At 43.1% G+C, this 56,869-nt stretch carries 60 protein-coding genes (2 of these 60 only partly in view); 31 read left to right on the forward strand and 29 right to left on the reverse strand.

Going from position 1 to position 56,869, the window contains the following annotated elements; translation table 11 throughout:
• From recN to crtI, 3 genes are all read left to right on the forward strand, one after another.
• On the forward strand, positions 1-1,120 hold the 3' portion of the coding sequence (gene recN, locus FFF34_016320) for a DNA repair protein RecN (protein ID TSD64114.1). It extends 539 nt beyond the left edge of the window; the window shows 1,120 of its 1,659 coding nt (coding positions 540-1,659); its start codon lies off the left edge, out of view; its stop codon occupies positions 1,118-1,120.
• A 103-nt stretch (positions 1,121-1,223) separates the two neighbouring features.
• Entirely contained in the window at positions 1,224-2,036 is an 813-nt protein-coding gene (locus FFF34_016325) for an SDR family oxidoreductase (protein ID TSD64115.1), read from the forward strand.
• A 75-nt stretch (positions 2,037-2,111) separates the two neighbouring features.
• Positions 2,112-3,584, forward strand: a complete 1,473-nt coding sequence (gene crtI / locus FFF34_016330; protein TSD64116.1) for a phytoene desaturase — start codon at positions 2,112-2,114, stop codon at positions 3,582-3,584.
• Between the two features lie 11 nt (positions 3,585-3,595).
• On the opposite strand, the gene FFF34_016335 is transcribed toward crtI, so the two are convergent.
• From FFF34_016335 to FFF34_016345, 3 genes are all read right to left on the reverse strand, one after another.
• A complete protein-coding gene (locus tag FFF34_016335) occupies positions 3,596-4,966 on the reverse strand; it encodes a dipeptidase (GenBank protein TSD64117.1) in 1,371 nt (456 codons plus the stop codon).
• Positions 4,967-5,214: 248 nt separating this feature from the next.
• A complete protein-coding gene (locus FFF34_016340) occupies positions 5,215-5,550 on the reverse strand; it encodes a YbjQ family protein (GenBank protein TSD64118.1) in 336 nt (111 codons plus the stop codon).
• A 35-nt stretch (positions 5,551-5,585) separates the two neighbouring features.
• Entirely contained in the window at positions 5,586-6,506 is a 921-nt protein-coding gene (locus FFF34_016345) for an alpha/beta hydrolase (protein ID TSD64119.1), read from the reverse strand.
• A gap of 82 nt (positions 6,507-6,588) precedes the next feature.
• On the opposite strand from FFF34_016345, the gene FFF34_016350 reads away from it, so the two are divergent.
• From FFF34_016350 to maf, 5 genes are all read left to right on the forward strand, one after another.
• The gene (locus FFF34_016350; GenBank protein ID TSD64120.1) at positions 6,589-7,371 is read left to right on the forward strand and encodes a DUF2520 domain-containing protein; all 783 of its coding nucleotides are present in this window, start codon (positions 6,589-6,591) and stop codon (positions 7,369-7,371) included.
• 19 nt (positions 7,372-7,390) lie between these two features.
• On the forward strand, positions 7,391-7,723 hold the full coding sequence (locus tag FFF34_016355; protein ID TSD64121.1) for a 2Fe-2S iron-sulfur cluster binding domain-containing protein: 333 nt from the start codon (positions 7,391-7,393) through the stop codon (positions 7,721-7,723).
• 91 nt (positions 7,724-7,814) lie between these two features.
• Positions 7,815-8,057 carry a Fe-S cluster assembly protein IscX gene (gene iscX / locus FFF34_016360; GenBank protein TSD64122.1) on the forward strand — a complete coding sequence of 81 codons (243 nt, stop codon included), beginning with the start codon at positions 7,815-7,817 and terminating at the stop codon, positions 8,055-8,057.
• 72 nt (positions 8,058-8,129) lie between these two features.
• Positions 8,130-8,651, forward strand: coding sequence for a 3-deoxy-D-manno-octulosonate 8-phosphate phosphatase (locus tag FFF34_016365; protein ID TSD64123.1), 522 nt, complete (start codon positions 8,130-8,132; stop codon positions 8,649-8,651).
• A 48-nt stretch (positions 8,652-8,699) separates the two neighbouring features.
• The gene (maf, locus tag FFF34_016370) at positions 8,700-9,260 is read left to right on the forward strand and encodes a septum formation protein Maf (protein ID TSD64192.1); all 561 of its coding nucleotides are present in this window, start codon (positions 8,700-8,702) and stop codon (positions 9,258-9,260) included.
• Positions 9,261-9,290: 30 nt separating this feature from the next.
• Here the strand turns inward: maf and FFF34_016375 are convergent, their stop codons facing one another.
• The 10 genes from FFF34_016375 to FFF34_016420 form a co-directional block, all read right to left on the reverse strand.
• A complete protein-coding gene (locus FFF34_016375; protein ID TSD64124.1) occupies positions 9,291-10,310 on the reverse strand; it encodes a ferrochelatase in 1,020 nt (339 codons plus the stop codon).
• 88 nt (positions 10,311-10,398) lie between these two features.
• The gene (locus FFF34_016380) at positions 10,399-11,013 is read right to left on the reverse strand and encodes a fatty acid desaturase (protein TSD64193.1); all 615 of its coding nucleotides are present in this window, start codon (positions 11,011-11,013) and stop codon (positions 10,399-10,401) included.
• A 119-nt stretch (positions 11,014-11,132) separates the two neighbouring features.
• Positions 11,133-11,636, reverse strand: coding sequence for a WG repeat-containing protein (locus tag FFF34_016385; protein ID TSD64125.1), 504 nt, complete (start codon positions 11,634-11,636; stop codon positions 11,133-11,135).
• Between the two features lie 3 nt (positions 11,637-11,639).
• A complete protein-coding gene (locus FFF34_016390; GenBank protein ID TSD64126.1) occupies positions 11,640-12,491 on the reverse strand; it encodes a 4-hydroxy-3-methylbut-2-enyl diphosphate reductase in 852 nt (283 codons plus the stop codon).
• Positions 12,492-12,551: 60 nt separating this feature from the next.
• Entirely contained in the window at positions 12,552-13,211 is a 660-nt protein-coding gene (locus tag FFF34_016395; GenBank protein ID TSD64127.1) for a carotenoid biosynthesis protein, read from the reverse strand.
• Entirely contained in the window at positions 13,184-14,278 is a 1,095-nt protein-coding gene (locus FFF34_016400) for a glycosyltransferase (protein ID TSD64128.1), read from the reverse strand. The genes FFF34_016395 and FFF34_016400 overlap by 28 nt, the downstream gene beginning before the upstream one ends.
• A complete protein-coding gene (locus FFF34_016405; GenBank protein ID TSD64129.1) occupies positions 14,275-14,898 on the reverse strand; it encodes a glycerol acyltransferase in 624 nt (207 codons plus the stop codon). Before FFF34_016405 ends, FFF34_016400 begins: the two co-directional genes overlap by 4 nt.
• Before the next feature lie 2 nt (positions 14,899-14,900).
• Positions 14,901-15,524 carry a glycerol acyltransferase gene (locus tag FFF34_016410; GenBank protein ID TSD64130.1) on the reverse strand — a complete coding sequence of 208 codons (624 nt, stop codon included), beginning with the start codon at positions 15,522-15,524 and terminating at the stop codon, positions 14,901-14,903.
• Entirely contained in the window at positions 15,521-16,339 is an 819-nt protein-coding gene (locus FFF34_016415; GenBank protein TSD64131.1) for an alpha/beta hydrolase, read from the reverse strand. Before FFF34_016415 ends, FFF34_016410 begins: the two co-directional genes overlap by 4 nt.
• 247 nt (positions 16,340-16,586) lie before the next feature.
• Complete coding sequence (locus FFF34_016420; GenBank protein ID TSD64132.1) at positions 16,587-17,813, reverse strand: 3-deoxy-D-manno-octulosonic acid transferase; 1,227 nt, start codon at positions 17,811-17,813, stop codon at positions 16,587-16,589.
• Between the two features lie 66 nt (positions 17,814-17,879).
• On the opposite strand from FFF34_016420, the gene FFF34_016425 reads away from it, so the two are divergent.
• From FFF34_016425 to FFF34_016445, 5 genes are read left to right on the forward strand one after another with little or no spacing between them, the layout of a single operon-like run.
• Positions 17,880-19,190, forward strand: a complete 1,311-nt coding sequence (locus tag FFF34_016425; GenBank protein ID TSD64133.1) for a UDP-glucose/GDP-mannose dehydrogenase family protein — start codon at positions 17,880-17,882, stop codon at positions 19,188-19,190.
• Positions 19,190-20,179: an SDR family oxidoreductase gene (locus tag FFF34_016430; GenBank protein ID TSD64134.1), complete on the forward strand. Its 990-nt coding sequence runs from the start codon at positions 19,190-19,192 to the stop codon at positions 20,177-20,179. Before FFF34_016425 ends, FFF34_016430 begins: the two co-directional genes overlap by 1 nt.
• A 51-nt stretch (positions 20,180-20,230) precedes the next feature.
• Positions 20,231-21,250, forward strand: coding sequence for a UDP-glucose 4-epimerase GalE (galE, locus tag FFF34_016435; protein TSD64135.1), 1,020 nt, complete (start codon positions 20,231-20,233; stop codon positions 21,248-21,250).
• Positions 21,251-21,263: 13 nt separating this feature from the next.
• Positions 21,264-22,316, forward strand: coding sequence for a dTDP-glucose 4,6-dehydratase (rfbB, locus tag FFF34_016440; protein TSD64136.1), 1,053 nt, complete (start codon positions 21,264-21,266; stop codon positions 22,314-22,316).
• 2 nt (positions 22,317-22,318) lie between these two features.
• Positions 22,319-23,062: a capsular biosynthesis protein gene (locus tag FFF34_016445; GenBank protein ID TSD64137.1), complete on the forward strand. Its 744-nt coding sequence runs from the start codon at positions 22,319-22,321 to the stop codon at positions 23,060-23,062.
• A 327-nt stretch (positions 23,063-23,389) separates the two neighbouring features.
• Here the strand turns inward: FFF34_016445 and FFF34_016450 are convergent, their stop codons facing one another.
• Entirely contained in the window at positions 23,390-24,628 is a 1,239-nt protein-coding gene (locus FFF34_016450) for an FtsX-like permease family protein (GenBank protein TSD64138.1), read from the reverse strand.
• A 137-nt stretch (positions 24,629-24,765) separates the two neighbouring features.
• On the opposite strand from FFF34_016450, the gene FFF34_016455 reads away from it, so the two are divergent.
• Positions 24,766-25,659, forward strand: a complete 894-nt coding sequence (locus tag FFF34_016455) for a TlpA family protein disulfide reductase (GenBank protein ID TSD64139.1) — start codon at positions 24,766-24,768, stop codon at positions 25,657-25,659.
• A gap of 33 nt (positions 25,660-25,692) precedes the next feature.
• On the opposite strand, the gene FFF34_016460 is transcribed toward FFF34_016455, so the two are convergent.
• Positions 25,693-26,046: an iron-sulfur cluster assembly accessory protein gene (locus FFF34_016460; protein TSD64140.1), complete on the reverse strand. Its 354-nt coding sequence runs from the start codon at positions 26,044-26,046 to the stop codon at positions 25,693-25,695.
• 90 nt (positions 26,047-26,136) lie between these two features.
• Between FFF34_016460 and FFF34_016465 the strand changes: the two genes are divergently transcribed.
• The 3 genes from FFF34_016465 to dnaA all read left to right on the forward strand — a co-directional run bounded on the left by FFF34_016465 (position 26,137) and on the right by dnaA (position 29,964).
• Positions 26,137-26,667, forward strand: a complete 531-nt coding sequence (locus FFF34_016465) for a hypothetical protein (protein TSD64141.1) — start codon at positions 26,137-26,139, stop codon at positions 26,665-26,667.
• A 5-nt stretch (positions 26,668-26,672) separates the two neighbouring features.
• Positions 26,673-28,220, forward strand: coding sequence for a methylmalonyl-CoA mutase (locus FFF34_016470; GenBank protein TSD64142.1), 1,548 nt, complete (start codon positions 26,673-26,675; stop codon positions 28,218-28,220).
• A gap of 319 nt (positions 28,221-28,539) precedes the next feature.
• Entirely contained in the window at positions 28,540-29,964 is a 1,425-nt protein-coding gene (gene dnaA, locus FFF34_016475) for a chromosomal replication initiator protein DnaA (protein ID TSD64143.1), read from the forward strand.
• 113 nt (positions 29,965-30,077) lie between these two features.
• Here dnaA and FFF34_016480 read toward each other — a convergent pair whose 3' ends face one another.
• The gene (locus FFF34_016480) at positions 30,078-30,608 is read right to left on the reverse strand and encodes a transposase (GenBank protein TSD64144.1); all 531 of its coding nucleotides are present in this window, start codon (positions 30,606-30,608) and stop codon (positions 30,078-30,080) included.
• Positions 30,609-30,855: 247 nt separating this feature from the next.
• On the opposite strand from FFF34_016480, the gene FFF34_016485 reads away from it, so the two are divergent.
• The 3 genes from FFF34_016485 to FFF34_016495 all read left to right on the forward strand — a co-directional run bounded on the left by FFF34_016485 (position 30,856) and on the right by FFF34_016495 (position 34,603).
• Positions 30,856-31,308, forward strand: a complete 453-nt coding sequence (locus tag FFF34_016485; protein ID TSD64145.1) for a nuclear transport factor 2 family protein — start codon at positions 30,856-30,858, stop codon at positions 31,306-31,308.
• Between the two features lie 81 nt (positions 31,309-31,389).
• Entirely contained in the window at positions 31,390-32,238 is an 849-nt protein-coding gene (locus FFF34_016490) for a DUF4349 domain-containing protein (GenBank protein ID TSD64146.1), read from the forward strand.
• A gap of 319 nt (positions 32,239-32,557) precedes the next feature.
• Complete coding sequence (locus FFF34_016495; GenBank protein ID TSD64147.1) at positions 32,558-34,603, forward strand: M13 family metallopeptidase; 2,046 nt, start codon at positions 32,558-32,560, stop codon at positions 34,601-34,603.
• A 69-nt stretch (positions 34,604-34,672) separates the two neighbouring features.
• On the opposite strand, the gene ettA is transcribed toward FFF34_016495, so the two are convergent.
• Positions 34,673-36,355: an energy-dependent translational throttle protein EttA gene (gene ettA, locus FFF34_016500; protein ID TSD64148.1), complete on the reverse strand. Its 1,683-nt coding sequence runs from the start codon at positions 36,353-36,355 to the stop codon at positions 34,673-34,675.
• Positions 36,356-36,836: 481 nt separating this feature from the next.
• Between ettA and FFF34_016505 the strand changes: the two genes are divergently transcribed.
• Both FFF34_016505 and FFF34_016510 read left to right on the forward strand, forming a co-directional pair.
• Positions 36,837-39,383 carry an ATP-dependent Clp protease ATP-binding subunit gene (locus FFF34_016505; protein TSD64149.1) on the forward strand — a complete coding sequence of 849 codons (2,547 nt, stop codon included), beginning with the start codon at positions 36,837-36,839 and terminating at the stop codon, positions 39,381-39,383.
• Between the two features lie 117 nt (positions 39,384-39,500).
• On the forward strand, positions 39,501-39,902 hold the full coding sequence (locus FFF34_016510; GenBank protein TSD64150.1) for a hypothetical protein: 402 nt from the start codon (positions 39,501-39,503) through the stop codon (positions 39,900-39,902).
• A gap of 89 nt (positions 39,903-39,991) precedes the next feature.
• Here FFF34_016510 and FFF34_016515 read toward each other — a convergent pair whose 3' ends face one another.
• Entirely contained in the window at positions 39,992-40,540 is a 549-nt protein-coding gene (locus FFF34_016515) for a type 1 glutamine amidotransferase (protein TSD64151.1), read from the reverse strand.
• A 150-nt stretch (positions 40,541-40,690) separates the two neighbouring features.
• The gene (locus tag FFF34_016520) at positions 40,691-41,698 is read right to left on the reverse strand and encodes an aspartate-semialdehyde dehydrogenase (GenBank protein TSD64152.1); all 1,008 of its coding nucleotides are present in this window, start codon (positions 41,696-41,698) and stop codon (positions 40,691-40,693) included.
• A 164-nt stretch (positions 41,699-41,862) separates the two neighbouring features.
• Between FFF34_016520 and FFF34_016525 the strand changes: the two genes are divergently transcribed.
• The 7 genes from FFF34_016525 (at position 41,863) to FFF34_016555 (ending at position 46,281) form a co-directional block, all read left to right on the forward strand.
• Complete coding sequence (locus FFF34_016525; protein TSD64153.1) at positions 41,863-42,813, forward strand: NAD-dependent epimerase/dehydratase family protein; 951 nt, start codon at positions 41,863-41,865, stop codon at positions 42,811-42,813.
• Between the two features lie 91 nt (positions 42,814-42,904).
• On the forward strand, positions 42,905-43,630 hold the full coding sequence (locus FFF34_016530; GenBank protein TSD64154.1) for a YebC/PmpR family DNA-binding transcriptional regulator: 726 nt from the start codon (positions 42,905-42,907) through the stop codon (positions 43,628-43,630).
• An 88-nt stretch (positions 43,631-43,718) separates the two neighbouring features.
• Entirely contained in the window at positions 43,719-43,934 is a 216-nt protein-coding gene (locus FFF34_016535; GenBank protein ID TSD64155.1) for a DUF2442 domain-containing protein, read from the forward strand.
• Positions 43,935-44,021: 87 nt separating this feature from the next.
• Positions 44,022-44,750, forward strand: a complete 729-nt coding sequence (locus FFF34_016540) for a hypothetical protein (protein TSD64156.1) — start codon at positions 44,022-44,024, stop codon at positions 44,748-44,750.
• A gap of 32 nt (positions 44,751-44,782) precedes the next feature.
• The gene (locus FFF34_016545) at positions 44,783-45,184 is read left to right on the forward strand and encodes a hypothetical protein (GenBank protein TSD64157.1); all 402 of its coding nucleotides are present in this window, start codon (positions 44,783-44,785) and stop codon (positions 45,182-45,184) included.
• Between the two features lie 54 nt (positions 45,185-45,238).
• Entirely contained in the window at positions 45,239-45,748 is a 510-nt protein-coding gene (locus FFF34_016550; GenBank protein ID TSD64158.1) for a phosphoribosyltransferase, read from the forward strand.
• Positions 45,749-46,044: 296 nt separating this feature from the next.
• Positions 46,045-46,281: a hypothetical protein gene (locus FFF34_016555; GenBank protein ID TSD64159.1), complete on the forward strand. Its 237-nt coding sequence runs from the start codon at positions 46,045-46,047 to the stop codon at positions 46,279-46,281.
• 294 nt (positions 46,282-46,575) lie between these two features.
• On the opposite strand, the gene FFF34_016560 is transcribed toward FFF34_016555, so the two are convergent.
• From FFF34_016560 to FFF34_016570, 3 genes are read right to left on the reverse strand one after another with little or no spacing between them, the layout of a single operon-like run.
• The gene (locus FFF34_016560; protein ID TSD64160.1) at positions 46,576-47,079 is read right to left on the reverse strand and encodes a shikimate kinase; all 504 of its coding nucleotides are present in this window, start codon (positions 47,077-47,079) and stop codon (positions 46,576-46,578) included.
• Positions 47,076-48,227 carry a DoxX family protein gene (locus FFF34_016565; protein ID TSD64161.1) on the reverse strand — a complete coding sequence of 384 codons (1,152 nt, stop codon included), beginning with the start codon at positions 48,225-48,227 and terminating at the stop codon, positions 47,076-47,078. The genes FFF34_016560 and FFF34_016565 overlap by 4 nt, the downstream gene beginning before the upstream one ends.
• The gene (locus FFF34_016570; GenBank protein ID TSD64162.1) at positions 48,224-48,706 is read right to left on the reverse strand and encodes a DUF1599 domain-containing protein; all 483 of its coding nucleotides are present in this window, start codon (positions 48,704-48,706) and stop codon (positions 48,224-48,226) included. Before FFF34_016570 ends, FFF34_016565 begins: the two co-directional genes overlap by 4 nt.
• 324 nt (positions 48,707-49,030) lie before the next feature.
• Between FFF34_016570 and folP the strand changes: the two genes are divergently transcribed.
• On the forward strand, positions 49,031-49,816 hold the full coding sequence (gene folP / locus FFF34_016575; protein ID TSD64194.1) for a dihydropteroate synthase: 786 nt from the start codon (positions 49,031-49,033) through the stop codon (positions 49,814-49,816).
• Positions 49,817-49,819: 3 nt separating this feature from the next.
• Here the strand turns inward: folP and FFF34_016580 are convergent, their stop codons facing one another.
• From FFF34_016580 to recJ, 5 genes are all read right to left on the reverse strand, one after another.
• Entirely contained in the window at positions 49,820-50,209 is a 390-nt protein-coding gene (locus tag FFF34_016580; GenBank protein TSD64163.1) for a hypothetical protein, read from the reverse strand.
• Positions 50,210-50,227: 18 nt separating this feature from the next.
• Positions 50,228-50,617: a hypothetical protein gene (locus FFF34_016585; protein ID TSD64164.1), complete on the reverse strand. Its 390-nt coding sequence runs from the start codon at positions 50,615-50,617 to the stop codon at positions 50,228-50,230.
• A 360-nt stretch (positions 50,618-50,977) separates the two neighbouring features.
• Positions 50,978-52,498, reverse strand: a complete 1,521-nt coding sequence (locus tag FFF34_016590) for a GH3 auxin-responsive promoter family protein (protein ID TSD64165.1) — start codon at positions 52,496-52,498, stop codon at positions 50,978-50,980.
• Positions 52,499-52,513: 15 nt separating this feature from the next.
• A complete protein-coding gene (lptB, locus tag FFF34_016595; GenBank protein ID TSD64166.1) occupies positions 52,514-53,254 on the reverse strand; it encodes an LPS export ABC transporter ATP-binding protein in 741 nt (246 codons plus the stop codon).
• Between the two features lie 79 nt (positions 53,255-53,333).
• Complete coding sequence (recJ, locus tag FFF34_016600) at positions 53,334-55,034, reverse strand: single-stranded-DNA-specific exonuclease RecJ (protein TSD64167.1); 1,701 nt, start codon at positions 55,032-55,034, stop codon at positions 53,334-53,336.
• Between the two features lie 155 nt (positions 55,035-55,189).
• Here recJ and FFF34_016605 point away from each other — a divergent pair, with 155 nt between their 5' ends.
• Positions 55,190-55,777 (forward strand): TetR/AcrR family transcriptional regulator, encoded by a 588-nt coding sequence (locus tag FFF34_016605; GenBank protein TSD64168.1) that lies wholly within the window; start codon positions 55,190-55,192, stop codon positions 55,775-55,777.
• On the opposite strand, the gene FFF34_016610 is transcribed toward FFF34_016605, so the two are convergent.
• Complete coding sequence (locus FFF34_016610) at positions 55,774-56,670, reverse strand: DUF4835 family protein (protein TSD64169.1); 897 nt, start codon at positions 56,668-56,670, stop codon at positions 55,774-55,776. The genes FFF34_016605 and FFF34_016610 overlap by 4 nt on opposite strands.
• Positions 56,667-56,869 carry the final stretch of a bifunctional phosphopantothenoylcysteine decarboxylase/phosphopantothenate--cysteine ligase CoaBC gene (gene coaBC, locus FFF34_016615; protein TSD64170.1) on the reverse strand. 1,000 nt of this gene lie beyond the right edge of the window, so only the last 203 of its 1,203 coding nucleotides appear in the window; the start codon falls outside the window, past its right edge; it ends in the stop codon at positions 56,667-56,669. The genes FFF34_016610 and coaBC overlap by 4 nt, the downstream gene beginning before the upstream one ends.

Here is a 56,869-nt window from a genome sequence, read left to right on the forward strand (position 1 = left end):
TAAAGCCAAAGCCGACCTTGATTACTACCAGTTTCAGTTTGATGAACTGGAGAAAGCCGGTATAGCTCCTGATGAACAGGATCTATTAGAGAAAGAACTCTACACGCTTAATAATGCCGAAGAAATAAAACGTAACCTTTTAGGTGCGCATTATTTAATGCACGAGGGCGAAACATCGGCAATTATACAATTGCGCGAAGCCGGGCAGCAATTATCTACCATAGAAAAATACAACCCGGAGGTAGAAGAATTGCACGAGCGTTTAAAAAGTACGCTTATTGAACTAAAGGATATTGCCGCAGAGTTAGAAACCATTGAACAGCGCACCTTTACCAACGAAGCCCGCGCCGAAGAAGTGAACGCCCGTTTAAGCTTATTATATAACCTGCAAAAAAAGCATCGGGTAAATAGTAACGAAGAGCTATTAGCAATACAGGACGACCTATCAGGCAAGATACAGCAGGCGGTGTTTGGCGATGAAGCGGTAGAAAAACTACAAAAGCAAATTGCAGCAAGTAAAAAGGAATTGGAAGATTTGGCTGCTGTATTAACTGCCAATCGCACAAAAGCCATCCCGGTTATCGAAGAAAAGGTTTTAGCCAACTTGACCGAAATGGGTATGCCTAACTCGGTATTGCAAATACAGCAAAGCACCAACGCAGCTGAGCTTACCAAAAGCGGAGTGGATACTATTCGCTTTATGTTTTCGGCCAATAAGGGCCATGCCCTGGCCGATATGAGCAAGGTGGCATCGGGTGGTGAGTTGAGCCGTTTGATGCTGAGCATAAAATCTATAATTGCGCAGTATACTGCCTTGCCTACCATTATATTTGATGAGATAGATACAGGCGTAAGCGGCGAGGTAGCCAATAAGGTAGGGCAGGTAATGGAACGCTTATCGCAAAACCTACAGGTAATTACTATAACCCACCTGCCGCAAATTGCAGGCAAAGGCAAAAGCCATTATTTTGTGTATAAAGACGACTCGGAATCAATAACCAAAACGCGCATCAAAAAATTAAGCGAGCAAGAACGTACTACCGAAATAGCTAAAATGCTAAGCGGTGATAACCCCGGCGAGAGTGCGTTACAAAATGCAAGGGAGCTGCTTGCAGGATAGTTAGCAGTTACAGGTTTGCAGTTTGCATATAACAACTGCAAACTGTGCGCTGCAAACTGCAAACTAATTTTATAACTTTGCCCCACTCATAAAACTAAAAACAATGGCTTACAATTTATTAAAAGGTAAAAAAGGAATTATTTTCGGGGCGCTTAACGAGCAATCTATCGCCTGGAAAGTGGCTCAGCGCTGCCACGAAGAAGGTGCCGAAATAGTTTTAACCAATTCGCCGCTTGCATTGCGCATGGGCGAACTAAATAAACTGGCAGAAGAATGTAATGCCCCGGTTATCCCGGCAGATGTAACCAGCAATGAGGATGTAACCAACCTGTTCACTAAATCGATGGAACATTTTGGCGGCGGTGTTGATTTTGTACTGCACTCGATAGGCATGAGTGTTAACGTACGTAAAAGCATTCCTTACACCGAAAATAACTATGATTTTACCCATAAGGGGTTAGATATATCTGCATTGAGCTTTCACCGTGTATTGCAGACAGCTATGAAGTTGGATGCTATTAACGAGTGGGGATCTGTGCTGGCCTTAACTTACATTGCATCGCAGCGTGTATTTCCCGATTATAATGATATGGCCGATAACAAGGCTTATCTGGAGAGCATTGCCCGTAACTTTGGTTATCAGTATGGTGTTAAAAAACACGTTAGGGTAAACACGGTATCGCAATCGCCAACCCGCACTACTGCCGGTAACGGTGTAAAAGGCTTTGATGGCTTTATAAACTATGCCGAAAAAATGAGTCCGCTTGGTAATGCTGATGCCGACCAATGCGCCGATTACTGTGTAAGTTTGTTTAGCGATCTTACTAAAATGGTTACCATGCAAAACTTGTTTCACGATGGTGGCTTCTCTTTCACCGGCGTTACCGCTGCAGTGATAGAGCAAATGGAGAAATAGTATTTAACTGATACATATAAAAGCAGAATCGATGTCCGGTTCTGCTTTTTTGTTTTATAGCCATATATTTACCACATGCCCAAACAAAAAGCTATAATTATTGGTGCCGGTATTGCCGGTATAGCAACGGCTATTCGTTTAACTGTAAATGGTTACCAGGTAGATGTATTTGAGGCAAACGCTTACCCCGGCGGCAAGCTATCGCAAATTGAGCATGATGGCTATAGGTTTGATGCCGGCCCTAGCCTGTTTACTATGCCGCAATATGTAAACGAATTGTTTGAACTGGCAGGCAAAGATCCGGCAGATTATTTCAGCTATCAAAAGCTGGATGTAGTTTGTAACTACTTTTACCCCGATGGTGCCCGTTTAAGCGCCTATGCCGACACCAATAAATTTGCCGCCGAGATAGCTGCTAAAACCACTGAACCTGCCTCAGCGGTTTTAAAATACCTGGCTAATAGCAGGGATATATACACCATAACCAACCATGTGTTTTTAGAGCGGTCGTTACACCGGCTGCAAACCTATTTAAGGTGGGATACGTTGCGGTCGGTATTCCGTTTCCCGCAAATTGACCCTTTCCGTACCATGCATAAAGCCAATGCCGGTAGCTTTAAGGATGCGCGCATAGTGCAGTTTTTTGACCGCTACGCCACCTACAACGGATCTGACCCTTACCAGGCACCGGCTACATTAAATGTAATACCGCATTTGGAGCATCATTATGGTGCTTATTTCCCTGATGGCGGTATGTACAGTATCACCCAAAGCCTGGTAAAGCTGGCAGAAGAATTAGGCGTAGTATTTAATTATAACCAAAAGGCGGATGAGGTTGTGGTGATTAACCGGCAGGTAAAAGGCATCAGAGCCGCCGGCGAGAATCACCTTGCTGATATAGTGATATCTAACATGGATATATGGTTCACTTATAAACAGCTGTTGCAAAAATACCCGGCCTTGCACCCAAATAAAATACTAAGCCAGGAACGAAGCAGTTCGGCATTGATATTTTACTGGGGTATAAAAAAGAGCTTTACTGAACTGGACCTGCACAATATATTCTTTAGTGCCGATTACAAGGCCGAGTTTGACCATATATGGAAACACCAGGATATCTACAACGATCCTACGGTTTATGTAAACATAAGCTCTAAACTAAAAGCCGATGATGCCCCCGAAGGGTGCGAAAATTGGTTTGTGATGATAAACGTACCCGCCAATAACGGGCAGGACTGGGATAAGCTAATAGCCCGTGCACGTGCTGATATTATTGCCAAACTTTCGAAAATTTTAGGGCAAAACATAGGTGGGCTTATTGCAACCGAAAGCATATTAGACCCGCGCAGTATCGAGAGTAAAACATCATCGTACAAAGGCTCTATTTACGGCACAAGCTCCAATAACCAGTTTGCAGCTTTTTTACGGCATGCCAACAGCTCATCAAAAATAAAGGGCCTATATTTTTGCGGGGGTAGCGTGCACCCCGGCGGCGGTATACCGCTTTGTTTGTTATCGGCAAAAATAACCGCCGATTTTATAGGGTAGTGTTATTGCAATTACTTGCTCAACTCCGCAAAATATTTATGAAATAAGGGTATAGTCTCAATCCCTTTATAGTAATTAAATATATCGTATTTCTCATTTGGCGAGTGCAGGGCATCGCTATCCAGGCCGAAGCCCATAAGTACGGTTTTTAAACCTAATTCAGCTTCAAATAGCGCTACAATAGGTATGCTGCCGCCGCCACGGGTAGGTATAGGTTGCTTGCCAAATGCCTCGGCAATGGCTTGTTGGGCCGCACGGTAGGCAATGCTATCGGTAGGGGTTACCACCGGCTCGCCGCCGTGGTGCGGTGTTACCTTTACCTTAACGTATTTGGGTGCTATTTTCAAGAAATGGTCTGTAAACAGTTGGGTTATTTTTTCGGATGTTTGGTTGGGCACCAAGCGCATAGATATTTTGGCATTGGCTTTTGATGGCAAAACGGTTTTAGCCCCCTCACCAATGTAGCCGCCCCAAATGCCGTTTACTTCTAAAGTAGGGCGGGTACCGGTGCGCTCAAAGGTGGTGTAGCCTTTCTCGCCCCAAACCTCGGCTATATCCAGGTCGGTTTTGTATTCTTCTTCATCGTACGGCGCGGCATTCAGTTCAGCACGCTCAGTTTCGGTCAGTTCCTGCACATCGTCATAAAAACCGGGGATGGTAATATGGTTATCCTCGTCATGCAACGACGCTATCATTTTAGCCAGTATGGTAGCTGGGTTAGCTACTGCACCGCCGTAAACGCCGGAATGCAGGTCGCGGTTAGGGCCGGTAACTTCTACTTCTAAGTAGGACAAACCACGCAGGCCCGTTTCCAGCGATGGGTTTTCCATGCTGATCATCGATGTATCAGATATCAGCACTACATCAGCCTTAAGGCGTTCTTTGTTGGCTTTTACAAATATACCCAAGTTGTTTGATCCTACTTCTTCCTCGCCCTCTATCATAAACTTAATATTGCAAGGCAGGGTATTGGTTTGCATCATTAGCTCAAAGGCCTTTACATGCATATAAAACTGGCCCTTATCGTCGCAAGCACCACGGGCATATATTTTACCATCGCGAATGGTTGGTTCAAATGGCGGGGTTTTCCAAAGCTCAAGCGGGTCGGCGGGCTGCACATCGTAGTGGCCGTAAGTTAATACAGTAGGTAAAGCAGGGTCAATTATTTTTTCGCCATACACAATAGGGTAGCCTGCCGTTTGGCAAACTTCTACCTTATCGGCACCGGCATCAGCAAGTTTTTTAGCTACGTAACTGGCAGCGTTTAAAACATCAGCCTTGTACTTTGGGTCGGCACTAACAGATGGGAAACGCAGCAGTTCAAATAACTCGTCGAGCAGGCGTTGTTTATTGGATTCTATATATTGCTTTATTACTTGCATGGTAAATGTATTTGTGGCAAATATAGGAGTTTTGGGGAAATGGAGGGAGGGAGCAAGTTACCTGCGTGCGTTTTGACTCACCCCGACGTAGCTACGCTCGTCGACCCTCTCTCCGCGAGCGGAAAGAGGGTGAAGACGAAAATGCAATAAAACCCCCTCTTTGCGAAGCAGAGAGGGGGCAGGAGGTGAGTCGACTCGTAAACTATGCGCTACCGCCAATGCTTCGACAAGATCTGCATGACAGTTGCTTACTCCGCCACTTTCTCTACCACAACAGCGGTGCCATAGGCCAGTACCTCGGTGATGCCCTGCATTACCTCATTGGCATCGTAGCGCATACCTATAATAGCGTTGGCACCCATTGCCTGGGCATGTTGTATCAGCAGGTGATAAGCTTCTTCGCGGGCGTTTTCGCAAAGCTCTACGTAAACAGATAGCCTGCCGCCAAAAAGCGATTGTATGCCCCCGGCAAAATTGCCCACAACGCTACGGCTGCGAACGGTGATGCCACGCACAACGCCTAAATGTTTAACAACTTTATAACCGTCTAAACCTACGCCGGTGGTGATGAGTGAAGTGTCCATAATGTTTTGTTTTTTGATAGATATGTATTTAGATACTAGTTGTTCAAAAATGTTACCAAAGCAGGGTTAACTATATCCGGCTGGTCCAGGTAGGGTAGGTGGCCTGCGTTATCTACCGGCAAAAACTCAGTCTTTAGCACACTCCGTACCGAGTCGCTGTAGTTAAAGGGTACGGTTTTATCTTCTTTACCCCATATTAATAGTACCTGCTTATGCTGGCTGTTTAGCTGGGTATAGCTTGGCCTGCTCTTTAAATCATAATTATACATGGTAGATACCAGCGCATGCCTAAAGCCTTTATAACTCATTTGAGGCAAATACTTTTCAACCCAGGTTGGTTGGCGGTCGGGGTATTTAAAATCGCTTAGCTGGCCGTTTGCGCGGTCGTCGGCAAAAACAGTTTCATGGTAATTGGTAACCACCGCGGGGTATTTGGGTTTCATATCGGGATAAGCGGGGTCTATCAGTACTACTTTATTAACCATGCCGGGGTAAACGCCGGTAAAATCGGCAGCCAGTTTGCCACCAAAAGATATACCCACCAGGCTTACGGGTTGTTTTAGGTGCAATTTAGTAATAAGCTCTTTTAGCTGGTCGTAGTATAGTTGCCTATTGTAAACTACGTTTGGCCTGTCGGAGTAGCCGCGGCCGTATTGGTCATACCGTAACACCCTAAAGCCATGCTCTAATAAATATTCGTAAGTGCCATCCCATATATGGTAGGGTACGCTAAAACCATGTATCAGTACCACTACCTTGCCGCTATCCTGCCCATCCAGTTCGTAGTGGGTAAAACCATGCGATAGCTCAATATAACTACCCGGGGTGGTTTTTCGCGTTTCTTCGGTTATTTCTTTTTGTTCTTTATCAAAATGGAAATAAAATACGGCAAGCACAGCCGCAGCAAAAATCAATAACACAAGCAGTGTTACCAACAGGCGTTTAAAAGTTCTCATTTGTTGAGTATAATGGTTTATGGTTTGGAGTAATAAAAGTAGCAGAATTATTTAATTTAGCTGCCTTAAGTTTATTCCCAATATGCGTATCACTATTATCGGTTCGGGCAATGTAGCTACACATCTATCGGCAGCATTTAAAAACGTGGGCCATCGTATAGTACAGGTGTATAGCCGTAATATGCAAAACGCAGCCCTGTTGGCGTACCATGTAGGTGCCGAAGCCGTAGATGATCTTGAAAACATTTCGGTCGATACCGATGTCTTTATCATCGCTATAAAGGATGATGCCATTGGTGCAATAGTGCCCAAATTGTTAAAATACGATAAACTGACAGTGCATACCTCGGGCGCGGCAGGCTTAGATCATATACTGGCCTTTACCGATAAAGCGGGTGTATTTTACCCTTTGCAAACCTTTAGTAAAACCAAGGAACTGAATTTTAGAGAAGTGCCCCTATGCATAGAGGGTGCCGACGAAACCATTACCCTGCAACTGGAAGAACTGGCGCGCACCATAAGCAATAATGTTTACCGGGTAAACTCCGCGCAGCGTAAGGTGCTGCATTTGGCAGCCGTGTTTGCCTGCAACTTTACCAACCATATGTACACCATAGCGCAACAACTTTTGGCCCAAAGCGATATGGGCTTTGATATGCTGCGCCCGCTGATAGCCGAAACCGCCGATAAAATAAAGCAGCAAGCGCCCGCTACTGTGCAAACCGGCCCTGCTGTACGCAATGATGAGCAAACTATGGCGGCTCATTTACAAATGCTTAACGGCAAGCCCGAACTGCAACAGCTTTACACATTATTAAGTCAGGATATTATCAAAAACAACAACACTGCTAACGGGGATAAGTAATTTTGTTACTTTTGCCAAAATGAATATTTTTAAAGTAACGATAAACTTTGAGGAACAGGACCACGATACCGTTGTGCTGCCAATTGCCGAGGGGGAGTCTGTTTTAGATGTTTGCCTGGAAAACGGCATAGAGTTACAGCACAATTGCGGCGGCGTATGCGGCTGCAGCACCTGCCATATATACGTTAATAAGGGGATGGATAACATCCAGGAGATATCTGACAAGGAGGAGGATTTTATTGACAGGGCTGTAAACCCGCGCATCAACTCGCGCCTGGGCTGCCAATGTGTAATAATTGACGGCGATATTGAGGTAACCCTTCCCGACCAGTCGGATTTTATGGGGCACTAAAAAGATAGTACGTAGGACGTTGTACGTTTTACGTGGAAAATATAGACAGAATAACGTATTACCTAAAACGTAGCACGTATAACATATAAAAATGACAGACGATAAATTTGAGCTTCCCATTCACTGGAATGATTACGAGGATATAGCGATGGGCCTTTACGAAAAGTTTGGCGATGATTTTGATGAATCAAAGATCTATCGTATACGCTTTACCGAACTGTTGGAGTGGGTGCTATCGTTACCGCACTTTGCCGGTACCCGCGAGCAATCTAACGAAGGCCACCTGGAGCAGATACAAAGCGCCTGGGTTTACGAGTGGAGAGATAACCAATAGGCAGTTTGCAGTTGGTGGTTTGCAGTTTGCAGCAATCGGTGTAATCAAATAATAATCGGTGTAATCAAAAAAATGGAATCCTTTTTAACAAAGCTTAAAGATATAACCACATTAATGTTTGATGTGGACGGTGTGCTAACCGATGGCTCGATATACGTGACCGAAACCGGGGTGCAAAGCCGTGCTTTTAATATTAAGGATAGCTACGCGCTGCAACTGGCTGTTAAAAGCGGCTATAATGTAGCGGCTATATCGGGCAGCCGGTCAAAAAGCGCGTTGTTCCGTTTAAATAGCCTGGGTATAAACGATGTATACCTTGGCGCACATACCAAATCTGAACGGTTTAAGCTGTACATCGAAGAAAAAAGCGTGCACCCTTCGGAGATATTGTACATGGCCGATGATATCCCCGATCTGGCTGTAATGAAAATGGTTGGCCTGCCGGTTTGCCCTGCTGATGCCGCCGAAGAAATTAAGGCCATCAGCGCCTACGTATCGCCATTTGCAGGCGGCAAGGGCTGTGTACGCGATATTATCGAAAAGGTAATGAAGGTACAGGGCAAATGGATGAACGACCAGGCGTATACATGGTAGTTTAAAGTCTTAAGTCGAAAGTTTAAAGTCTATAGTCTTTTGAAAAATATCAAACTCATTCTCGCATCAAAATCTCCACGCAGGCAAGAGTTGCTTACTTTAATGGATATTGATTTTAGGGTGGTGCTGAAAGAGGTGGATGAATCATATCCTGATGGCTTGTCGCCCGCCGAAATTGCATTATACATCGCCCAAAAAAAGGCCGAAGCATTTGATGAGGATATTGCTGATGACGAGGTAGTGCTTACTGCCGATACCATCGTAGCTATTGACGGACTAATATTAGGCAAACCCGATTCTCCGGAGCATGCCATCGAAATGCTGCACAGACTATCGGGCAAAATGCACGAGGTGTATACCGGTGTTTGCATACTGTACAAGGGTCAATACAATAAGTTTTTTGATAGATCTGAAGTATTCTTCCGCAAGCTTACAGAGCAAGAAATACGGAGCTATGTTGAGGAATATAGCCCTATGGATAAAGCCGGATCCTATGGCATCCAGCAGCGCATTGGTTTAATAGGCATCGAGCGTATTAATGGCTCATACACCAACGTAGTGGGTTTACCTACCGAGAAAGTGTATCAGCAACTGATGTTGTTGAAGTAGGCTTACTAAAATAACGCGGTTAATAGACCTTTAATTTTCCAATACCATTTTTTCCAGCGCGTCTATCCATTTTGGCGAGTCGTTAAGGCTTTCTACCAGTTGTACATGCTCGCCGCCTAAGGCTTTAAATTCATCGCCATATTCGGTGGTAACTTCGTAAACGGTTTCAAGGCAATCGGCGACAAAAGCGGGGCAAAATACCAACAGTCGTTTTTTACCTTCTTTGGCCATTTTCGCTATTATTTCGCTGGTATAAGGCTGCACCCAAGGGTCGCTGCCGAGGCGCGATTGAAAGCAAACGGTATACTTTTCTTTTGGCAAGCCCATTTTGGCGGCAATAAGGCGTGCCGTGTCGTGAGATTGCGCCGAATAACAAAGCTTATTGGTATCGTTTAAAGTATTGCAGCAGCCATCAACCTTAAGGCAATAGTTGTGCGTATGATCGCACTTTTTTAGCTGGCGCTGCGGCAAGCCGTGAAAGCTGAATAGTATGTGGTCGTATGTTTCGGGTTGGTATTTTGCAGCATTATCGGCAAAGGTCTCAATCATCAGCTCGTTATCATGAAACGAGTTAAGGAACGAGATATCGGGGATGGTTTGCCATTCTTTTACAATGCTCATTACCTTCTCCTGTACAGATCCGGTACTTGCCGACGCATACTGCGGAAACATGGGGATAACTTGTATCTCGCTTACCAGCGCCTCTTTTAACCTATCTAAAGCGGTTGCTATTGATGGGCTTTGGTAGCGCATGGCCAGCTCAACCATATAGTCATCGCCAAGGCGCTGCTGTAGTAGCTGCTGTTGCAATATGCTGTAGTGTTTTAATGGCGAGCCAGTTTTATCATCCCAAATGGCGCGGTAAAGTTTAGCCGATTTTGGCGCCCTAAAGGGTACAATAATGGTTTTTACCAAAAAGGTACGCAGTACAGGGTTAACATCAATAACCCTTGGGTCCATTAAAAACTCGTCTAAATATTTGCGTACATCGGCTGTGCTGGCACTATCTGGTGTGCCTAAATTTACAAGTAAAACTCCCTTTTTTGCCATAATTTATGGCTGCAAATGTAATAAAAAACACCCTAACCCGCTGATGGCCCTGCTATTATTGCAAATTAATGATACCAATACGATGGGCCTATTTGGCGTTGAATTTAGGGGGCAGGGGGGCTGTCCATAGTTTCCACCAGGGCAGCCAGGGCGAATCGTGGTGTTCGTAGTGGTAACCAAAAAAATAGCAGCTAAAAAAAGCCATTAAATGGTTGCGCCGTAAACTGCGCGATTGGTGCTTATTATCGTGCTCGCCTTTATGAGGCAGGTAGGTGCCAAAGTAAAACAACTGCAGTGTGCTTAACAGCGATGGCACCACCCAAAACAATAGCAGATTGGCCTGCGGTACCAATAGCTTAAATACATTAAACAACACCGCCATTACCACAATTTGCCATATAGACAGGTAGTTACGTATAAACCTTACATACCAGCTAAAAAAACCACCGTTATGGTAATCGGGGTCATCGTCGGTATGTACATGGTTATGGTGTTTGTGATGTTTGGTATACAGCTGCCCGTACCAAAACGAAGCATATAAAAAAGTACAAAGGTAGCCAATCAGGTTATTTGCCGTTTTGTTAGGCGCTACGGTACCGTGCATGGCATCATGCGCGGTAATAAACAAGCCGGTGTACAAATGCATTTGCACCAAAATAAACAGGTATAAAAGCGGGTTGCTAAAGTTTACCTGCCATTTCATTAACAACAGCGTACAGGTTACCCAGCTGCCAATTACCAGCAGGGCAATAAATAACCCGGTGTACGATGGTGCTTTTTGCAAATGGATTTGTTTGAACTGGTTAAACAAAATCTGTTCCTTTATTTAACGCGTTTACCTAACTTATCAATATAAAACCAATTATCGCTTTCCCAGTGCCAATGTTCAGGGTCATCGTTAACTACTTTACACTCTTTACTTACCTGTGCACTACCTTTTTCAAATGGCAATTCGCAGCCAAACTGGGGCTTGATAACTATTTTACCGGTTGTATCGGCATAGCCCATGTTATTATTGCTATCTAAGATCCTAAAATATCCATCGGCGACATAATCAGGCCCGTTATCGTATATAAATACTTTATAAAGTACCCTTTCATTTCTGTCAATACCAACTAAACCCATTTTAGCTTTAGAAACTATAGCATAATGCTTAAAGGTATCGGTATAACAATACACGTATTTCCCCATTGGGATTATAGTATCGTTTTGGGTGTTGATATAGCCATATTTATTAGTGATGGTATCATTTACTAATAATAGATAACTATTGTTTGCTTGGCACGCACTAAAAAACAACACTATTGAAAGGAGTGCCCACTTCATTTGTTAAAACGATTCCAGTTTACCTTTTACCTGCTGCATTAGCCACATAGGGGTTGAGGTTGCACCGGCAATGCCTACCTTATCGTTAGGGGCAAACATAGTTACATCCAATTCATCTAATGATGATACAAAGTACGTGTCGGGGTTGTGCTTGCGGCATACCTCAAAAAGCACCTTGCCGTTTGATGATTTTTTGCCCGATACAAACACTATTTTGTTAAAATTGGCTACAAACGCGGGCAGATCCTTATCGCGGTTTGATACCTGGCGGCAAATAGTATCGTTAGCTTTTACTTCGTAGCCGCGTGCCAGTAATTCATCCTTTACGTGGTAAAATTTTTCCATGCTTTTGGTGGTTTGGCTATATAGCGTAAAGCTGGCGGGCAAATCGGCGTTATCCAGTTCGGCAATATCCTGAAAAACCAGCGCGTCGCCATTAGTTTGCCCTTGCAGGCCCACTACTTCGGCATGGCCGTGCTTGCCAAATATCAGTATCTTCTCCTGGCTGTCGTACGATGTTTTAATGCGGTTTTGCAGCTTTAAAACTACCGGGCACGATGCATCAATAAGCGTAATGTTATTCTCTAAGGCTATCCTGTAAGTTTCGGGTGCTTCGCCATGCGCGCGTATCAGCACCTTTTCGTTATGCAGGTTACTAAGGTCGCTATGTTCAATAATCCGAAGGCCCTGTGCCTTAAGGCGTTCTACCTCCTCGTCGTTATGTACAATATCGCCAAGGCAGTACAGGTAGCCATCTTCGGCCAGTATTTCCTCGGCCATGTCAATAGCATAAACCACTCCAAAGCAAAAGCCCGAATCCTGGTCGATAGTAACTTGTAAATGATGATCACCCATGGCGCTACAAAAGTAGGCAATAACTATTTAAGCTGAAAGAGAAAAGGGATGAGCTATTATTTAAGTAAGGGCCGTCACCAAATTCAACAGCACAAAAAACACAAATTGCGTTATCAGCAATACCGGCGCGGCAATGCTTTGCTTTTTAAATTTAAACAGCTCAAAAACGTATAGTAATGCTGCGCCTACAAAAAACCAGCATACATAATTTTTTATAGGGATGCTGTTACCCGCCCAGGCCCAATAGTTGAACCGTATGGCTACCGGCTCTATCAAAACATCAAGCACCACCAATAGTAAGGCGCCGGTAATTACCCTGAAAAAGGTGCTTTTTAGCCTGCTGCGCTGCATGGTTACCCCCGCGGCATATACCAGCATAAACCAGTTGATACCAATGGTGAGGGGAATATCCAACAGTTTTAAGCCCAAGGTTTGCCCGTAGGTGTAGTTGCCAAAAAGCCAGTGTTGATGCACACCTACCCACTCGGCAGCAAAGCCTGCTACAAACATGATGAGCAAAAAAATGCCGGATTGCTTAATAAACCCCGTATGGGCGGTTAGCAGCACCAGCAACATTAGCAACAGGTGCCAGGGTACCAATTGTAAAAATAATGGCCTACTTGTAGGTACCGATAGACCCACCAAACCTACAAAGTGAAATAATATAATAACAATAATGGCCGTACGGGGTGTTATATTGATATTTTGCGGCCTTTCCATTCAGTGGTTTTTGTAAGGTGTTTTTGTATTGATGTAATGCCGATGAGCAAAAGGCTAAGCATTTGTAAAGGGTGTAAAAGTACGTTTTGCCACGCGCTTTGCCCCGCCGATAGCGATATCATTATACGGGTAAGGATGATCAACCCTATCATCATCGCTATAAAATTAAGGTTTAAGGTCATAACTACAATAGCAGGGCCGCCAATAATTAGGGTTAAGTAAACCAAAAAACCTACTACGTTGTAATTGAAAGCCGCCAAAAAGTTTTTCCCGAAACCGTTTATTGCCTGGTTAAAGCCGGTATACATACGGCAGCTTATCATACCGTTGGCCAGTAAAGCCTCGCCGTTTAGGGCCGATGTTTTTACCAATTTCATTATTTCTACATCCTCTACTACTTTGTTTTTTACCAGCTGGTGCCATTGGTACTCGTTATAATCATCCGCCCTAAAAAGCATAAACTGCCCGCTCGCCGCCGAAAACGATACGCTTTTTGATAAAAAAACCATGCGTAGCGGTAACAGGTTTAATAGTATATAATGCATTAGCGGCACTACTATGTTTTCGCCGGGGCTGCGCATATCCTGGTTGGTAAACAGGCTTAACAAGCTTAGGCTGCGCAAATACATGCGGTGTACGGCACTATTTAAAAGCCCGTTACTCACTTTTTCGTCGGCATCTAAAAACAGGTAGTATTTGCCTGTTGCCTGCCCGGCCAATTGGTAGCAGGCAAAATTTTTACCCAGCCAGCCCTCAGGCAGGGGTTGGCCCTTTATCACTTTAAATTTTGGGTGTTCTGCTGCAAATGCTTCGCATAAGGCGTAGGTATCATCAGTAGAGCCATCGTCTAAAATAATAACCTCGTATTCTTTATAATCCTGCGCGTGGATAGACTGTAGCAGGGCGATGATGTTTTCGGCCTCGTTACGGGCAGGGATAAGGATAGACACCTTATCGTGATAGTAGCGGCTGATGCGTGGCAGTTTAGGGTTCGACAAAAAGTTGAACAGCGTAACCGTAAAGCGCAGTATTAAAAATATAAAGGTTACTAATAGGGCAATTATCACGCTATATCAATTTCGGTTTGTAATAGTTTGCAGGCATCATAATGTTGCTGATAATTTTTTTGCAATTCATCAAGGGTATTAGCCGTATCATCTGCCACCTTTAAGTAAACGGTTGCCGATGGCTTTTTATGTTTGAAGAACTGTACAAAACTTGCCGCAAATACCATTTGAAAACTTCCCCTTGCCTTTTGTACCAGTTTTAATATGCCTTGCTCAAAATGTATGTGGCTCACAAAGTTAGAAAACAGCTTACCCTGCGGAAACATCAGCACCAGGTTACCGGGGTTCTTTAATAATCCGGCAGCGTAATCTAAGGACAACAGTACATCCCTTGAGTTTTTATTTACCGAAAAAGCCCCGCCATAGCGTAACATGCCTGTTTTTTGTGCCGTTTCCTGCAATATCATTACATGGAAATTCTTTTTTAGCAGCTTATCGTTCAGGTAAAACAGGATGAGACCGTCCCAGAAACTAAAGTGGTTGGCTATTAATAGCACCGACTTATTTTTATCAACCGCTATATCATTATAAATAAACTCGTTGAAATAACCGCCTACCAGCCTTTTAACATAGGTTTTAAAAATCCAGCGCATAAAGGGGTTTGTTTTTGGGTATAACATACTTAATGCGCCACGTTTACCTGGGCTGCCAGGGCCTGTTGATGAAAGGTGTTTATTTTTTCTGTCAGTTCCTCAAAGCTTACCTCGCCTGCCAGGCCGCAATCAAATAAATGGAAGTATACCGATGGCTTTAGGCTCTCAAAATAATCTATAAGGGCGCAGTTATATACTATCTGGCATGGGCCTTTTATGTTTTTTATCAGGCGCTCTATACCTTTTTCAACCTTAATTTCGGTAGTGTGGTTGGATATCAGTTCGCCCTGCGGGAAAACCACCACCAGGTTTTCGGGGTTGTTAAGCAAGCCGGCAGCATATTGCAACGATTTGATCATCTCGCGCGAGCTGCGATTGATAGAAAAGCCGCCAAACAGGTTAAGCAGCATGCGCTTTTGCAGGTGGTCTTCCTGCATCATAATATATAGTTTGCGGTTAAGGTGCCAATAGGCCAGGTAATTACCCCACAGGCCATCCCACCAGCTAAAATGGTTGCTAAGCAGCAATACCGAGTGGCCGGGCTTGGGTGTAAAGGGCATTACTACCAGCTGGTTAAAGGCTTTACGCATGCGGTAACGCATGTATATGGCAAACCAGTTGCTAAATAAGCTAATTCTGCGGGCGGGTATCATTGCGGTAAATTTACTAAATACTCATCCAATTCCTTTATCACCAGCCAATGGCCCAAAGGCAGTTCGTGTACATCGGCATTTTTTAAGGTGCCGATAAATGGTTCTGCTGCCTTTTTAGGGAACAAATTATCTTGTTTGCCAAAAATTAGCTGTGTTTTTATGTTATGCTGATTAATAAGCGCGGCTATTTTTTGGGTATCGGGTTTTAACAAGCGGATAAGGTTTAGGGTATAATAAACATCCTGCCGCTTTTGTTCGGTATCAATTTCGTTATAGGCTATGTTAAAAAGGCTTTGGTCTATAAAACCGATTTTTTTTAGGTTTTTGAGCAATGCAGGCGCTAGCCATTTACTTTTACATACCCGCCTGAACAGGTATTTACCCCAGTGTTTATTCAGCAAAATATCAAAGCCCTTGTAAACCGACAAACCATCGGGTGCCATTAGTATAACCTCATCTATCAGGTCGGCGTACTCCTCAACCAGTATCAGCGCCAGGTTGGCACCTATCGAATAGCCCATTACGCTAAAGCGCTGCCTGCCGTAAATTTTAAACCATTCCTCTACATAGGCTTTAACCATAGTTTTGGGCATGCCGGCTATTATTTGCTTTTCGGACCAGCCATTCAACGTGCTCTGGCCATGAAAAAAATGATCAAAGCCGTAAACATGGTATTGTTGCAATATCGATCTCTCCAATACATGGAATTGCCTGCCCGTCATCCCATATCCATGAAAAGCCAGCATAGGTTTGCTGCCTGTGCCGTATTCGTGGTAATGCGCTTTGCCTAATGCCGGTATATTTAAAAAACCCATTGGTGGCAATATTAATAAATAAATGGTTGGATTTTGCGGCGAACTATTATTTCACCCCGTAGAGCGCGATACTTCGCGTCTCCTCTGTAACGGTCGCGATATGCAAAATCCTTTAATCCTCCAATCAAGCAAATCAAGGTTCAGACAATAAAGGTGCGAAGTATCGCACCTCTACAGCAAATCAAGGTTCAAACAAAGGCGCGGTAAAAAAATCAACGCTATCCTATAATCACAAAAAATCAGCGGTTCAGACTTCCTGCGGATGCTTCTCTCTTATATACCTCACGATCGTCTCAGTTGCTCCTACGTTTTTTAGCACATAATTATATGCCAGCGCACCTGCCGATTTTCGATAGGCTTCGTCGCTCATTAGGTTGGTAGCGGTTATTTTAAGCTCGTCGGCACTGGTAATGCTAAACCCGGCTTTAAGGCTTATAAGGTCGTGGGCCTCTTTAAATTTGTGGTAATTAGGGCCAAACAGCACCGGTAAGCCAAAAGCGGCAGCCTCCAGGGTGTTATGTATGCCCGCGCCAAAGCCCCCGCCTATGTAAGCTATATTGGCGTACTGGTAAAGCGACGATAGCATGCCTATATTGTCAATAATTAAAGTTTGCAGTTGGTGGTTGGCAGCTGGCAGTTGCGAATAACGAATTGCCGAACCAGCCGGTAATAACCCTATCAGGTTGTTTAATTTGTCCTCGCCAATTTCGTGCGGGGCAATAATAAATTTCCATTCGGGATGCAGTTTAATAAGGGCGGCCAATAGCTTTTCGTCGGCGGGCCAGGTGCTGCCGGCTATAAACAATGGGTGCCCATTGCGGAATGTTTCAATTTCGGGCAGCTGTTTAGGCTGCAAGGCATTGGCCCACACCCTGTCAAATCGGGTATCGCCGCTAATGGTTACATTGGTTATGCCGTTATAGTGTAACAGGTGTTTCGAGGCGATATCCTGCACAAAAAGCCAGGTTACCATTTTAAGCATTTTACGATGCAGGCCGCCATACCATTTAAAAAACACCTGGTTGGGCCTAAAAATGGTCGATATCATATACAGGGGTATATGTTGTTTATGCAGCTCGTTAAAATAATGGTACCAGTATTCGTATTTGGTAAAAATGGCCATTACGGGCCTTATAGCGCTAATAAACTCACCGGCGTTACGGGCGGTATCAAGGGGTAAATAATAAACCGCGTTTGCTAAAGGGGTGTTTTTGCGTATCTCATATCCTGATGGAGAAAAAAAGGTAACAACAATAGGATGTTCGGGGTATAAAAGCCTCATTTTTTCGAGCACGGGGCGGCCCTGTTCAAACTCGCCCAAAGAAGCGAAATGAAACCAAATGCTTGATTTTAAGTGATTTACATGCTGATTTTTGCGCCCGCTTACCCATAGTTTTGCCTTATTGTTAAACGTGGCAACAAAATAGAGCAGATTGTAGTATACAGAGATTCCGAAGTTGTATAGTAACAGCATTTTTTCGATTATGAATTATTATCTTCGTCGGGCATAAAAGTAATATATTAACCCAAAAATAAAATTATGAAAATAGCTGTCGTAGGAACAGGTTATGTAGGCTTAGTAACAGGCACATGTTTAGCAGAGACCGGTAACGAAGTTACTTGTGTTGATATTAACGAGCAAAAGGTAAAAATGATGCAGGAAGGCAAGCTGCCTATTTACGAGCCTGGGTTAGAATTACTTTTCCACCGTAACATTAGCCAAAAGCGGTTATTGTTTACCAGCAACCTTGCCGAAGCGATAGCTGACGCTAAAATTATTTTCCTGGCGTTACCAACCCCTCCGGGTGGTGATGGCTCGGCCGATCTTAGTTATGTATTGGGTGCCGCTAAGGATATTGCCAAATTAATTACCGACTATAAAGTTATCGTAACCAAATCTACCGTGCCGGTTGGCACTGCCGATAAGGTTACCGCGGTTATAAAAGCAAACACCAATGTAGAGTGCGCGGTGGTATCAAACCCCGAGTTTTTACGCGAAGGTGTAGCTGTTGAAGACTTTATGAAACCCGACCGTGTAGTTGTAGGTACTACCGACGAACGTGCCCGCAAATTAATGGCGGAGCTATATGGACCATACGTACGCCAGGGTAACCCGGTGATATTTATGGACGAGCGTTCGTCTGAATTAACAAAATACGCTGCCAACTCTTTCCTGGCTACTAAAATATCATTCATGAACGAGGTAGCTAACCTTTGCGAATTGGTTGGTGCCGATGTTGATATGGTGCGCCGTGGTATTGGTGCCGATAACCGCATTGGTAACCGCTTCCTGTTTTCGGGTATTGGTTATGGTGGTAGCTGTTTCCCTAAGGATGTGCAGGCTTTGGCAAAATCGGCCGAAGAGAATAAATACGACTTTAAGATCCTTAACTCGGTTATGGATGTTAACGAGATACAGAAAAAAGTACTGGTTGAAAAACTGCGCAAATATTACAAAGGTGACCTTAAAGGCAAAACATTTGCCATGTGGGGCCTGGCCTTTAAACCGGAGACCGACGATATACGCGAAGCACCGGCGTTGTATATAATAGATGAATTGTTAAAAGAAGGCGCTACCGTTAAGGTTTTTGACCCGGAAGGAATGAAAAACGTTAAAGCCCTGATAGGCGACAAAATTACTTACGGCGAAGACCCATATAGCATTACCGAAGGTGCAGACGCCTTATTGATAGTTACAGAGTGGTCGTTATTCCGTACCCCTGATTTTGACAGACTGGCTGATAATTTAAAAGCCAAAGTTATTTTTGATGGCCGTAACCTTTACGACCTGCAAAAAATGATTGACTGTGGTTTTTATTATAACAGCATAGGTAGAAAAGTAATAAGCTAATGGCACGTAAACGCATATTAATTACCGGCGCCGCCGGCTTTTTGGGCTCGCATTTATGCGACAGGTTCGTAGCCGAAGATTTTCATGTAATTGCCATGGACAACCTGATAACAGGCGACCTGCGCAATATTGAACACTTGTTTAAACTGGAAAACTTTGAGTTTTATAACCACGATGTATCTACGTTTGTGCATGTGCCCGGCGAGCTGAATTATATATTGCACTTTGCATCGCCAGCCAGCCCTATAGATTATTTGAAAATACCTATCCAAACCTTAAAGGTAGGTAGTTTAGGTACACACAACCTGTTAGGTTTGGCCCGTGCAAAAAACGCGCGTATGCTTATTGCCTCAACATCCGAAATTTATGGCGACCCAACCGTTAACCCGCAACCCGAAGAATATTGGGGTAACGTTAACACTGTTGGTCCGCGTGGTGTATATGACGAAGCCAAGCGTTTCCAGGAATCTATCACCATGGCTTATCATACGTTTCATGGTTTAGAAACCCGCATCGTACGTATATTTAATACTTATGGCCCGCGCATGCGCCTAAATGATGGCCGTGTGTTACCTGCCTTTATTGGCCAGGCTATAAGGGGCGAGGATCTGACCGTATTTGGAGATGGTTCGCAAACCCGCTCTTTTTGTTACGTAAGCGACCTGATAGAAGGTATTTACCGCTTGTTGTTTAGCGATTACGCTTACCCGGTAAATATTGGTAACCCAAGCGAGATCACCATAAAAGAATTTGGCGAGGAAATAATTAAGCTAACAGGCACCAACCAAAAAATGGTTTATAAAGACCTGCCGGTTGATGACCCTAAGCAACGCCAACCCGATATTACCAAAGCAAGGGAACTTTTGGGTTGGGAACCAAAAGTATCAAGGCAGGAAGGGTTAAAAATTACGTATGAGTACTTCAAATCACTCCCGCAGGAAGTTATTGAAAAGGTTGAGCATAAAGACTTTGCTACCTTTAATAAATAATAAAATTGTAAGGCTTAACTTTGGTTAAGCTTTACTTGTTAAATAGCATCTATGAAAATATTAGTTACAGGTGGTTTAGGCTTCATTGGCTCGCATACAGTTGTAGAACTGGTTAATGCAGGGTATGAGCCCATAATTGTTGATGACCTGTCAAACTCCAGCATTAAAATATTAGACCAGCTTGCCCGTATAATAGGCTATAAGCCCGCTTTTACCCAGTTGGACCTGAGCGACGAAAAGGCTGTTTTTGATTTTGCCGCAAGCCAGCCCGATGTTGCCGGTATCATTCATTTTGCCGCCTTTAAGGCCGTGGGCGAATCGGTAGCCTTGCCTTTAAAATACTATCGCAACAACTTTTATTCGTTGCTAAATGTGCTGAATGCATACAATGGCAAACAGTTGAACTTTGTATTTTCATCAAGCTGTACCGTTTATGGCCAACCTGCTAAATTACCGGTAACGGAGGATGCACCCGTACAGCCTGCCGAATCGCCGTATGGCAACACCAAGCAAATAGCCGAAGAGATATTGAAAGACATGGTTGCCGCCGGCACCAAATATAAAGTAGCATCGTTGCGTTATTTTAACCCGGTTGGCGCGCACCAAACCGCTTTAATTGGCGAATTGCCAATAGGCGTGCCACAAAACCTGGTACCCTTTATTACCCAAACCGCGGCAGGCAAGCGCGAAAAGCTGACCGTTTTTGGCGATACCTATAATACACCAGACGGAAGTTGCATTCGCGACTATATACACGTAGTTGATTTGGCCAGGGCACACGTTGCCGCCCTTAAGCTAATGGAAAACGATAGCTACCAGGGTTATGATGTATTTAACCTGGGGACGGGTAAAGGTTCGTCGGTTTTAGAAGTAATAAAGGCTTTTGAGCAGGTAACAGGTATTAAGCTAAACTACCAGATAGGGCCTGCCCGTAGCGGCGATGTAGAACAAGTTTGGGGAGATGTGACAAAATCCACCCAGGTATTAAAATGGAAAACAGAACTGGACCTGGATGCCATGATGGCATCTGCATGGGCCTGGGAAAAATATTTAATGGAAAACCCGTTGTAATACGGATATCAGCATGAAAAAAATAATAATTACCGGCGGGGCCGGCTTCATAGGTTCGCACGTGGTAAGGCGTTTTGTAACTACTTACCCCAATTACCAAATCATCAATCTGGATAAATTAACCTATGCGGGCAACCTGGCTAATTTAAAGGATATTGAACACCTGCCCAATTACCGCTTTGTAAAAGGTGATATAGTTGACCTGGAGTTTATAAATAATTTGTTTGAAACCGAGCAGCCGGATGCGGTGATACATTTGGCAGCCGAATCGCATGTTGACCGTTCTATCACCAACCCGCTGGAGTTTGTGATGACCAACGTAGTAGGTACAGTTAACCTGCTTAATGCTGCAAAAAACATTTGGAAGGGTAATTACAACAGCAAACGCTTTTACCATGTATCAACCGATGAGGTTTACGGCACATTAGGCGATACGGATATGTTCACCGAAGAAACCGCTTACGACCCGCACTCGCCCTACTCGGCATCAAAGGCAAGCTCAGATCACTTTGTAAGGGCCTACCACGATACTTACGGTATTGATACCGTAATATCTAACTGCTCAAACAATTATGGCTCGTACCACTTCCCCGAGAAGCTGATACCCCTTGCCATACATAATATAAAACAATTAAAGCCTGTACCAGTTTATGGCAAAGGCGAGAACATACGCGACTGGCTTTGGGTTGAGGACCATGCCAGGGCCATTGATGTGATATTTCATAAAGCGGCTACCGGCACTACCTATAATATTGGCGGCCACAACGAGTGGAAGAACATTGACCTGATTAACCTGTTGTGCAGTATATTGGATAAAAAATTGGGCCGGGAAGCGGGTGAATCGGCCAAACTGATCACATATGTAACAGACAGGGCCGGGCACGACTTGCGTTATGCAATTGATGCTACCAAACTGAAGAATGAGCTTGGCTGGGAACCGTCTATTACTTTTGAAGTAGGGTTAGAAAAAACTGTAGACTGGTACCTGAATAACGAGGAATGGTTAAACGACGTAACATCGGGCCATTATCAGGAATACTACATGGAGCAATATAATAACCGATAAGGATGTTTGGATTATTTAAGAAGAAGAAAGCGGAAGTAAGAGAAGCACCTGATTTTAATTATAGTTCGATTGTTACGGACATGCATTCGCATGTGTTGCCCGGAATTGACGATGGCGCGCAAACTCCAGAAGAATCAATTGTTCTGATCAAAAAAATGATGGAACTGGGGATAAAGAAAATTATCGCCACACCACATATTATGGTAGATTATTACCGGAACGATGCCGAATCTATCAACAATGCCCTTGCCATTTTAAAGCAGGAACTGCAAAACCAGCAAATTGATATTGATATTTCGGCAGCAGCCGAGCATTACTTTGACGAGACCTTTGAAAAACGCGTTGATGACCGCAAGGTGTTAACCATGGGCGATAATTATGTGTTGTTCGAGTTTTCGTTCATCACCCCGCCACCCAACGCTGTAAAGGTTATACAAAAAATGAGGAGCATGGGCTACAAACCCATACTGGCCCACCCCGAGCGTTATAACTACATGAATTTAGATCAGCTGAAAACCATACGCTCGTATGGCTGTAACCTGCAACTGAATACTATATCGTTAACCGGGTATTATGGCAAAACCAGCAAAAAAATGGCCGAGGACCTGGTAGATAACCAAATGGTAGATTTTATATCGAGCGATATGCACCACCCCCGCCATGCCCAGGCATTGCAGGATGCCTTAAGCATGCCCTACCTGGAAACCCTGCTGTTTAACTACCCCCTTAAAAACGTGATGCTTTAGTAGATGTGCAGATATGCGGATGTGCAGATGTGCAGATGATGGATTTGTAATTTACCAAAACAGTGCCTTGTTTTATTGCAATTAAAATGTTATATTAGGAAGTGCGGGGTAGCGAAACAAAACGAAAAAAATGGAATAATTCGCGCTACACCAACAAAAAAGTGGAATAATTTATAGCCAACACTGGAATGTAAATGCGCCATACATGCTGCAAAGGCGCTTTTTAGCTAAAATCCGCATTCAACAAGACAAGCTTCCGGAATTAATAAGATTTTGGTGCGGTTCCATCATTTGCACATCTGAAATCTGCACATCTGAAATCTGAAACTACTCGTATCTCAATGCCTCAACAGGGTCGAGTTTGGCCGCTTTTTTGGCAGGGTAAAAACCTGATGACAGGCCTATAAAAGTACATAAGCCAATAGCGCACATTAGCCAAAACCATGGCACTACAAAGCTGCCGCTAATTTGTACCGCTATAAGGTTACCGGCAGCCATACCCAGTATAATACCGCCAATACCGCCCATAAGGCATATTACAATGGCCTCTATCAAAAACTGCTTGCGTATAACTGATGGTGTGGCACCTATCGCCTTGCGTAAGCCAATTTCGCGGGTACGCTCAGTTACCGATACCAGCATAATGTTCATTAGACCTATGGCAGCCCCTATAAGTGTGATAATGCCTACGGCAAAGCCAGCCGCAGTAATACCATTTAACTGCCCTGATAGCTCCTGCTGAATAGAATCCGCACGGAATATCTCGAAATTGTCTTCCTGCCCCAGGCGTAAACCACGCACGTTTCTGAACAGGGATGTCGCTTCGCCTACACTTGCATCTAAAGCCCCCGGGCCGTTTACCATCACCGTAACCGCGAACGAAGGTTTGTTTGATGCGGCTAACTGCCTTGCTTTACCAATGGGTATAATGCAGAATTTGTCGCCACCAAAAGAGTTACTGCCTTTTGGCGCAATTACCCCAATAACACGGAACTTGCTTGCCCCAAGTAGTATGGATTTGTTAACCGGGTCGTCGTTTTTAAATAGCTTTTGCTTTAATTCGTCGCCTATAATTACCACGTTTGCCCCATGCTCCAGCTCGGAAGTTGAAAAGTTACGACCGAAAGAAAGTTTATGCCCCTTCATGGTCAGGTAGTTATCGTTACTGCCAATTACACGTATGTTGGGGTTGGTTTTTATGCTTTCGTATTTGGCAATTGCGGTGCCCGATACGGTAAGATCGATACTGACGCGTACCGGTAATTTAAAGGTTTTTTGAAAGCGTTCGGCCTCCTGGTAGCTAATTTCGGGGTACATTTTACGGTGCCCCCCATTGCCGAAGCTAATGCCCGAACCGCGGTTTTGAATAGTGAAAGAGTTGGCGCCCAGGCCGGCAAAAGCATCGTTAGTGAACTGTTTTATACCCTCGATGGCAGTTAATATACCTACAAGGGCCATAATACCTATGGCAATAATTAATGCTGTAAGCGATGTACGCAACCTGTTACCCGCGATGGATTGCAGGGCTATTGCAATATTTTCTCTGTAGCTTGTTTTTACCGCCATGCCATAAATATAAAAAACTTTCGTAGCGTATGACTATGAGGAGGGGTAGTTTGTTACAGGTTTATAGCGGATAATTAATTAATATTTTGCTTCAAAAAAAACAATTACTAATTTAAGGTAATACATCACCTTAAGAAATGAAAAAGCTATTCCTGATAATACTAATAGTCAGCATTGCCTGTGTAGTTAAAGCGCAGCAAATACCCAATTACTTAAATGAAAGATCGGTAGTAAAAGACTCGACAGGGAAAGTGTTGGATTATAAAACTTGGACTGCTATAATCCTTGCGGGCAATTATAATATGCGGGCAAAATATTCTGCAAGCGATACCAATTATATCATAACAGCCGCCAAGCCCATGCATATCAACCGGGTGTTTGATGAGCATACTATTGTAAAAGACTTAGTGGGCAAGTCCGTACCATTTAATGAATGGCACGATAAAATTTTAAGCAGCAGGTATCACTTACAACCAGTCGGGCGCGATCCAAATTCTGGCTATATATTAACACCCTACACCGAACAGGAGCTGACAGCCTTTAAAAGCCGTATTGGCAAACCTGCCGAAAGTCCATTTTTTACAACCGGTAAGGATATTAACCCTTTTGCTGTTACAGATATTTATGGCAAAAAAATAGGCAAAGCCAATTGGAAAAATAAAATTGTTGTTTTAAACTTTTGGTTTGTAGGTTGCGTACCCTGCCGTAACGAGATTCCCGAATTAAATAAATTGGTAGCAAAATATGCGGGTAATCCCAACGTGATATTTTTAGGTATTGCCCTTGATCATGAAACCGAAATTAAAGAATTTTTAAAAAGCAATACCTTTAATTACCAATTAGTGGCCGACGGCAAGCAATATGCAGGTTTATTTAAAATAAATAGCTACCCTACCAATGTGGTGATTGATAAAGAAGGTAAAGTGAAGTTTCATACCAATGGCTTTGGCTTAAATACTGTTGATTGGGTTGATAAAGCCATTGCGGAAACAGTGCAGCAAAATAGCTTGAAATTAAAAAAGGCCCCTTAAAAAGGGGCCTTTTAAATATCTATCTAAAAAGTATTATACCGAAAATGAAGTACCGCAACCGCATGTACTGGCAGCATTAGGGTTATTAAAGGTAAAACCACGGGCGTTTAATCCGTCCTGAAAATCTATCTGCATACCGGCAAGGTATAAGCCATGCGCTTTGTGCATATAAACTTTAATGCCATCAATATCATAAACCTGGTCGCCATCTTTTATCTGGTCGAAGCCTAAAACGTAGTTCATGCCCGAGCAGCCACCGCCTTCAACGCCTACGCGCAGGCCAAAATCATCGCTCAGTTCTTGCTGGTCTTTTAATTTAAAAAGTTCTTTAACGGCACCCGGTGTAAAAGTAACAGGTGCAACAAGGGTTTCAACAGTAGCGCTCATCTTATTTTTAATTAACTATACAAATATAAGGTAAAATGCGGATTTTTGTTGCGGCCCAATTATTTATGACCCCTGCCTAACATTATTATAATGGTACTTTACAGCATCCTTTTAGATATACTAAAATACACCATTGCCGGTATCGGCGTAGTATATATAGCCTTTTATTTATTTAGGCCATACCTTGATAAAGCCCAAAACCTGCAACTGCTGGAGTTTAAAAAAGCCATCAGTAACCAAACGTTGCCTTTAAAGCTGCAAGCCTACGAGCGCCTGGTATTATTTACCGAACGTATAAACCCCGCCAATATGCTTATACGCCTTAATGGTAACGGCTATAGCGCGACCGAGCTGTATAGTTTAATGGTGACCGAGCTACGCAACGAGTACCAGCATAATGTAACACAGCAAATATATGTAAGCAGCCGCGCCTGGGCAGTTGTGCAAAGGGTAAAGGAAGATACCTTAAGCGTAATAACCAACTCGATAAAAGCCCTGCCCGAGAATGCTACGGGGCTTGACCTGGGCAAAATTATATTAAACCACATGGCCAAGCTGGAGGATAACCCCTACCAAATTGCCACCGATATGATACGTAAGGACCTGGAAGATTTATTTTAACTATTATGGCCGAAAAGAAATTTACTACCAGTTCGGGCATCGAGGTTAAAGAGGTTTATACCCAACCATCGGGCATGAATGAATTGCCGGGCGAATACCCGTACACCCGGGGCATTCAAAAGGATATGTACCGCGGCAAACCCTGGACCATGCGCCAGTATGCCGGTTTTTCTACCGCCGAAGAAAGTAACAAACGTTACCACTATTTACTAAGCCAGGGCACCATGGGCTTATCTGTAGCGTTTGACCTGCCCACCCAAATAGGGTATGATAGCGACCACGAACTATCTGAAGGTGAAGTAGGCAAGGTAGGCGTAGCGATAGATTCGTTAAAAGATATGGAGGTATTGTTTGATGGCATACAGCTAAAAGACATCACTACCAGCATGACCATTAATGCCACCGCGGCCATATTACTGGCCATGTACATCGCGTTAGCAAAAAAACAAGGTGCCGATTTAAAACAGATAAGCGGTACCATACAAAACGATATATTAAAGGAGTATGCGGCAAGGGGCACCTATATATACCCGCCAGAGCCCTCTATGCGCCTTATAACCGATATTTTTGAGTATTGCAGCAAAGAGGTGCCTAAATGGAATACAATATCCATATCGGGCTATCACATTCGCGAAGCCGGCTCAACCGCTGTGCAGGAGCTGGCCTTTACGCTGGCCAATGGCAAAACGTATTTAAAAGCAGCGCTTGATAAGGGCCTTGATATAAACATATTTGCAAAAAGGCTATCGTTCTTTTTTAATTGCCATAACAACTTTTTCGAGGAGATAGCCAAATTCAGGGCGGCAAGGCGCATGTGGGCGCATATTACCAAAGAGCTTGGCGCTACCGATGCAGGGGCGCAAAAATTGCGTTTTCATACTCAAACGGGCGGCTCAACCCTTACCGCGCAGCAACCCATGAACAATATTGTAAGGGTGAGCATGCAGGCATTAGCCGCAGTACTGGGCGGCACGCAATCGTTACATACCAATGGTTACGACGAAGCCTTGTCATTACCCACAGAAGCAGCCGCCAAAATAGCCCTGCGCACGCAGCAGATCATCGCGTTTGAAAGCGGAGCTACCGATACGGTTGACCCGCTGGCAGGCTCGTACTTTATTGAGGCCTTAACCAACGAGCTGGAAACAGCCGCGCAGGTATATATAGATAAGATAGATGCCATGGGTGGATCTGTTAAAGCTATAGAGCAGGATTACATGCAGCAGCAGATAGCCGACGCGGCTTACCAGTACCAAAACGACATTGAAAGCGGCGAACGGGTGTTGGTTGGGGTGAATAAATTTATTCAGCCTGAGGCAGTGGCAGATAGCGTTTTTAGGGTTGATGATTCTATCAGAAAGAAACAAATACAACAAATTCAGCGTTTAAAAATTGAAAGAAACGATGCTGAGGTGGACCTGGCGCTGCAAAATTTAGAGGCTGCAGCCCGTGGAACGGACAACCTGATGCCGCTTATTTTAACGGCAGTTGAATGTTATGCAACACTTGGTGAAATTGCAGATACGCTGCGGAAAGTTTTTGGAGAGTATTGATAAAATTATTGTCTTAATAGTTATTTATTTTAAGCAATAACGAGGTGGTTTTTAGTGCTTAAAAACAACAAAATTATTGTTTAAACTTTTAAAAATGCCCTACGATGCAACAGGGGCATAAAATATGTTGTTGCATGCGAAATATAATATTAAATATGGATTTAAAGCAAGTATAAGGCGTTTTTTTTGGAAATATATTTTCAAAAAAATGTTAAATAATATTTTTTAATCCGCTTTTTTTTAGAATATTCGATGTTCCGTAGCAGGCTAAAAACTTGTGTAAGCGGATACTGAAAATCAAGAGATTACTGACACTTATATGGAAAAAACTTGTACTAACGTTTGGAATAGCTGCCTTCAAATTATAAAAGATAACATTCCGGCACAAAGCTTTAAAACCTGGTTTGAGCCAATAAAAGCTTTGAGGATGGATGGTAGCGTTCTGACGATACAAGTACCGAGTTTGTTTTTTTATGAGTGGCTTGAAGAACATTATGTAGGGTTGTTGCGTAAAACAATTAAAAAGCAACTGGGCGATGAAGGAAGATTAGAATACAACATTGTTGTAGAGCAATCTTCAAGCAAGCCGTACACTACTAACATGCCATCAAACGGAAACGGTGCTGAATCTAAAAATCAGTCTATGCCGATACCAATTTCAATTAACAAGGATATTAAGAACCCGTTTGTAATACCGGGCCTTAAAAAGCTGAACGTTGACCCGCAGTTGAACCGTAATTACACCTTCGAGAATTTTGTTGAAGGCGATTGCAACCGTTTGGCCCGTTCTGCCGGTTATGCCGTTGCTGCCAAACCAGGCGGTACATCATTTAACCCATTAATGATATATGGTGGCGTTGGTTTAGGTAAAACCCACCTTGCCCAAGCTATTGGTAACGAAATTAAACGCTCGTTACCCGATAAACTGGTGCTTTACGTTAGCTGCGAAAAATTTACCCAGCAGTTTGTAGATGCCCTTAAGCACAACAACATAAACGATTTTGTGAATTTTTACCAGGCCATTGATGTACTGATAATGGATGATGTGCACAACTTTGCCGGTAAAGAAAAAACACAGGATTTCTTTTTCCATATTTTTAACCACCTGCACCAAAGCGGTAAACAGCTTATCATTACATCTGATAAAGCACCTAAGGATCTGGCCGGTTTAGAAGAGCGCCTTTTGTCGCGTTTTAAATGGGGCCTTTCGGCAGATTTGCAGATACCTGATCTGGAAACCCGTATGGCTATCCTGAAAAATAAAATTTACCAGGATGGTATCGAGTTATCAAACGATGTGGTAGAATACGTTGCCCATAATATTGATAACAATGTGCGCGAATTGGAAGGCGCCATGGTATCGTTATTAGCGCAGTCGACCCTTAACCGTAAAGAGATAGACCTTAACCTTGCCAAGCAAATGCTGAAGAATTTTGTAAAAAATTCGGCCAAGGAAATTTCAATGGAATATATACAAAGCCTGGTTTGCGAGTACTTTGAAGTGCCTATAGAGATGGTGAAATCGCAAACCCGCAAACGCGAGATAGTACAGGCCCGCCAAATATCAATGTATCTGGCAAAGGCGCATACTAAAAGCTCGTTAAAATCAATTGGGAGTTTCTTTGGTGGCCGTGACCACTCTACCGTAATTTACGCCTGCCAAACTGTTGAGGATTTAATTGATACCGACAAAAAATTCAAAGGCTACGTAGCCGATATACAGAAGAAGCTAAAAATGTCGTAAACGACTTTATAATATAAATGAAAGGCTCTGCATTATGCGGGGCCTTTTGTGTTTATGCCCTCAGTCGCTCGGCTCCAGCCGAGTGACCACTATTAGCAGGCCTCCGGCCTCGGTTAACTCTCATCTACAATAAAAGGCGAATCCGGATTAGCACTGCTGTACACATAAGTGTATTCTTCATTAACTATCAAAGCCTTAACAGGGTTTTGGTGAATATAATTTACTTTTTGATCAAAGACTTCGTTGGTTATCAATTCAATAGGATAAGTTGTTTTTTGCCAAAATTGATACTCGCTATTCTGACTTGTATTATTGGCAAAAAACTTAAATAAATACAATAGCCATTCTTTACGGCTTTCTACTTGGTTTAATTTAATTGCATCAATGATTTGTTTAGCTGTATAACTTTTCAAGTCTCTGATAATATCGGGCAATCGGTTTTCGTCATTGGCAACTATCAAGTGTATGTGGCTGCTCATGATACAATAAGCATAGACTTTTAATCCCTTGTTCTTTCTGCAAAATTCAAGGCTGGCAATAAAAATATCGCAATACTCACTGCGTGTAAAAACGTCTATCCACCCTACTACGGGTATAGTAACAAAAAACGGCCTGTCAGTATTGGCTTTTCTTAATTCGGACATGATTCTAAAATACAATTTTTTTGAAGTTTTGAGGCGGCCGGAGGCCTTATAATATTGCTCACTCGGCAGGAGCCGAGCGAGTGCATGTACCGAGTGAATGCTTATAGCCAAGATGGTTCATATAATAAATACTGTCAGTCGCTCGGCTCCAGCCGAGTGACGGCTATTAGCAGGCCTCCGGCCGCCATTAACTTATTGATGTGTTATGCAAATATTTGTATAAATTGCATTAACCAATAACCCACACATGAAAAAACTATTTATAGCTGCACTGCTGCTAACCTTTACTGCCCCCGCCTTTTGCCAAACTGATAAAGACGATATCAAAAAAACAATTACAACTATGTTTGATGGGATGCGCAAAGGCGATAGCACAATGCTGCGCTCGGCATTTGCTAAGGGGATTGTTTTTCAGGGGGTAGCAAACAAAGGCGGAGATAATGTGGTGGAGACTGAAAGCGCTGATGCCTTTATTAGGGCCGTTGGCGCCCCGCATAAAGAGGTATGGGACGAACGCATTACCTGGGGCGATATTAAAATAGACGGCCCCTTAGCCAGTGTATGGACCCCGTATAAGTTTTACCTGGGTGCGCAGTTTAGCCACTGCGGTATAGATTATTACCAGTTATTAAAAACCAGTGCCGGCTGGAAGATCATTTACATTATTGATACGCGCCGCAAGGATAATTGCCCCGAGTAAGTAACCCGCAATAAATAACCGGTTGCCATAGGGTTACTATTGCTTTGTAATTGGTATCAATACTAAACCAATTACAATCACATGAAAACAAAAATTTTAATGGCGCTGGCAGGCATAGTCTTGTTTGCTGCGTGTAAAGGCAATTACGACCGCAGAAGTAGCGAAAGTAGTGATAGCACATCCATTGCCCAGGAGAAAGCAATTGCCGACAAACCCAAGTTGGTAAAAAACGCAGGGATAAGCTTTAAAGTAAACAATGCGCGCCAAACCGGCGATTCTATTGCCAACTTAACGGCAAAGTATAACGGGTTAGTTATGCATCACCAGCTGAGTTCGGAAGTGATGCATAGCGAAAAGATTTTTCTAAGTAATGACTCTATAAGGCAGGTGTCGGTAATAAACACTGTTGCTGACATGACCGTGAGAGTACCTTCTGAAAGATTGGAGGAATTTATAAATCAAGTTGGCCGTATGACTTTACACATAGACAGTATGCGGATGAATGTAGAGGATAAATCGGCAGATTATCTTTCTTCTCAACTTAAGGCTAAAAACAGGAAAGATTGGGTCTTGCAAAAGAAAGATGAAGGAGAAGCCAAAAATGCGGATGCTATTTTAGCAATGAAAGATAATGTAGTTGATAACCAGATAAACAATGTTAAAACAGATGCAGCGGTTAAATACAGCACTGTTGTTTTAAGCTTTTACCAAAATAGCACGGTGGATAATGAAGTGTTAGCTAATGATGACCCTTCAGCTTACCACGCTCCATTTTTTAATCGCCTTGGTATGGCACTTGCAAATGGCTGGTATGTATTTGCCGATATCATATTTGCTCTTGCCAACCTGTGGGTATTTATATTAGCAGGTGTTGGTGCATGGTTTTTATTTAGGCTTTATAAACGCAAGCACCCTGCAATAAAGCTTTGATGAAACTTGCGCTGGTGTGTTAACCTAACAATAAATATTTCGTTTAACTTTTTTAATTGGAATTAAATTCTATATTAGTAAGCGGGGGGAAACGAAAAAAAGAGAAAAAATTCCCCTATGGTAAACAAAAAAATGGAATATTTTACAGCTAAGCCTGTAAAGCTCACAGTTTACATATGCCTGTAATCAATTTTTGATTACTACAGGCCTGTTCACAAAGTTAACCACCCAATTTCCGACTTATTTTAATGTGTTCGTGATGCGTGCGCATCAAATATTGAATAAATAACGATACTTTTATTTTTATAAAAACCAATCAATGAAATTAGTAAAATACCTTTTGTTAGCCTTGCCGGCAATAATTGTGGCAGGCTGCCAGCAACCCAAAAGCGATGAGGCCAGTGTGCCTAAACGTACTATGTTTTTTGATAAAACAGGAATGGATACCACGGTAAAACCCGGCGATAATTTCTTTTTATATGCCAGCGGTACCTGGATGAAAAAAACAGAGATACCACCATCGCAAACTGGTTGGGGCTCGTTTTATACACTGAGCGAGGATAACGAAAAAAACCTGCACGCTATTTTAGAAGCAGCCATAAAAAACGACAATGGTAAAGGTAGTAAAGAGCAAAAAGTTGCCGACCTGTATACCAGTGGTATGGATACCGTAGCTATCGAAAAACTGGGTTACGAGCCCGTTAAACCACTATTAGCAAAGATAAATGGTGTAAAAACCTATCAGGACCTGATCTATTTGGCGGCAGACGGCTACAAGGATGGTAATGGTTATTTATTAGGCTTTTATGTATCGCCTGATGATAAGATCAGCACGCAAAACATCGCTCACTTTGACCAGGCCGGTTTAGGCTTACCCAACCGCGATTATTATTTTAATACGGATTCGGCAACTGTAAAAATACGTGCAGAGTATATCAAATACATAACCAAGCTGTTTACCTTAACAGGCACAGATGCGGCTACTGCTGCTAAAAAGGCCGCAGCTATTTTGGCGCTTGAAACAAAGATCGCCCAATCGCACCTAACACCAACTGAACTGCGCGACCCGGTAAAAAACTATAACAAGTTTGTAGTGGCCGACTTGCAAAAACAAGTGCCTGATATTGATGTAAAAGAGGTTTTTAGCCATTTAGGCTTAAAAGCCGATAGTGTTTTAGTTGGCCAGCCTAATTACTTTAAGGCGCTTGATAACTTATTAAAAACGCAACCCATTGATGTTTGGAAGGATAAGTTAACGTTTAGTGCACTGAACGATGCATCAACTTACCTAAGTAAAAGCTTTAGAGATGCCAACTTTGATTTTAACGGACGCATATTAAATGGCCAAAAACAGCAAAGAGAACGCTGGAAAACAGTTACCAATAACGTTGATGGTGGCCTTGGCGAGTTAATTGGGCAGCTATACGTCGAAAAATATTTTACACCCGAAGCTAAAAGCCGCATGCTTGCACTGGTTAATAACCTGATTGGTGTTTATAAGGAACGTATTGAAAAGCTTGATTGGATGAGTGCCGAAACCAAAAAGAACGCCCTGGAAAAATTGGCTGCATTCACCAAAAAGATAGGCTACCCTGATAAGTGGAAAAAATATGATGATGTAGAAATAAGCAAAGATGCCTATTATGCCAATATGGAATCTGTCAGTAAGCACAATTATAAAAAGATGATAGAGAAGGTTGGTAAACCGGTTGACAAAACCGAATGGGGTATGACGCCGCCAACTGTAAATGCTTACTATAACCCAAGCTTTAACGAGATCGTATTCCCGGCGGGTATACTGCAGTTTCCATTCTTTGATAAAGATGCCGATGATGCTGTAAACTACGGGGCAATTGGTGCGGTAATAGGCCACGAAATGACGCATGGATTTGATGATCAGGGTCGTCAGTATGATAAAGACGGTAACCTTAAAGATTGGTGGACCAAGGAAGACGCGTCTAAATTTAAAAGCAAGGTGCAAATAATGATAGACCAATATAATGGCTATACGGTATTAAACAACCTGCATGTAAATGGAAGCCTTACACAGGGCGAAAACCTGGCCGATATTGGCGGGATAGCCATAGCCTACCAGGCCTTTAAAAATACACCGCAAGGTAAAAGCGATAAAAAAATTGACGGTTTTACACCCGATCAGCGTTTCTTCTTATCCTTTGCACAAGTATGGAGGGTTAAAAGCCGCGACGAAGTGATGCGCATGCGCATAAGCCTCGACCCGCACTCGCCCGAAATGTATCGTGTTAACGGACCGCTGTCAAACATGCCTGCATTTTATGATGCCTTTGGTATTAAACCGGGCGACAAGATGTACCGCGATGAAAAGAATAGGGTAAAAGTTTGGTAATAACTAAGCTATTTGATACAAAAAATGCCACCTATAGGGGTGGCATTTTTTATTTGTATAGTGCGGTTATTATACCGTGAGCTTTTTGTATTTCAATCGTTTAGGTGTAACATCCCCTACACGCTTTTTGTAATTCTCTTCGTAATCGCTGTAGTTGCCTTCAAAAAAGTAAACTTGCGAGTTGCCCTCAAATGCTAATATGTGGGTACAAACCCTATCTAAAAACCAGCGGTCGTGACTGATGATAACTGCACAGCCGCCAAAGTTTTCCAGGGCTTCTTCTAATGCACGTAATGTATTAACATCAATATCGTTGGTCGGCTCATCCAGCAAAAGCACATTCGATCCTTTTTTAAGCGTGATAGCTAAATGGACACGGTTACGCTCACCACCCGATAGTACACCAACCTTCTTTTGCTGATCGGCACCATTAAAGTTAAATTTAGAGACGTATGCACGAGAGTTTAGCGGGCGGTTACCCACCATAATGTTATCCAGCCCGTCGGTTACGTTTTCCCAAACAGATTTGTTAGGGTCAAGGTCATCATGCATTTGGTCTACATAACCCAAAGCAACGGTTTCTCCCACGCGGAAAGTACCCGCATCAGGCTGATCCTGGCCGGTTATCAGGCGAAATAATGTGGTTTTACCGGCACCATTAGGGCCAATAATGCCCACTATACCCGCTGGCGGTAAGCTGAAATTAAGATTTTCAAACAATACCTTATCGCCATAAGCTTTGGTAACGTTGTTAGCCTCAATAACTACATTACCCAATCGCGGGCCGGGCGGAATAAATAATTCCAGTTTTTCTTCCCTGTCCTTAGTTTCTTCGGATGCCAACTTGTCGTAGTTGGATAAACGCGCTTTTGACTTGGCGTGGCGGCCTTTTGCCCCCATGCGCACCCACTCCAGCTCACGTTCTAATATCTTTTGGCGTTTGCTTTCTCCCTTTTCTTCCTGGGCTAAACGTTTTGATTTTTGATCAAGCCATGACGAGTAATTACCTTTCCACGGCAAGCCTTCGCCACGGTCAAGCTCTAATATCCAGCCTGCAACGTTATCTAAAAAGTACCTGTCGTGCGTTACGGCTATCACAGTTCCTTTGTATTGCTTTAAATGTTGTTCCAGCCAATCAATAGATTCGGCATCCAGGTGGTTAGTAGGCTCATCTAATAACAAAACATCTGGCTCTTGTAATAACAGCCGGCACAAAGCCACACGGCGGCGTTCACCACCGGATAATACCGATATTTTAGCATCAGGCTCGGGGCAGCGCAGTGCATCCATCGCACGCTCCAGCTTTACATCAAGCTCCCAGGCATTTACCGCATCAATTTTATCCTGTAATTCGCCCTGGCGCGCCATCAGTTTATCCATTTTATCGGCATCGCTGTAATACTCTTCCAGGCCAAATTTTTCGTTTATATCTTCATATTCCTGTAATAGCGCGGTAGTTGCGGCTACGCCTTCTTCCACAATCTCTTTTACGGTTTTGTCAGGGTCAAGTTCGGGTTCCTGGCTTAAGTAACCTACTGTATAGCCTGGTGAAAAAACCACTTCGCCTATATTCGTTTTGTCGATACCGGCGATAATTTTTAGCAAAGACGATTTACCCGAGCCGTTTAAACCGATAACCCCAATTTTGGCACCATAAAAAAACGACAGGTAAATATTTTTTAAAACTGTTTTTTGGGGAGGATAAACTTTGCTTACCCCCGCCATTGAAAAAATGATCTTTTCGTCAGCCATTATAATTCCTCTTTTTTTGGAGGAAACAAATATAGGATTGAAAACCAGATGGTGGATAAATTTTCATTTAAATTTCATACGATAATTTGTATATTACAATGCAAACCTTTTGGTTTGCTAACACGTACATAATACAGTAAAGCAAGTCTCGCTGCTTATGCCGTATTGTCATAAGTAATGACTATTTGCCTTGCTTGTTACTTTTAGTTTAATTAATTCGTATTAATGTTAAACTTTTGCAGCAGCAAAGCATCAAATAAAAAAGTTTTTGCCCCTTTATATTAGTAATCAGGCGTTTTAATAAATAAAAAAACAAAAGCAACATTATTTAAGTCTTATTTCTACGGACTATCTATCATCAAATTGTCTGTTTATGAGAAATGTAATAAGTTGGCAATATTGTTGATAAAAGTTATAACATTCGTCTTGACAGGTAAAAACAAATTTATAGATTAGGACGATCATAATCAGAAAGGTATATATGGAAGCTAAATTTTCGCCACGGGTTAAGGATGTGATACAGTACAGCAGGGAAGAGGCGTTGCGCCTTGGCCATGATTATATTGGAACAGAGCACCTTTTGCTGGGCCTCATCCGCGATGGTGATGGTGTGGCTATTAAATTATTAAAAGGCTTAACCGTTGATACCGCTAAATTACGCCGAGCCGTCGAAGATGCTGTTAAAGGCACCATAGGTACAAACGTACATATTGGCAGTATCCCGTTAACCAAACAGGCCGAGAAGGTATTGAAGATAACTTACCTTGAAGCCAAAATTTTTAAAAGCGATGTGATAGGAACCGAGCACTTGTTGCTTTCTATTCTGCGCGATGAAGATAATATTGCATCGCAGATATTGATGCAATTCAACGTTAATTACGAAGTATTTAAAAGCGAGGTAGAATCGCATAAAAATGATGTTACTGACGAAATGCCGGGTTCATCAACAGGCGGCGATGACGACTTTAAAGAAGACGACTCATTTAGCCAGCCTAAAAAAGTATCTGACATAAAATCAAAAACACCTGTATTAGACAACTTTGGTCGCGATTTAACCAAAGCTGCAGAAGAAGGCAAGCTTGACCCTATTGTTGGCCGCGAAAAGGAAATCGAGCGTGTTTCGCAAATATTATCGCGCCGTAAAAAGAACAACCCTATATTAATAGGTGAGCCGGGTGTTGGTAAAAGCGCGATTGCCGAAGGTTTGGCGCTGCGTATAGTACAGCGTAAAGTATCGCGTGTGTTGTTCAACAAGCGTGTAGTTACTTTAGACCTTGCATCATTAGTAGCAGGTACAAAATATCGTGGCCAGTTTGAAGAGCGTATGAAAGCCGTGATGAACGAGCTGGAAAAATCGCCGGATGTTATCTTATTTATTGACGAGATACACACTATTGTTGGTGCAGGCGGAGCCTCAGGCTCATTAGATGCATCAAACATGTTTAAACCAGCTTTAGCTCGCGGAGAGATACAATGCATTGGTGCTACTACTTTAGATGAGTATCGCCAATACATCGAAAAAGATGGCGCTTTAGACCGTCGTTTCCAAAAGGTAATGGTTGAACCTGCTACCCCTGATGAAACGGTAGAGATACTTAACCGCATTAAGGAGAAATATGAAGAACACCATGGTGTAACTTATACAGACGAAGCTATAAATGCCTGCGTTGCCTTAACTACCCGTTATATTACCGACAGATTTTTACCGGACAAGGCCATTGATGCCCTGGATGAATCAGGATCGCGGGTGCATTTGACCAATATCCATGTTCCGCAGGAGATTTTGGATATAGAGCAAAAGATAGAGCAAATAAAGATAGAGAAGAACAAAGTGGTACGCAGCCAAAAATATGAGGAAGCTGCCAAATTGCGCGATACAGAAAAACATTTGCTTGAAGAGCTTGACCAGGCTAAAACCGTTTGGGAAGCCGAAACAAAATCAAAACGTTACACCGTAACCGAAGATAACGTTGCCGAAGTGGTAAGCATGATGACCGGCATACCGGTACAGCGAGTTGGCCAGGCAGACAGCATTAAGCTGTTAGCCATGGGCGAAACCATAGGTACAAAAATTATAGGGCAGGACGATGCTATTAAAAAGCTTACACGTGCTATACAACGTACCCGTGCGGGCTTAAAAGACCCTAAAAAGCCAATTGGTTCATTCATATTTTTAGGCCCTACAGGCGTAGGTAAAACAGAGCTTGCTAAAGAGCTTGCCCGTTTTATGTTCGACACCGAAGATGCCCTGATACAAATAGATATGAGCGAGTACATGGAGAAATTCGCGGTGTCACGTTTAGTGGGCGCGCCTCCGGGCTACGTAGGTTATGAAGAAGGCGGACAATTAACCGAGAAGGTACGCCGTAAGCCATACGCTGTAGTATTGCTGGACGAGATAGAGAAAGCTCACCCGGATGTATTTAACATATTGCTACAGGTATTAGACGAAGGCCAACTGACCGACTCGTTAGGTCGTAAAGTGGACTTTAGGAATACCATCATCATCATGACATCTAACATTGGCGCACGCCAGTTAAAAGATTTTGGACAAGGCGTTGGTTTCACCACTTCTGCTAAAACTACTCAGGCCGATGCACACTCGCGTGGTGTAATAGAAAATGCATTGAAACGCGCATTTGCTCCTGAGTTTTTAAACCGTATTGATGATGTTATCGTATTCAACTCGTTAGGTAAAGATGAGATCTTCAAGATCATCGATATCGAACTTAGCTTCTTGTTTGGCCGTGTAAACAGTCTCGGTTACAAGATCGAGCTTACTTTAGAAGCTAAAGAATTCATCGCCGAAAAAGGTTACGATTCCCAGTTTGGTGCAAGGCCGCTTAAACGGGCCATCCAAAAATACTTGGAAGACCCAATTGCTGAAGAGATTTTGAAAGGTGAAATGGTTGAAGGTGACACGTTATTGGTAGACTTTGATAAGGAAACCAACGAAATTAAAGTGGTTGACCAAAAACAAAAGGCCGAAGGCGAAAGCAAAAAGCCTGAAGAAGAAGAACAGAAATAATTAGTTCTGATAGATAATTAAGAGCTCGCTTATATTATAAGCGGGCTTTTTTTATTTTTATGTTAAACCTTTTCTAAAAACGTTGTTCTTATAAGTATATATTATATCACAACTTTTATGAAAAAAATCTTATCTATCTTATGTGTGGCAGTTATAGCACTGACAGCATCTTCGTGCAAAAAAGAAACTATAGTTGCACCAAACAATAATCAAACTATTTTAACCAGCGTAGCATCTTCCGGCTGGACAAGTACTGATGGTGGTAAAACCTTTTCGGCAGTAATTGATATGCCCGAAATTGATAGCTACTTTAATGATAATGGCGGTGTGTTGGTTTACTTATCGTTTACTGATGGCGTTTGGGAGCAAGTACCCGAAGTTTATAATGGTACTACATATAGTTATACACACAATCCGGGTAAATTAGTATTGTACGCGCAAGCTTATGATGCAGGGGTAGCTATACCAAGGCCCGATGGTGCACAAGTAAAAATTGTACTGATCGAATCTAACCAATAGTAGTTGATCAATAAAATTTCATTAAAAAGGCGTTCGGAATTAGTTCGAACGCCTTTTTAATTTAGCCATGGCGTTATCGAAGTGATCTATTAAGCATGTATGCCTTCACCGATCTCTTCAATAGCTTTAGCGTTAAAGGCATCCAGGTCGGCAGGGGTACGGCTGGTTACAAGGCCATTGTCAACGACTACTTCTTCATCTACCCAATTTGCCCCGGCGTTTTTAAGGTCGGTTTGTAACGATGGATACGAAGTTAGTTTACGCCCGCTAATCATACCAGTTTCTATAAGTAATTGCGGCCCATGGCAAATAGCTGCAACAGGTTTACTTTCATCTAAAAACGCGGATACAAAGGCAACCGCATCTTTATTTTGGCGTAGCTTATCAGGGTTTAACACGCCGCCTGGTAATACCAGCGCGTCGTAATCATCCGGGCTTACATCGCTCAAATTTTTGTCTACATCTATTTCAATACCCCAATCAGTTTTATCCCATGCCTTTATTTTACCACTTTTTGGCGATATAATGTGCACGGTGGCACCGGCCGCTTCCAGCGCTTCTTTAGGGCTTGTTAATTCTACCTGCTCAAATCCTTCCTCGGTTAACAGGGCTACTTTTTTATTACTTAAATTAGCCATAACTATGTTTTTATAGGTTATACAATAATGTATATAAACTACATATGGAACAAGGGATGGTTTTAATAAATTGAACAAACAAAAAAAGACGATCTAAAACAGATCGTCTTTTTAAATATTTAAGCTATATGCTATTAAATTAGCCGTTAATTATGCTTCTACAGCCTGCCCAATTAAATGCTTGGCAGCCAAATATTCGGCAATTTGTACCGCATTAGTAGCCGCGCCTTTACGCAGGTTATCTGATACTATCCAGCAATTTAGGGTGTTGGGCTGGGTCTCGTCGCGGCGAAGGCGGCCAACAAAAACATCGTCCTTATCGTGCGCGTCTAAAGGCATAGGGTATTTAAGGTTAGCGGTATCATCTACTACTACAATCCCAGGCGAATTAGCCAATAACTGGCGCACTTCAGTCAGGTCGAAATCGTGTAAAAACTCTATATTCACCGATTCTGAATGACCACCCATTACCGGGATACGCACTGTTGTAGCAGTAACTTTAATGCTATCATCGCCCATTATTTTTTTGGTCTCCAATATCATCTTCATCTCCTCTTTAGTGTAACCGTTCTCGGTAAATACATCAATCTGCGGTATAACGTTAAGGTCGATAGTGTATGGGTAAGCCTTAGGGCCGTCGATGCCTTTACGTTCGTTAAAAAGCTGGTCAACAGCCTTTACGCCTGTACCCGTTACCGATTGGTAGGTTGATACCACAACACGTTTTATTTTATAAGTATCGTGCAGTGGTTTTAGGGCCACCACCATTTGTATGGTTGAGCAATTTGGGTTAGCAATAATTTTATCTTCGGCTGTTAGCACATCGGCATTTACTTCGGGTACTACCAGTTTTTTGGTAGGGTCCATACGCCATGCCGACGAATTATCAATAACAGTGGTACCGGCAGCGGCAAAAAGCGGGGCTTGCTCTAACGACGCACTGCCACCTGCAGAAAATAATGCTACATCGGGTTTTTGTTTAATCGCATCCTCAACAGAAACTACCTTATACTGCTTACCCTTAAAAGTAATTTGTTTACCAATACTTTTTGCGGAAGCTACGGGGATCAATTCTGTAACTGGGAAGTTGCGTTCTTCAAGAATCTGCAACATTTTAGTGCCTACCAAACCGGTGACACCTACTACTGCGACTTTCATTTTGTTTGTTGTGTAAATTATAAATTAAACTGAACCTCAAATATGCGATTTTTTTTGCTTTTTTAAACCACAATGTCTACCAATTTAGTGTATAAAGCTTTGTTTTAGCAAAGTTTAACGTATTACGCTCAATTTTTTACCTTTGTAGCCAAAGCTACATCTGCATGATTGAAAAGATTTTAGTGATAGGTGCAAACGGACAAATTGGTACCGAATTAGTGAATGCATTAAGGGGTATGCATGGTGCCGAAAATGTTATAGCATCTGATATAAACAGCCCTACATATGCCATACGTAACAGCGGCCCGTTTGAGTTTGCCAATGTTTTAGATAAAGACAACCTGCATCATCTTTTTGACAAACACCGCCCAACACAAGTATATTTACTGGCAGCTATACTATCTGCCGTAGGCGAACAAAAACCTAAAATGGCCTGGGACCTGAACATGACCGGCCTGATACACGTGCTTGATTTTGCTGTTGAATTTAAAACCGCTAAAGTTTTTTGGCCAAGCAGCATTGCTGTATTTGGCCCACATTCGCCACAATACGATACACCGCAGTACTGTGTGATGGACCCCAACACAGTTTACGGATTTAGTAAGTTAGCGGGCGAACGCTGGTGCGAATACTACCATGCCAAATATGGGGTTGATGTACGTAGTTTACGTTACCCCGGCTTAATAGGCTGGAGGGCTAACCCGGGCGGCGGCACAACAGATTACGCAGTGCATATTTTTCATGAAGCGTTAAAGAGTGGTAAATATCAAAGCTTTTTAGCTGCCGGTACCGCGTTACCAATGATGTATATGGACGATGCCATACGCGCAACCCTTACATTAATGGATGCCCCCGTCGATAATATAAAAATACGTTCGAGCTATAACCTGGCAGGTATAAGTTTTACACCCACGCAGCTGGCCGAAGAAATTAAAAAGCATATACCCGCATTTGAAATAAGCTATGCCGATAACGACCCGCGACAGGCTATTGCCGATAGCTGGCCAAAATCTATAGACGACAGCCAGGCACAACAGGATTGGGGCTGGAATATAGAATATGACCTGCCCAAAATGACCTGGGATATGCTGGAGAACTTAAAAAAGACGATTTAAAAGAAACTGCTATATTTAACAACTGCATTTGCAGACAAGGTTTGGACGATCTGACCATGATATACAAACCATCAACAATGAACTAAATACAATGGGAAGAGCATTTGAATTCCGTAAAGAGAGAAAATTTAAGCGTTGGGCCAAAATGGCCGTACAGTTTACCCGTTTAGGGAAAGAAATTGTAATGGCGGTAAAAGCCGGTGGCGGCGACCCTAACTCTAACTCGCGCCTGCGCACTGCTATACAAAACTCAAAGGCGGTTAATATGCCTAAAGATAGGGTAGAAGCTGCTATCAAAAGAGCAACCAGCCGTGATGAAAAAGATTACGAAGAGCTGGTTTACGAAGGTTACGCGCAACATGGTGTAGCCATATTGGTAGAAACCGCGACTGATAACATTAACCGCACAGTTGCCAATGTACGTAGCTACTTTACTAAGTACGGTGGTACGTTAGGCAAAACAGGTTCGCTTGATTTTATTTTTAGCCGGAAATCTGTTTTCACATTTGTACCCGGCGACCGTGATCTGGAAGAGCTGGAATTTGAATTGATAGATGCCGGCCTGGAAGACCTTTTTGTAGAGGCAGATGAAGAAGGAAACGATGTTGCCGTTATACATACCGCATTTGAAGATTTTGGTAAAATGCAAAAGGCCTTAGAAGAATTAGGTATAGAAACCAAATCGGCTAAACTGGAGCGTATACCTTTATCTACCACATCGGTAACCGAAGAACAGGCTGTTGACGTGCTAAAGATTGTTGACCGCTTAGAGGACGACGACGATGTACAGGCGGTGTATCATAACATGGCCGAGTAGTTCTATTTTGAATTTCGGACGTTCAATTTGGGATTATCCGCCGTGTTAATGACTTTAGACTTTTAACTCTAACTTTTAACTTTAATGTATGCCCTTATTCTCATCAAGCAAGCAGGAAAAAAAAGTTAAGGTAACCTTCGCCAATGGTTTACTTTTTGTGGAGAAAGCTGATGGTAAACAACAGGCCTTCCCGTTGGAGTGGTTCCCAAAGTTGCTACACGCAAGCGATGAAGCGCGCGAGGACTGGGTGCAAACCAGTACCGGTATAAGGTTTAATAAGCTGGATGTGGACGTGGCGCTATAGAATTAAGAAATAAGAATCAAGCGGCAGGAAAGGAAACAAGACAATGATCTTACACGCCGATTTTTGCTTCTCATATGTTTCAAGTATATGACTTTCGAAGAGTTTTTTAATAAGAAGAGGATTGACCTTACAGCCTTACAGGCGGCCGAACCGGGTCTGTTCTCTGAATTTAGAACGCACTTTGATGAAATGGGCGAAAAGAGTTTCGACCACACTAAAAAATACTGGTTTAACAAGCTTAGGCTACAATATCATCTGGCACCCGAATTAAAGCCCGATAAGGTACATCTAGAAAACCGCCTTGCCGAGCAAACCATCGTCGAATCTATTCTGGACGAAAAGATACCCGCGCCGTCTGTTGGTTTTAAGCCCAGGTTTAAACCTGGTATGGTAAGCAAACCAGCCGAAACTAAGGATATTGATATACCAACTGCCGATGTTCAACCGGCGGAAACAGAACAACCTGCTGAAGAAACAGCGGCACCAAAGCCGGCTGGGTTTAAGCCAAGGTTTAACATGAAAATGGCCGCGCCTAAGCCTGCTGATGTTGAAGAGACTAAGCCGGAAGAAGCATCCTCAAACGTTGAACCTGCACCATCTGACGAGCCAACAGCAGCAAAGCCTGCCGGGTTTAAGCTAAGGTTTAACATGAAAATGGCCGCGCCTAAACCTGCTGATGTTGAAGAGACTAAGCTGGATGAAGCACCCTCAAATGTTGAACCTGCACCAACCGACGAGCCGGTAGTTTCAAAACCGGCAGGTTTTAAACCGCGCTTTAATGCTAAAACAATAAAGCCAAAACCGCCCGAAGAATAATAATTGATAACAGATTTTTTTGAACTGATAATATGGATCCCGAAGAACTGCTTAACGACAATACTGCCGAACCCAACAAAGTAAAAAAGGACAGTCCGCTGGTTAGTTTAGAGCGCGACCTGAAGTTTTTTAACGAATCTATCCGCGAGGTAGCGGTAGAGATAATGGTAGAGGGCCTATCGGCACAACCCATATTTATAGCCCACCAGCACGAACTGAAGCTGGGCGAAGTGATACTGGATAGGAACGAGCTAAACACCGAGTGGAGCATACATGCATCAACCGTTGAGGAGTTTGTAGAACGTGGTATTATCAAACCCGAACTGAAGGAGCGTTTTTTGAACACCTACAAAAACCCGCACGACTATATGTGTGTGTTTGTAGTAGTGCCCGAGGGTGCTAACTTTGTATATTATCCCTATGTAAAAGGATAATAGTAATTATTAAAGCTAACCTTTATATTTACCTTATAATTAGTTCAAAACGGTATGTCTGATAAGAAGATCCTGATTTTAAATAGTACCCAAATACAGCAAAAGATAGATCGTATTGCTTACCAGATACTGGAAGATAATTTTGATGAGACCGAGATCATCATAGCGGGTATACTACCGCGCGGAAACCACCTTGCAGAGCGCTTAAAGGCTGTTTTAGACAAGATTGCCCCCTTTAAAAGCCGCCTGATAACCATTGAGTTAGATAAGCAAAGCAGTCAGCTGCACTCTAAAACCGACTTTGATGTACAGGACTGCAGCAACAAGGTAGTGGTGTTGGTTGATGACGTGCTTAACAGCGGTAAAACCCTGGCTTATGGCTTCGGCGTTTTCCTGGATGTGCCGCTTAAAAAGCTGCGTACCGTGGTCCTTATCGACCGTAACCACAAGAGTTTCCCGGTGACTACAGACTATGCGGGGGTGGCACTATCTACCGTGATTAAGGAGCATGTTGATGTTGTTTTAGACCAGGCCGGACAAGAAGACGCGGTTTACCTCAGATAGATCCTAAACCATTTGGTACCATTCCACACCCTGCTATAAATTTTTCGTTTTTATTCGTTTTTTTTACAGTTTATGCTGTGGCGTTTTCGTTTTTTTTGTTCTTCCCGGCTTCTATAATCTAAGCAATAATTTCCATAATTCCTAGTAATATTTAGATTTTTTGGAATTTGCTTTATCTCCAAATCGGCAAAAACACAAATCGCATTTTAAAATTACTGACAAAACACTGTCACTAAAACTTTAGAAATATCTGCAGATATTTGTAAGAATAGATTTTCAATGTTTAAATTTGTTATATGTCAATAGCCGAAATAAAAGAAACTAAAGGAAGCCTGATAGCATGGATCGAGCAGCTGTCAGATACTAATATGCTTTCTTTTTTGGAAGGCTTAAAAAATTCCAGGTCCGATAAGGATTGGTGGGATGATTTAACCGATACTCAAATTGAAAATATAAACCAGGGATTAGCTGACATTGAAAGCGGACGGGTGATTTCTTCAGATGATTTTTGGAAAAAATTAAAAAATGCCTGATCCTACTGATTTGGTTGTTGTCTATTCGGCCCGGTCGTTGGATAATGCTACAGAGATCAAGACTTATTTACTACATCATTTCACACAGAAAGAAGTCGACAAGTTTTATTTATTGCTCCAAAGCTTTGAGAAAATTATTGTGGTTTTCCCGGGCTTGTATCCCAAAAGCATCAAGAATATAAAAATCCATCGCGCAGTTCTTAGTAAGCAGTTATCTGTTTTCTACACCGTTTCTAAAAACACTGTAAGTATAGTTTCTATAATTGATAATAGGATGGCCTATAGTAAGTGGCCTTAACCCTTCACCACCTCTATTAGCCCATCAACACTCATGTTAATGCCGTCAATAATGTGGGTGGCCTGGTTGTAAAAGCCTTCGCGCTCGGCTAATTTTTGGGCAATAAAGTTAACCAGTTCATCGCCGTGTTTGCCGTGCAGCAGGGGGCGTTTAATGCGGGCGTTCTCTAAGCGGTCGGCCAGGGTTTTTGGGGATAGTTTAATGTATAGGGTTTGGCCATGGCTGTTCATCCAATCCATATGGTCGAAAAAGCAGGGCAGGCCACCACCTGTAGATACGATGGTGTTTTGGGGGTAATTGGTTTGCTTCAGCACTTCCGATTCCAGCCTGCGAAAGGCATCCTCGCCATGGGTGGCAAAGTAGTCGGCAACGCTCATGCCTGCCTTTTCTTCAAGGGCGTGGTCAAGGTCAATAAAGTTATATTGCATACCCGCCGATAGCTTTTTGCCCCACGAGGTTTTGCCGCAGCCCATAAATCCTATCAAAAAAATAAGGCTCATTGCTTGTTCAGGTAGTTTTTAACCAGGTCATCGTACTTAGGCATATTGTGGTAATGCCATTTGTTTACTACGGTGCCATTCTTTAATAAAATTATACCGGGGTTTGATCGTACCATGGTTTTTAACGGCACGCCATCGGCATAAAACAACTCGGCCACTAATTTATGCTGTTTGGCAAATACCTCGGCGTTGGCCGGCGCGTTTGAAGTAAGCAGTATAACGCGGGTATTATAGTTTTGTATCAAATTTGCACTTAAGGCATTAATACGGGCAAGCGCATTGGTACTGGTGCTCTCTAAATTGTAGGCTACAATTATTAGACTGTAAAAAGGGCTCGATAGTAATTCCTGGTTATAATTGTTGCCCTGTGCATCCTGTATGGCCAGGTCACGAATTTTAGGTTCAAAACCTTTTTTAACCAAACGGGTTTCGGGTGTGCCTTCAATCTCCCAGTTGGTATCTTTCCAAATGGCAGTTTTAAGGTACTCCTTATCGCTCATCACCTTAGTTTCTTTAGTTTTTTTATTTTTAAGGTGATAGGTTACTTCAAATTCATCCGGTTTGGCACCCGGCGGGGTTTTCATTTCGTTAAGTATGTTATTGCCAATTTTGTAAGGCAAAAAATCTACCACGGGCAAAAAGTTATAGGTGTATAAGCCAAAGCCAACAGCTACTATAGTGGCAGCAATAATTAATTTTTCGCCGGTTTTAGGGTTAACTATTGATCTGATGCTGCGGCGGTTTACAAACAGCACCACTACCAGCAGCAGCAGCACCATATCTTTTAAAAACGATTGCCATGGGGTTAGGGGTATGGCATCGCCAAAGCAGCCGCAGGTTTGCACTACTTTAAAATAGGCCGAGTAAAATGTTAAAAAGCCAAAAAATATAATGAGCAGCAACAGGCCCCAAACCACTTGTATAGCGCGTGTGCCCACTAACAAGGCGAAGCCTAATACCATCTCCAGCGCACATAGTATTACAGCAAAGCTAAGCGCCAGGCCATTTAAAAAGGTAAGGTGAAAAACCTCGAAGTATTCTTCCAGCTTGTACGAAAAGCCCAAAGGATCGTTAGCTTTTATAAGGCCCGAAAAAATGAATAACAGCCCTACCGCTATCCTGCAAAACCAAACTAATCCGTTCTTCATTTTACGCCCAATTTTATCAGCGCGAAAACAGCATAGTTAAGCATGTCCTGGTAATTGGCTTTTACACCTTCGGATGCCAGTGTTTGGCCTTTGTTATCTTCTATCTGTTTTACACGCAGCAACTTCATCAGTATCAGATCAGTTAACGAGCTGATGCGCATATCGCGCCAGGCCTCGCCATAATCGTGGTTTTTGGCAAACATCAGTTCCTTAGTCTCGTTAGCCTTTTCGTCAAAAAGCTGCTCAACATGGTCGGCATTGAGTTCATAGGGTGTTTCGTCGGTCGAGTCAAGCTGCATCATGGCAATAATACAATAGTTTACAATGCCAATGTATTCGCCGGTAATGTCATCGCCCACCTTGGATATCTTTTTTTCTTCGAGGGTACGTATGCGTTGCGCCTTAATAAATATTTGGTCGGTGATAGATTCGGGCCTTAAAATGCGCCACGCGGTGCCGTAGTCGCGGGTCTTTTTCATAAAAAGGCCTTTGCAAACATTTATTACCGCTTCGTATTCTGCTGCTGTATTGCTCAATTTGTTGTAATGTTGAAAGGTTTGAATGTTGAAATGTTACCCACTTGCCAGATTGCAGAGTATGTTATTACATCTCCTTTTTGCTCCTTTAATAAAAGGTGCCCGGCATGTTAAGTATAGTAAAGGATTTGAATAAAGTTAATTTAACTTTACAACATTCAAACCTTTAAACATTCCAACGTTAAAGTGGCTAAAGATACATTTTTTCAGAAAAAAGTAACCCTTAATGCAGGGGGTAAATTGATAGACTTAAGTACCCCAAAAGTAATGGGTATCATCAATATCACCCCCGATTCGTTTTATGCCGGTAGCCGTAAAACAGATGCAACCGCCATTATACAGCAAGCACAACAAATGAGAAATGATGGGGCCGATATATTAGATATCGGCGCTTACTCATCGCGCCCCGGTGCAGCTGATATTAGCATACAGGAGGAAACCGACCGATTGTTACCTGCCATTGAGGCTATTGTGGTTAATTGCCCCGGTGCTGTAATTTCTGTTGATACTTTTAGGGCGCAGGTGGCCGTTGCCGCTATTAAGGCAGGCGCGAATATAATTAACGATATAAGCGGCGGCCAACTGGATGAGGATATGTTTGCCACTGTGGCCCGCCTGCAGGTGCCTTACATATTGATGCATATGAAAGGTACGCCGCAAAACATGAACAGCCTGGCGCAGTACGATGATGTTTTTGCCGAGGTGTACGATTATTTTGTAAACAAAGTATACCAGTTAAAGCAATTGGGGCTGCATGATATTATTTTAGACCCCGGCTTTGGCTTTGCAAAAAAACAGCAACACAGTTACCACCTGATGAACCGGCTGCAAGATTTTGCGCCGCTGCAATTGCCGGTGCTAGCAGGTGTATCGCGCAAAAGGATGATCTATGGCTTATTGGGTACCACCGCCGAAAATGTGCTAAACGGTACTACAGCCCTAAACACCATTGCCCTGATGAAGGGTGCCGGTATATTGCGTGTACACGATGTAAAGCAAGCGGTAGAGGCTGTTCAAATAGTTGAAGTGGTTACCGCGACTCAAAAAAATTAAGCCTTACTTTATTTTTTTATAGTAATACGATGGCCCGTCGGCGGCTGACGAGCCGATAACAATAGTTGTTGGCCTTATCTGGAAGGCATCGGTATAAGTTGGGTTGGTTAAATAAATGGTGCCTCCCTTAATGGTATCCCTTACCTCGGTTATTTTGATGCTGAATTTGCCCTGGCTTTTTATCTTATTATCCAGGTAGCGCACATACGAGCTATCGCTTTTAAATACGTATATATCGCCGTTACCAGCGGGTTGTATGGTAGGGTTTGGTAAATTGCTTTGTATGGCCCGCAGTTCCCACTTGCCAAACACGCTGTTAGTAGTAGCTGGTTTATCTTTTTTACAGGCAGCAAAGCTGCAAACAATAGCAACAAGTAATAATGCTTTTTTCATGGGTAGATGTAATAATGGTTACTGAATTTTAACGTAGTCGGAGGCTATGCCATCAGTTAGCGTTGTGCCAATGGTAATGGTATCGGCCTTAATGCTGAAGGCTTCGGGATAATTATTAGTGCCAAGCACAATGGTGCCAAATTTTGCGCCATTAACCGTGGTATCTATTTTAATATGGTAAACGCCACTTTCTTCGGCTTTATTTTTCTCGTACCGTACAAAGGTACTGTCGCTTTTAAATTCAAATATATTGCCATTACCGGGCTGGTACTTATTGTTAAAACCGGCTAAGCCGCCATAACTGGCCCTTAATTCGTATTTGCCAAAATAACCGGGACTCACCATTCCCTCTTTTGTGCAGGCTGCCATTATGATGGCAACAACAACTAATAGTAAAGCTTTTTTCATTTTGATTCAGGTTTACAGATAATTACGCAAATGTTGGGGAAACGCTACAGGGTGGTAAAAATAATTTTTTATCAATGTTTAGAACAGGTAAAAACATGTACGTTCATTGCATTGGCGATTTTTGGTGACAATGGTGCAGAGGATGTGCGATTCCTTCCTTGGGGAAGGAGGAGGTAGGGGTTAAAATCAGGCGTTTAAACTACTTTTTACCCCATCGCTTATATAAACCCCTCCCTGCCTTTCCGCTCATTTCTAACCGCACCCCTCCCCAAGGAGGAAATTAAAAAGTCTTCCCCACACCTATAGTGACAACCAATAAGGGCAGAAATTCGGCATGACGGATTGATATAGAAAGGTAGACTAACTGACCAGTTCGGTCATTTTTAAGATGGCATCTACGTATTCGCGGTTGTTGGCCAGGCGGGGTACTTTGTGCTGGCCGCCAAGCTTGCCTTTTTCTTTCATCCAATTAAAAAAGGTGCCTTCGGCAACCCGGTGAACTATAGGGCGGCGCAGGGCCATGTCTTTAAATCGCTTAGCGTCGTAATCAGAGTTTACGCGCCTAAGGGTTTCGTCAAGCAGATCTACAAAGCGTTCAAACTCTGCGGGGCGTTTTTCAAACTCTATCAGCCACTCGTGCGATCCACACTCGTTATCCTTAAAATAAACCGGCGCGGCGGTGTAATCGCGTATAATGGCACCCGTTTGCGAGCAGGCTTCGGCCAGCGCGCGTTCGGCGTTATCTATTATCAGCTCTTCGCCAAAGGCATTAATAAAGTGCTTGGTGCGGCCGGTTATTTGTATGCGATAGGGCGATAGCGAGCTAAACCGTATGGTATCGCCAATCAGGTATCGCCATAAACCGGCATTGGTGCTAATGATGAGCGCGTAGTTCTTGTTCAGTTCAACCTCGTCAAGGGTTAACGTTTGCGGGTTTTCGTCATTAAGGTGCTCTAAAGGCAAAAACTCGTAAAATATGCCGTAATCCAGCATCAGCAATAGGTCGCCGGGCTCTTCCTGGTCCTGTATACCAAAAAATCCTTCGGATGCATTGTAGGTTTCCAGGTAATACATCTCCTCGTTCGGTATCAGCTTTTTAAACTGATCGCGATAAGGCGTAAAGTTAACCGCTCCATGAAAATACAACTCCAAATTTGGCCATACTTCTAACAAATTGTTTTTGCCGGTGATTTCGAGGATGCGTTTAAACAGCAGTATATTCCAGGTGGGCACACCGCTGATGCTGGTTACATTAACATCTTTGGTGGCATAGGCCATTTTCTCTATTTTCTCTTCAAAGTTATCAAGCAGGGCAATATCCAGGTGGGGGGTGCGGTAAAACTCGGCCCAAAGGGGCAGGTTCTTCATGATAACGGCCGATAGATCGCCAAAAAAAGTATCGGCATTTAGTTGCCCAACCTGGTGGCTGCCACCTAAGGTTAAGCTTTTGCCGGTAAATATGCGCGCGTTTGGCCTGTTGTTAAAATAAAGGGTAAGCATATCCTTGCCGCCTTTAAAGTGGCATTCCTCTAACGATTCTTCGCTTACAGGGATAAACTTACTACGATCGCTGGTGGTGCCCGATGATTTGGCAAACCAGCGGATTTCTGACGGCCACAATACATTTTGCTCGCCTTTAAGCATCCGCTCGATGTAGGGCTTTAGCGTATCGTAGTTTTGAATGGGTACCCGCTCCTTAAAATCGGCCAGATTTTCGATGCTTTTATAATGATGCTGTTTACCCCATTCGGTATTTTCGGCACCGGCAACCAATTGTTCAAACCACTCTTCCTGTACTTCGTTGGGGTATTTCATAAAAAGCTCTATCTGGTGGATACGCTTTTTCATGAACCAGGTAAATACAGAGTTAAAAATGGTCATAAACTAATATAGCTATTATTGGGCGAATGTTTTTCTTTTTAATACAAAGTTTGCGCCAAGGTAAACTTTTCGCACCATCTCGTTAGCGGCCAATACCTCGGGTACGCCCGATTCTAATATCTTACCTTCAAACAACAAATAAGCGCGGTCGGTAATAGACAGGGTTTCCTGTACGTTGTGGTCGGTTATTAAAATGCCGATGTTGCGGTGCCTTAATTTGGCAACCATAGCCTGTATCTCCTCAACGGCAATAGGGTCAACCCCGGCAAAGGGCTCATCCAGCAATATAAAGTTAGGTTCGGCAGCAAGGGCGCGGGCAATTTCGGTACGGCGGCGCTCACCACCCGATAGCAGATCGCCACGGTTTTGGCGTACCTTATGTAAACTAAACTCGTCTATCAGTTCTTCCAACTTGTCGCGCTGTTTTTCCTTACTCATTTTACCCATCTCCAGCACGGCCTTAATATTATCCTCTACCGAAAGCTTACGAAACACCGATGCTTCCTGTGCCAGGTAGCCAATGCCTTTTTGCGCGCGGCGATACATGGGGTTATCGGTTATATCTTCGTCATCTAAAAATATGCGGCCCTCGTTGGGTTTTATCAAACCCACTATCATGTAAAAGGATGTAGTTTTACCGGCGCCGTTTGGCCCAAGCAAACCCACAATTTCGCCTTGCTCCACGTTAAAGGTAACATCGTTAACAACGGTGCGCTGCTTATATTTTTTTACTAAATTTTCTGCTCGTAATATCATGTATAACTCAAAATTCAAAAGTAAAAATTTAAAAGTCTGGTTTAAGCGTGTTGCTTTTTGACTTTTTAAGTTTGACTTTTTACATAAACCGTATCCCCTTTATGTTTAGTTGTATGGAGCGTTGCTCGCGCCAAATATTCTCTTCAATAGTATAACAAACGTCAAACGGTGTATTAGGTTTCAATAGTGGCAGCAGCCCGGCCTGGTTAAATGCAATGCTGCTAAAGCTTGCCGAACCGGGTTGCATAATAAACATTTTAACATGGTTACTGCCCACCAGGCCCGCGTTACCGCTAACATACACATTTTTGCTGAGGAAAACCGGCGCCATGTTCTCCGGCCCAAACGGTGCAAACTGGTTCAGTATCCTGAAGAATTTGGAGTCGATATCCTTTAGTTCTATCTCGGCATCAATGCTTACTTGCTGTATCAGTTGCTCGGCGGTGATGGTAGCGCCTACTACTTCTTCAAACCGGTCTATAAAAGCTGGTACGTTTTCGGGTGCCATGGTTAGGCCTGCCGCATATTTGTGCCCGCCAAATTGTATCAGCAGGTCGCTGCAACCGCAAAGGGCTTCGTACAGGTCGTACCCCAAAACCGAGCGCGCCGAGCCGGCCACATGCCCGTTTGAGCGGGTAAGCACTACGGTAGGGCGGTAATACTTTTCGGTAAGCCGCGATGCCACTATGCCAATTACACCTTTGTGCCAGTTCTCGTTAAACACCACGGTAGATTTACGCCCTATTAAAATGGCATCGTTATCTATCATGCTCAAAGCCTCGTCGGTAATTTGCTGGTCGTGGCCTTTGCGTTCGGTGTTTTTTATGTTGATCAGGTCGCCTTTTTCTTTGGCGGCATCTTCGTGGCAGGCTATTAATAACTCAACAGCGTGTTTGGCGTCATCAATACGCCCGGCGGCATTAATGCGAGGGCCTAACAAAAATACTATATCAGATATCGTATACTCTTTTGTCCTGCCCGATACCTCCATCAGCATTTTTACGCCAATGCAGGGGTTGCTGTTTATCTTCTCTAAACCTAAGTGGGCCAATACACGGTTTTCGCCTTTAATATGTACAATATCGCATGCAATGCTAATAGCCACCAGGTCAAAATAGGTGCTCACCTCTTCAAATGGCAGGTCGTGTTTTTCTGCATAGGCTTGTACCAACTTTAAGCCTATACCGCAGCCCGATAATTCTTTAAAGGGATATTCGCAATCAGCGCGTTTGGGGTCGAGCACGGCTACGGCGGCGGGCAGTTCCTCACCCGGCAGGTGGTGGTCGCAAATAATAAAATCTACACCCAGTGTATTGGCGTAGGCAATCTTATCAACCGACTTTATGCCGCAATCTAAAGCGATGATAAGCCCAAAACCGTTTTCGGCGGCATAGTCTATTCCTTGGGTAGATATGCCATACCCTTCTTTATACCTGTCAGGAATATAATATTCGATGTTTTGATGATGCTTTTTGAAAAAGCTGTATACCAATGCTACGGCTGTGGTGCCGTCAACGTCGTAATCGCCGTAAACCAGTATCTTTTCGCCGGAGGCTATGGCTTGCTCAATGCGGTCGATAGCCTTTTCCATGTCCTGCATCAGGAATGGGTCGTGCAGGTGCAGGTGGCTGGGGCGAAAGAAGTACTTTGCTTCGTCGAAACTGGTTATGTCCCTGTTTACAAGCAGCTTAGCCAAAACAGGGCCTATGTTAAGCGCTGCCGACAGGTGGTTAACCAAATTCTCATCTGCCGCATCATTTAACATCCACCGTTTATTCATAAATAGTATATCGCTTAAAAAGAGTAAAGATAGTTATTGGATGATAGAACGCAGTGTTATGGTTTAAATTTTAATTGGATATCTAGCCAACAAAATAAATTAGGAAGCCTGATAACTTTCGCTTAAGTTTGTTAAAACATACTAATTGGTATCATATGTCGAAAGCTGCCACCACCCGTTTAATGATCCTTCAAAAATCGTTCGACCTTATTTACAAAAATGGCTACCAGGCTACCAGTATAGATAATATACTGGCTACCACCAAGGTTACAAAGGGCGCGTTTTTTTACCACTTTAAAAATAAAGACGAGATGGGCCTGGCCATGATCAACGAAATTATTTACCCCGGCATGTACGGCGTTTTGGTAAAGCCACTTTTAGAAGCCCATGACCCTATTAGCGATATTTACGAAATGATGCGCAATGCATTGCTTAAAGTGCCTTTTTTACGGGCCAGATACGGCTGCCCCGCAATAAACCTATTAGAAGAAATGGCACCCGGTAACGATGTCTTTAAAACCGCCTTACTAAAACTAACCGACGAATGGCAGCAGGCTATTGAAGCTGTTTTAAACGAGGGGAGTAAAAACGGTGCTATAGCCAAAGGCGTAAATGCTGCGCAAGTTGCCTTTTTTGTTATCAGTGGTTACAGTGGTATACGCAGTATGGGTAAGGCCTTGGGTACGGCATGTTATGCAGGTTATTTGCAGGAGTTTAAAAATTACCTGCAGGGTTTGGCTTAACGCCCCTTTAATACCTGGTATTTATTGCCGTTTGCAGGGTCGGCTTGCGATAGAATGTTTACGGCCTGCGCTTTCTCTTGCGATGATGCCCCGCTTAAAACTGAAACCAGTTCGGCATTTTTGGCGGTAAAAAACACCAGCGGGAAGTATGAACCTAAGCGTTTCCTATCTACCTGTGCCAGTATAGACAAGTCGGCCAATATCGCTTTGCGGCCCTTGCTAGCATTATCGGCCATTACATCAAGCCCATAGCGGTGGTAATCGTATATAACACCTCGCAAATTCTGGTAAAGTTTGTTATTGAGGTTTTCTGATAGCCAGTACCGGTTTAGGTTACTGTCAAACGCTTTCCAGCCTTTAAATGATGATGTTTGCGCGTTAAGGGCAACGTTTTGTGCCGCCAAAAAGTAATTGGTTCCGCCAAAGCGAGAAAACGAATCATAATCTAACCCTATAATAACATAGGCATAAAAAGCCATTACCGAGCTGAGGTTGCCCTGAAAGTTTTGGTCGCTAAAATCTATTGTTTGCCCTTCGTTATAGGTAAAGTCAACATCCTTATCATTAATATTAAGCAGGGTAGTGGTATAAGTTGAGCCGTATACCGGTCTTGACGACTGTACCTGTAAATCGCCGCTAAAATTGCTGCTACCATCCCAACTGGTGATATTCAGTACAAAGTTACATTCAATACGCTCCTGTGGTAATATCGGGTCCTGGCTCCACTTGCGCCCGTTTAAAAAGTCTTTCATAGCGGTTTCCAGGGTTTGGAATATCCGTTTATTGGCTACCTGAATTTTGGGGGTGAGTATTTTTACCCGCGCGTTCAGGTCCTGCGCTTTTGCCACGCAGCCATAAAGAAACAAAATGCTCAGCAACAGGTATCTTTTCATTTATTTATCAGTTCGGCAACTTTCATACAAATATCATGGGCCACCTCGGCCTTTGTTTTTAACTCGAAGCTGGTTTTATGCAGGTCGCGGTCTATTAGGGTTACCTTATTGGTATTGCCTTTAAACCCGGCACCTTCATCATTTAACGAATTTAGTACAATTAGGTCAAGATTTTTCTTTTGCAGCTTATCAACCGCGT

This window comes from Inquilinus sp. KBS0705 (assembly GCA_005938025.2).
Lineage (GTDB): Bacteria > Bacteroidota > Bacteroidia > Sphingobacteriales > Sphingobacteriaceae > Mucilaginibacter.

What these genes read in the sequence shown, in the direction of transcription:
- FFF34_016325 (TSD64115.1), top strand. Translation starts at nt 1,224, where the DNA reads ATGGCTTACAATTTATTAAAAGGTAAAAAAGGAATTATTTTCGGGGCG.
- crtI (TSD64116.1), top strand. Translation starts at nt 2,112, where the DNA reads ATGCCCAAACAAAAAGCTATAATTATTGGTGCCGGTATTGCCGGTATA.
- FFF34_016335 (TSD64117.1), bottom strand. Translation starts at nt 4,966, where the DNA reads ATGCAAGTAATAAAGCAATATATAGAATCCAATAAACAACGCCTGCTC.
- FFF34_016340 (TSD64118.1), bottom strand. Translation starts at nt 5,550, where the DNA reads ATGGACACTTCACTCATCACCACCGGCGTAGGTTTAGACGGTTATAAA.
- FFF34_016345 (TSD64119.1), bottom strand. Translation starts at nt 6,506, where the DNA reads ATGAGAACTTTTAAACGCCTGTTGGTAACACTGCTTGTGTTATTGATT.
- FFF34_016350 (TSD64120.1), top strand. Translation starts at nt 6,589, where the DNA reads ATGCGTATCACTATTATCGGTTCGGGCAATGTAGCTACACATCTATCG.
- FFF34_016355 (TSD64121.1), top strand. Translation starts at nt 7,391, where the DNA reads ATGAATATTTTTAAAGTAACGATAAACTTTGAGGAACAGGACCACGAT.
- iscX (TSD64122.1), top strand. Translation starts at nt 7,815, where the DNA reads ATGACAGACGATAAATTTGAGCTTCCCATTCACTGGAATGATTACGAG.
- FFF34_016365 (TSD64123.1), top strand. Translation starts at nt 8,130, where the DNA reads ATGGAATCCTTTTTAACAAAGCTTAAAGATATAACCACATTAATGTTT.
- FFF34_016375 (TSD64124.1), bottom strand. Translation starts at nt 10,310, where the DNA reads ATGGCAAAAAAGGGAGTTTTACTTGTAAATTTAGGCACACCAGATAGT.
- FFF34_016380 (TSD64193.1), bottom strand. Translation starts at nt 11,013, where the DNA reads ATGAAATGGCAGGTAAACTTTAGCAACCCGCTTTTATACCTGTTTATT.
- FFF34_016385 (TSD64125.1), bottom strand. Translation starts at nt 11,636, where the DNA reads ATGAAGTGGGCACTCCTTTCAATAGTGTTGTTTTTTAGTGCGTGCCAA.
- FFF34_016390 (TSD64126.1), bottom strand. Translation starts at nt 12,491, where the DNA reads ATGGGTGATCATCATTTACAAGTTACTATCGACCAGGATTCGGGCTTT.
- FFF34_016395 (TSD64127.1), bottom strand. Translation starts at nt 13,211, where the DNA reads ATGGAAAGGCCGCAAAATATCAATATAACACCCCGTACGGCCATTATT.
- FFF34_016405 (TSD64129.1), bottom strand. Translation starts at nt 14,898, where the DNA reads ATGTTATACCCAAAAACAAACCCCTTTATGCGCTGGATTTTTAAAACC.
- FFF34_016410 (TSD64130.1), bottom strand. Translation starts at nt 15,524, where the DNA reads ATGATACCCGCCCGCAGAATTAGCTTATTTAGCAACTGGTTTGCCATA.
- FFF34_016415 (TSD64131.1), bottom strand. Translation starts at nt 16,339, where the DNA reads ATGGGTTTTTTAAATATACCGGCATTAGGCAAAGCGCATTACCACGAA.
- FFF34_016420 (TSD64132.1), bottom strand. Translation starts at nt 17,813, where the DNA reads ATGCTGTTACTATACAACTTCGGAATCTCTGTATACTACAATCTGCTC.
- FFF34_016425 (TSD64133.1), top strand. Translation starts at nt 17,880, where the DNA reads ATGAAAATAGCTGTCGTAGGAACAGGTTATGTAGGCTTAGTAACAGGC.
- FFF34_016430 (TSD64134.1), top strand. Translation starts at nt 19,190, where the DNA reads ATGGCACGTAAACGCATATTAATTACCGGCGCCGCCGGCTTTTTGGGC.
- galE (TSD64135.1), top strand. Translation starts at nt 20,231, where the DNA reads ATGAAAATATTAGTTACAGGTGGTTTAGGCTTCATTGGCTCGCATACA.
- rfbB (TSD64136.1), top strand. Translation starts at nt 21,264, where the DNA reads ATGAAAAAAATAATAATTACCGGCGGGGCCGGCTTCATAGGTTCGCAC.
- FFF34_016445 (TSD64137.1), top strand. Translation starts at nt 22,319, where the DNA reads ATGTTTGGATTATTTAAGAAGAAGAAAGCGGAAGTAAGAGAAGCACCT.
- FFF34_016450 (TSD64138.1), bottom strand. Translation starts at nt 24,628, where the DNA reads ATGGCGGTAAAAACAAGCTACAGAGAAAATATTGCAATAGCCCTGCAA.
- FFF34_016455 (TSD64139.1), top strand. Translation starts at nt 24,766, where the DNA reads ATGAAAAAGCTATTCCTGATAATACTAATAGTCAGCATTGCCTGTGTA.
- FFF34_016460 (TSD64140.1), bottom strand. Translation starts at nt 26,046, where the DNA reads ATGAGCGCTACTGTTGAAACCCTTGTTGCACCTGTTACTTTTACACCG.
- FFF34_016465 (TSD64141.1), top strand. Translation starts at nt 26,137, where the DNA reads ATGGTACTTTACAGCATCCTTTTAGATATACTAAAATACACCATTGCC.
- FFF34_016470 (TSD64142.1), top strand. Translation starts at nt 26,673, where the DNA reads ATGGCCGAAAAGAAATTTACTACCAGTTCGGGCATCGAGGTTAAAGAG.
- dnaA (TSD64143.1), top strand. Translation starts at nt 28,540, where the DNA reads ATGGAAAAAACTTGTACTAACGTTTGGAATAGCTGCCTTCAAATTATA.
- FFF34_016480 (TSD64144.1), bottom strand. Translation starts at nt 30,608, where the DNA reads ATGTCCGAATTAAGAAAAGCCAATACTGACAGGCCGTTTTTTGTTACT.
- FFF34_016485 (TSD64145.1), top strand. Translation starts at nt 30,856, where the DNA reads ATGAAAAAACTATTTATAGCTGCACTGCTGCTAACCTTTACTGCCCCC.
- FFF34_016490 (TSD64146.1), top strand. Translation starts at nt 31,390, where the DNA reads ATGAAAACAAAAATTTTAATGGCGCTGGCAGGCATAGTCTTGTTTGCT.
- FFF34_016495 (TSD64147.1), top strand. Translation starts at nt 32,558, where the DNA reads ATGAAATTAGTAAAATACCTTTTGTTAGCCTTGCCGGCAATAATTGTG.
- ettA (TSD64148.1), bottom strand. Translation starts at nt 36,355, where the DNA reads ATGGCTGACGAAAAGATCATTTTTTCAATGGCGGGGGTAAGCAAAGTT.
- FFF34_016505 (TSD64149.1), top strand. Translation starts at nt 36,837, where the DNA reads ATGGAAGCTAAATTTTCGCCACGGGTTAAGGATGTGATACAGTACAGC.
- FFF34_016510 (TSD64150.1), top strand. Translation starts at nt 39,501, where the DNA reads ATGAAAAAAATCTTATCTATCTTATGTGTGGCAGTTATAGCACTGACA.
- FFF34_016515 (TSD64151.1), bottom strand. Translation starts at nt 40,540, where the DNA reads ATGGCTAATTTAAGTAATAAAAAAGTAGCCCTGTTAACCGAGGAAGGA.
- FFF34_016520 (TSD64152.1), bottom strand. Translation starts at nt 41,698, where the DNA reads ATGAAAGTCGCAGTAGTAGGTGTCACCGGTTTGGTAGGCACTAAAATG.
- FFF34_016525 (TSD64153.1), top strand. Translation starts at nt 41,863, where the DNA reads ATGATTGAAAAGATTTTAGTGATAGGTGCAAACGGACAAATTGGTACC.
- FFF34_016530 (TSD64154.1), top strand. Translation starts at nt 42,905, where the DNA reads ATGGGAAGAGCATTTGAATTCCGTAAAGAGAGAAAATTTAAGCGTTGG.
- FFF34_016535 (TSD64155.1), top strand. Translation starts at nt 43,719, where the DNA reads ATGCCCTTATTCTCATCAAGCAAGCAGGAAAAAAAAGTTAAGGTAACC.
- FFF34_016540 (TSD64156.1), top strand. Translation starts at nt 44,022, where the DNA reads ATGACTTTCGAAGAGTTTTTTAATAAGAAGAGGATTGACCTTACAGCC.
- FFF34_016545 (TSD64157.1), top strand. Translation starts at nt 44,783, where the DNA reads ATGGATCCCGAAGAACTGCTTAACGACAATACTGCCGAACCCAACAAA.
- FFF34_016550 (TSD64158.1), top strand. Translation starts at nt 45,239, where the DNA reads ATGTCTGATAAGAAGATCCTGATTTTAAATAGTACCCAAATACAGCAA.
- FFF34_016555 (TSD64159.1), top strand. Translation starts at nt 46,045, where the DNA reads ATGTCAATAGCCGAAATAAAAGAAACTAAAGGAAGCCTGATAGCATGG.
- FFF34_016560 (TSD64160.1), bottom strand. Translation starts at nt 47,079, where the DNA reads ATGAGCCTTATTTTTTTGATAGGATTTATGGGCTGCGGCAAAACCTCG.
- FFF34_016565 (TSD64161.1), bottom strand. Translation starts at nt 48,227, where the DNA reads ATGAAGAACGGATTAGTTTGGTTTTGCAGGATAGCGGTAGGGCTGTTA.
- FFF34_016570 (TSD64162.1), bottom strand. Translation starts at nt 48,706, where the DNA reads ATGAAAAAGACCCGCGACTACGGCACCGCGTGGCGCATTTTAAGGCCC.
- folP (TSD64194.1), top strand. Translation starts at nt 49,031, where the DNA reads ATGGGTATCATCAATATCACCCCCGATTCGTTTTATGCCGGTAGCCGT.
- FFF34_016580 (TSD64163.1), bottom strand. Translation starts at nt 50,209, where the DNA reads ATGAAAAAAGCATTATTACTTGTTGCTATTGTTTGCAGCTTTGCTGCC.
- FFF34_016585 (TSD64164.1), bottom strand. Translation starts at nt 50,617, where the DNA reads ATGAAAAAAGCTTTACTATTAGTTGTTGTTGCCATCATAATGGCAGCC.
- FFF34_016590 (TSD64165.1), bottom strand. Translation starts at nt 52,498, where the DNA reads ATGACCATTTTTAACTCTGTATTTACCTGGTTCATGAAAAAGCGTATC.
- lptB (TSD64166.1), bottom strand. Translation starts at nt 53,254, where the DNA reads ATGATATTACGAGCAGAAAATTTAGTAAAAAAATATAAGCAGCGCACC.
- recJ (TSD64167.1), bottom strand. Translation starts at nt 55,034, where the DNA reads ATGAATAAACGGTGGATGTTAAATGATGCGGCAGATGAGAATTTGGTT.
- FFF34_016605 (TSD64168.1), top strand. Translation starts at nt 55,190, where the DNA reads ATGTCGAAAGCTGCCACCACCCGTTTAATGATCCTTCAAAAATCGTTC.
- FFF34_016610 (TSD64169.1), bottom strand. Translation starts at nt 56,670, where the DNA reads ATGAAAAGATACCTGTTGCTGAGCATTTTGTTTCTTTATGGCTGCGTG.